Here is a 54,680-nt window from a genome sequence, read left to right as displayed (position 1 = left end):
GGCAGGCCGCGCTGCAGCACGGCCGGGAAGCCGAGTTGCGCTTCTTCACGGGCGCCGCGTGCGCCGTAGCGCAGCGCGACTTGCGCGCCGTGGCTCAGCGGTTTTGGTGCGTAGCGGTCATCCAGCAAGGCCAGACGTGCAGCGCGAAGAGAGACTGCGTTGGGGCTTGAGGATTTGGCTTCCAGCGCAGCGGCGGCCACCAATAATCCCAGGGCCCAGATGGCGCCGCGATGGGTATTCACCCCGCTTGTGGTCGCGAGCATGGCCTGCTCGCCTTCGCGGCCGATGCGGCCAATCGCTTCGCGCAACGGTAAACCGACTGCGCCCATCGCGCTGGCGGCCTCGGCCATTTCCTTGAACGCCGGCCACAACGACAACGCCGAGGCGTGCATCAGGCCCAGGTGCAGATCGGTGTGCGCGCCATTGCCACGTCGGTCGACCAGCGCCGGTTTCGGCGACAGATCGGCTTCGTCGATCAGCGCATCCACCGCCAGATCGGCCAGGTGTTCGCTGAGGCTCAGGGGTTTCGCTTGCAGATTGAGTGCGTGCATTACCAGCTCCTGAACTTGGCGGGCGGGTTGTAGAGGCCGCCGGACCACTCGACCAGATCGGCCACGCTTTTCGCCGCCAGCAGTTCGCGGGTGGCGTCGGTGCGGCGGATGCCGAGGTCTTCGGGCAAGGCGATCAGGCCTTCGCGGCGCATGCGTGCAGTGTCTTTCGGGTTGTGGCGCAGGCCGATGGCGGTGACGCCAGCCACCGCAGCGATCATCGCCTGACGCTCTTCCAGCGAGCGCGCCTTGTACAGGTAGGCGATGCCTTCTTCGGTGAGCAGGTGGGTGACGTCGTCGCCATAGATCATGATCGGCGCCAGTGGCATGCCGCTTTTCTTCGCCACTTCTACCGCGTCGAGGGTTTCGACGAAGGTCGGTTTGCCGCCCTCCTGGAAGGTCTCGACCATCTGCACCACGAGTTTCTTGCCGCGTTCGAGCATCGGTTGCGGCGCATCGTCATGGCGCATGTCGAGCCAGGCCGGCGTGCCGTGGCGGCGACCGCGCGGGTCGTGGCCCATGTTCGGCGCACCGCCGAAACCGGCGAGACGGCCACGGGTGACCGTCGAGGAATGGCCGTCACCATCGACCTGCAACGTCGCGCCGATGAACAGATCCACCGCGTATTGCCCGGCCAGTTGGCAGAACATCCGGTTGGAACGCAGCGAGCCGTCGCGGCCGGTGAAGAACACGTCGGGGCGTGCGGCGATGTAGTTTTCCATGCCCAGTTCGGTGCCGAAGCAGTGCACGCTTTCAACCCAGCCGCTCTCGATCGCCGGGATCAGCGTCGGGTGCGGATTGAGCGTCCAGTTGCGGCAGATCTTGCCTTTGAGGCCGAGGGATTCGCCGTAGGTGGGCAGGATCAATTCGATGGCGGCGGTGTTGAAACCGATGCCGTGATTGAGCGACTGCACGTTGTGTTTTTCGTAGATGCCGCGGATCGCCATCATCGCCATCAGCACGTGCACCGGTTTGATGTGCCGCGGATCGCGGGTGAACAGCGGCTCGATGTAGAACGGCTTGTCGGCCACCACCACGAAATCGACCCACGAGGCCGGGATGTCGACGCGCGGCAACTCGCTGACGTCATCCACCAACTGGTTGACCTGGACGATGACGATGCCGTCGCTGAAGGCGGCCGGTTCGATCAGCGCCGGGGTGTCCTCGGTACTCGGGCCGGTGTAGATGTTGCCGGCGCGGTCGGCCATGAACCCGGCCGAGAGCACGACGTTGGGGATCAGGTCCACCACCAGCCGCGCGTAGAGTTCGATGTAGGTGTGAATCGCGCCGATTTCCAGCAGGCCGTCTTCGAGCAACTGGCTGATGCGCAGGCTCTGGGTGCCGGCGAAGGAGAAATCGAGCTTGCGGGCGATGCCGCGTTCGAACAGGTCAAGGTGCTCGGAGCGGCCGACGCTGGGCATGATCATGTGCAGATCATGCAGCCTGGCCGGATCGGCCTTGGCCAGCGAACGGGAAAGGAAGTCCGCCTGCTTCTGGTTGTTGCCCTCCAGCACCACGCGGTCGCCGGGATGGATCAGCGCTTCGAGCGCGGCGACGATCCTGTCGCTGGGCAACACCACACCGTCGGCCAGCCCGCGCACCTTGTCGAGGCGGCGCTGCTTCTCGTCACGCCGCCGCGTCCAGCGCGAGTCGGGGGAAATTGTTGTTGTCATGCTCACTCCACGGGGTTCGCTGTCGTGGAGCCAAGTTAGGCGTGTGAGCGGGGAGCATCAATCAAGCGCGGTGATGAATCATTACGCTGAGCGTAACGATCACTGCCGCCTTCGCGAGCAGGCTCGCTCCCACAGGGGCTCTGAGTCGTGCGCAAAATCCCGGGGCTCTGAGGATCCATTGTGGGAGCGAGCTTGCTCGCGAAGCGGCCAGTCAGGGCAGCACAAACTCTGGATCAGTGGCCCAGCCCGTGGGAGCGAGCTTGCTCGCGAAGAGGCCAGCCAGGCCACCGAAGATTCCGGGTCAGTGGATAAGTCCGGCCTCCACCAACAACTGCTCCAACCCCAACAGATCCGGCACCTTCGCCACCTGCTCGCCAACCTGTACCGCCGCCTGTTCCAGCGCACACAACGGCACGTCGACATAACTCAACTGGCTGTCGAGTTTGTACGAACGTGGAATCCCCTGCACCAGCAGGGCAATGAATTTCAGCTGCGGCAAGCCCCCGAGGGCGTTGAGGATGACGATCCGCGCGCGCTCGCCGATGACGATTTTCTGCCCGCAGGCCGACTCGAAACTCAGCAGCGGAATCTGTCGCTCGCGCCAGGTCACACGGCCCAGGTACCACGGCGGGGTGTCCAGGTCGAAGGCGCTGGCCTGGTAGTCGATCAGTTCGGCCACGGCGACGTTGGGCAGGATCAGGTTACGGTCGGCCAGCGGCAGCAGCAGGCCGGTGAGTTGGCTGGTGCGCGCGTTGTGCCGGCGCTCATGCATGTTTCTTGCTCCAATGCGCGATGCTTTCGAGCAGCACCGATTCCTGATACGGCTTGCCGAGGTAGTCGTTGACGCCGATGGCCATGGCACGGTCGCGGTGTTTCTGCCCGGTGCGCGAGGTAATCATGATGATCGGCAAGTGCTGCAGGCGTTCATCCTGGCGCACCTGGGTGGCCACTTCGAAACCGTCCATGCGCGGCATCTCGATGTCCAGCAGCATGATGTCGGGCAGGTGTTCTTCGAGCAGCAGCATCGCATCGACGCCATCCTTGGCGGTCAGCACGTGCATGCCGTGGCGTTCGAGCAGGCGACTGGTGACCTTGCGCACGGTCACCGAGTCGTCGACCACCAGCACCAGCAGCGGTTTCTGCGGCTCGCTGTCGATGTCCGGCGTGGCCGGACGTTGTGGCAAGCGTGTCTGCATCGCGCGGATCGGTGCCAGCAGGTCGAGGATCAGCACCACCCGGCCATCGCCGAGAATGGTCGCCCCGGACACGCCCTGCACCGCCGCGAACTGGGCACCGAGGCTCTTGACCACAATTTCGCGGGTGCCGGCCATGGCATCGACCTGCACCGCGACGTGGCGCTCGTTGCATTGCACCAGCAACACCGGCACCGGCAGGCTCTGGCCGGACAGTTTCGGCCGCGGCGCAGTTTTCAGCAGATCGCCCAGGTAGCACAGCTCGTAACGCTGACCGCCGTACTCGTAGACCGGTGGCACGAGGCGGAAATGCCCTTCCAGCTCATTCGGCAGCACCCGGACGATGCCGTCGATGGTGTTCAGCGGAATCGCGTACTGGTCATCCAGGCACTGCACCATCAAGGCGCGGTTGACCGACACGGTGAACGGCAGGCGAATGCGGAAATGCACGCCCTGCCCCGGCACCGAGTCGATGCTCATGCTGCCGCCGAGCTGTCGCACCTCTTCATGGACCACGTCCATGCCGACCCCGCGCCCGGAAATCTGGGTGATTTTCTCGGCGGTGGAAAAGCCCGGCTGGAGAATGAACTGCAGCACTTCGCGGTCGCTGATCTCGGCATCCGGCGCCAGCAGGCCACGCTTGACCGCCTTGCGCCGCACTGCGTCGAGCGGTACGCCGGCGCCGTCGTCGCGAATGTCGAAGACGATGTCGCCGCCCTCGCGGGACAAGTCGAGAGTGATCTGCCCCTGCGCCGGCTTGCCCGCCGCCAGGCGCACTGCGGTGGATTCCAGGCCATGGTCGACGGCGTTGCGCAGCATGTGTTCCAGCGGCGCCGCCATGCGTTCGAGGACGTTGCGATCCATCTCGCCTTCGGCATTGCCGACCACGAACGAGACATCCTTGCCCAGCTCCTCGGCCACCTGGCGGACAATGCGCTTGAGCCGCGGCAGCATGCGCTCGAACGGCACCATGCGCGTACGCATCAGGCCTTCCTGCAACTCGGTGTTGATCCGCCCTTGCTGTTGCAACAGGTTCTCGGCGTCGTGGGTGCGGCGGTCGAGGGTTTCCTTCAGATCGAGCAGGTCGGATGCCGATTCGAACAACGCCCGCGACAACTGCTGCAACTGCGAGTGGCGGTCCATTTCCAGCGGATCGAATTCTTCGTAGCCGAGGCGCTCGGCGTCCACTTGCTGACGGCTGAGAATCCGCCCCTGGGTTTCCGTGTCGAGCCGACGCAACTGGTCGCGCATCCGCTCGATGGTGGTTTCCATTTCATTCAGCGCGGTCTGCGCATCGTTGACCTGCTGTTCGATACGCCCGCGGAAGATCGAGGTTTCCCCGGCCAGGTTGACCAGTTCGTCGAGCAGTTCGGCGGAGACCTTGACCATGTCCGCGCCCGGCTCGGCAGGCGCCGTCTGCGGCTCGGTCTTCGCCGCCAGCGGGGCCACCGCTGGCGGCAGTGCCGGGGTCTGTGGCGTGCTCGGATGACTGAAATTCTGGATCGCGCTGATCAGCCGATCCGCTGGCGGGCACGGCTGTCCGGCGCGCACCGCGTCGAGCATCTGCGCCAGGCGATCATGGCTGCGCTGCACCAGGGCGAACAGCTCGGCGCTCGCTTGCAGCACGCCGCTGGAAAGGCTCTCGTAGAGGTATTCCAGCTCATGGGCGAGGTCGCCGATCGGGCCGATTTCGACCATCCGCGCACCGCCCTTGAGCGTGTGCAGATCGCGCAACAGGGTTTCCACTTCCTGGCGATTGCCCGGCTCGGCCTGCCAGCGCAGCAGCGCGGCGCCGGAGTTTTCGATGATGTCGAAACCTTCCTCGAGGAAGATCTCCAGCAGCTCCGGATCCTGCCCGGCGTGATCCGCTGCGGGCGCTGCGGGCGAGGCTGGCGCACCGGCGGCATGCGGCTGGCGCCACTGGCGGAGCGCCGCGATCAGATCCTCGGCCTCGGTCAGCGGCCGATGCTGCTGCAATTGCTCAAGGAACAGCGCCAGGCGTTCGTGACTGCGCAGCAACAGCCGTCCCAGCGCATCGCTGTGGCTGTAGCGACGATCCACCAGGCCTTGATAAAGACTTTCCAGTTCCTGGGCCAGGTTGCCCACCGCGTCGACCTCGGCCATCCGCGCGCCGCCCTTGAGCGTGTGCAGATCGCGCTGCAGCGACGACAGCGGCGCCGCGTTGTCCGGATCACCAAGCCAGCGCTGCAAGGCCTGGCCGGCGCTGTCGATGATGTCTACCGCCTCTTCGAGGAAGATCTCGACGATTTCGTCATCGGCGGCCAGCGGCTCGTTGTCGCGCTGGTGCAGTTCGGCGGTGGCGCTGCCCAGTTCCTGGATGCTCAGGGTGCGGCTGCCGTCGCTGCGGATCAGGCCCATGGCCGACGGGTCGAGGCTGTCGTCGAGCAGTTCGTGCAAGGCGCGGATGCGCTGCGGTTGCGGCGTGACTTCCTGGCCGGCGGCCAGCTCGTCGAGCATGTTGATCAGCGCTTCGTGCGCCTGCTGCGCTTCGTGAAAAAACCGCTCGCTGACCGCCAGGCTGCTTTCTTCCACCGCGCCGTAGAGATCGAGCAGGGCTTCGCAGAGCACGTCCACCGGCAGCAGGTCGGCCAGGTGCGCGCCCTCGCCGAGGGTGGTCAGCTCATCGAGCAGTGCGCTGAGTTCCTGGCGTTCGCCAGGGTGCTGCTGCCAGCGCTGCAGGAGGTTTTCCGCGTCGAGCAGGATGTCCATGCCCTGGGCCAGGAAGTTGTTGATCAGTTGCGGATCGCGCTTGACCCGCACGCCGCTGTGCGGCGTGCTGAGGATCGATTCCAGGCGTTCGCCGAGCAGGCTTTCGGTGCGTTTGATCAGCGACTGCGCGCCGACGATCGGCGCCAGCGGATCGTTGCGCAACTGGCGCAGACCGACGCGCAACAGGCCCTCGGCCTCCAGCAGCAGCTCCACTTCGTCGAGGTCCAGCGCCAGTTGATGAGCCTTGAACTCGCGGGCCAGTTTGTCCAGCGGCGCGGCCAGCTCGGCAATCGGCAGCACGCCGGCCATCGAGGCGCTGCCCTTGAGCGTATGCAGGGCGCGCTGCAACTCGTCGCTGGCCTGCAACGGTACATGTTCGGCGGCCTGATCGAGAAAGCGGTTGAGACTGGCCAGGTGGGTCTCGGCCTCGTTGCGGAAGATCTCCAGCAACAGCGGATCGAGCGCGGCGACATCGGCCACATCTTCGGCGGGCAACGCTACGTCGCCCTTGGCCAGCGCATGGGCGCGGGCCGCCAGTTGATCGACATCGTGGCGCTGGCGCTGGGCCTGGATGGCGAACTCGGCGATCAGGTCGGGCAGCAACAACACGCTGTCGGCGAGCAACTGCTGCACCGCAGACGACGGTTCGACGCTGTGTTCCAGGACACGGTTGAGCAGGTTTTCCACAGCCCAGGCCAGTTCGCCGAGAACCAGTGCGCGGACCATGCGCCCGCTGCCCTTGAGGGTATGAAAGGCACGGCGCAGTTCGGTCAGCGCCGCGCGGTCATCCGGGGCGGCCGACCAGCGCGGCAGGTACTCGCGAAGCACATCGAGCACCTCCTCGGTTTCCTCGAGGAACACTTCGCGCAGTTCATCGTCCACCGGGGCTTCATCGGCCGGCGGCGGCATCAGGCTGCCCGGCGTGGTCAGCGCCGGCGGGTTGACCGCCGACACCGGGCTGGCCAGCACGTCGGCCAGGGTCTGCGCGACCTGCGGGTCATCCAGCGCCTGCAAGTCCTGCATCACCAGCGCTTCGCTGGGGCTGAGGCGATCTTCGAGCACCGGCACGTGTTGTTCGCTGGGGAAATAACCCAGGCTGGCCAGGCTGTTCTGCGCGACATCCAGCAGCTGCTCGCTGGCGGACTGCGGATCGTCGCTGAGGCGTTCCAGGTAATACTCGATGCTGCTGATGGCGTCAGCGAGGCGGTCCAGTTGCTGCCAGCCCGGCTCCTGCGGGTCGAGCAGCAGGTGCTCGCGGATAAAGCCGTTGCAGGCTTCGAGCAGGCTCGCCGCGCGGCTCAGCGGAATCATCACCAGCGCGCCCCGCACCTGGGTCAGCAGCGCCGGCAAGGCTTGCAGCTGCTGGCGGTCCCAGTCGGCGTCGATGTAGTCGACGATCATGTCCTTGGCCTGTTGCAGGCAGATCCGCGCTTCCTTGATCACGATCTGGTGAATCTGCGTCAGGTCGGTGGTCGGCAGCTGGCCGTCGTCCTGGCTCTCCGGCTCGACCGTGCCGACCATCCCGGCCAGCGTCGCTTCGACGTAGAGCAAGGCGCCGGCAACATCCATCAGGATCGCGTCGTTGGGCTCGCGCTGGCCCTGGGCGAGGCTGAGCACCACCGCCAGTTGATCGATGATGACCTTGCGCGGCTGGCCGAAACCGAGCACCGCCAGGGTGTCGGCGATCTGCCGCAGCGGCGCCAGCAGACTGTCCAGGTCAGAGGCGTGCTGGCGGTCGCTGCGCACGAACAGGTCGAGGCGTTCCTTGACCCGCACCAGCTCCTCGCACAACGCCGCGAGCACCGAGCGCATCGCATCGCGGTCGGGGCCGGCAAGGCGTGCGCGTTCTTCGTCGACCATCGCGCTGTCGGGCAGCGCGTCGTCCAGGGCGTAGCGATCTTTCATGGTCAGCATCTGCCTGGTGGGGTGTTCGGCTTTGGCAATATAGAACAGCAGGCTTTTCAGCAGCTCCGGCGGGGGCGGCTGGTTGAGCCCGGGCATGCCCTGCTCGAGCAGGCGCTTGAGCTCCTTGTCGGCATCCTTGAACAGGCTGCGCAGGGCCGGGCTGTTGGCGATGCGCCCCTCGCGCATGCCCTCGACCAGCGCCGAGGCGACTTGCCACAGCGGGCTCAACGGCGCCTCGCCGCTCAGCGCTTCGAGACGGCTGAACAGTTTCGCCAGATAGCCCAGGTGGGTCTGGTCATCCTGCTCGCGCAACAGACCGACCAGGGCCATCTGCAGCATCTGCCGCAACTTGCGCAGCACGCTGGGCAACTCCGCCGGTTCCAGCAGCGCCAGGGCTTCGGCGCTCAGCGCCGGCAACGGCGGCAATTGCGGACTGAACAGGCTGGTTTCCGACAGCAGGCTTTCGCCACGGGCACTGCGCAGGTCGTTGATCAGCGGCAGCACCACCAGCGGCAGGTCACGCCGGGCGCCCTGCACGCGGTCGAGGTAGATCGGCAATTGGCCGAGTGCCTGCAACAGCAGGTGCAGGGCTTCGTCACGGTGACTGATGCGCTCCTGCTGCAAGGCCTCGACCAGATGTTCCATCTCTTCGGCGAGCAAAGCCGCGCCGTAGAACTCGACCATCTGCAGGCTGCCATGCACCTGATGGATGTACGCCAGGCATTCGTCCAGGCCCGGCGTGGCCTGCGAATCGTCGAGCACGCCTTCGATGGCCTGGTGCGCCTGTTTCAGCGTTTCGGCAATTTCGCCCTTGACCCATTCGAGGGCCACATAGTCGTGCCGGTCAGCCATACCCACTCCGCTGCCTCAGACCTTGTCCGTCGCGGGCGCAGGCGCCGCCGGCAAGGTGAAACCGGACACCGAACGGCGCAGCTGGCTGGCCATTTTCGCCAGGTTGCCGATGCTTTCGGCGGTGGCCGTGGAACCGGACGACGTCTGCGAGGTGATCTGCTGGATCACGTTCATCGTCAGGGAAATCTGCCCGGCCGAAGACGTCTGCTGTTGCGCCGCGTTGGAAATGCTCTGGATCAGCGCCGCCAGCGTCTTCGACACGCCTTCGATTTCTTCCAGGGCCACACCGGCATCCTGCGCCAACCGCGCGCCGCGCACCACTTCGGTGGTGGTCTGTTCCATGGAAATCACGGCTTCGTTGGTGTCGGTCTGGATCGCCCGCACCAGGGTTTCGATCTGCCGGGTTGCCGCGGACGAACGCTCGGCCAGGCGCTGCACTTCGTCGGCGACCACGGCAAACCCGCGCCCGGCGTCGCCGGCCATCGACGCCTGAATCGCCGCATTGAGGGCGAGAATGTTGGTCTGGTCGGCAATGTCGTCGATCAGGCTGACGATGTCGCCGATTTCCTGGGACGACTCGCCGAGGCGCTTGATGCGCTTGGCGGTGTCCTGAATCTGTTCGCGGATGTTGTCCATGCCGTGGATGGTGTTGTGCACCACCTCGTTGCCCTTGTTGGCAATCTCCACCGAGCGCTCGGCCACCGCCGAGGATTCGGCCGCGTTGGCCGACACCTGGTCGATGGACTGGGCCATGTCACTGATCGCCGTCGAGGCTTCGGAAATCTGCTGCGCCTGATGCTCCGAGGCCTGGGCCAGATGCATCGCGGTGGCCTGGGTTTCCTGCACCGCGGCCGCCACCTGCCCGGCCGTGAGGTTGATGGTCGCCACCAGGTCGCGCAACTGGTCGACCGAATAGTTGATCGAGTCGGCGATGGTCCCGGTGAAGTCCTCGGTCACCGAGGCGGTCACGGTCAGGTCGCCGTCGGCGAGGTCTTCGATCTCGTCGAGCAGGCGCATGATCGCGTTCTGGTTGCGCTCGTTCTTTTCCGCCGTCTCGCGCAACTGGCGATTGGTTTCGCGGACCATGACCATGCCGATCAGGATGATCGAGGCCAGCGCCAGCAGCCCCAGCACGTAGCCGCCGATGGTGTCGGTGCTGCGCCCGCCGGCGAGGTTTTCGAAGCGGCTGGCCAGGTGCGAGGCTTCGTCGAGCAGAGTCTGCGACAGGCTGAAGATATTGGTTGCCGACTCGCGCACCTTGAACAGCTCCGGCGAGGTCTCGAGGATTTCATCCACGGAGCCGGAGACGAACTGGAACAGCTCGGAAATCTCGCTCAGCCGCGCCCGCGCGTCACGGTCTTCGACCTGGCTGATTTTCAGCGCCGGATTGCCTTGCAGCATGCCGTTGAGCACCTGGCCGAAACGCGTGGCGTCGCGGCCAAAGGCATCGGCAGCCTGCTGCGAGTTTTCATCGCCGGACAGCACGGTGTTGACCGCACCGAGAATGCGTTCGGCGAGCAGCGACTGACGCTGGGCCATCGCCACTTGCGCCGCCGGGGCACCGCGCTGGAGCAGGATTTCAACGACTTTTTCGTACTCGATCTGCAGCTGCGGCACGGTTTCGGCCAGGGTCGCGGCGACCTGATGCAGCGACAGCACGGTCTGTTCGCTGGAGAGAATCGCGTCGGTGTTTTTCAGCAGGCGCTCCCAGTCCAGCTGCACGGCGCGCATTTCCGGGCGCACGACGGACGGCGCCGGCGGCAGGCCGGTGGCCGGGTCGCCTTTCTTCAGATAGCCCCAGCGCTGGGCGAAATCGTTGCGCGCATCGCCCAGCAGCTTGAAGGCGGCAGCCTTGCCGGCGGCGGCTTCGGTGGCGTTCTTGGCGATCCGCTGCGACAGCACCCGCAGCTCACCGGCATGGCCGATGTACTGCTTGTCGTAGTTGGCCTGGGTGTTGAGGTAAGCGAAGTTGGCGAACAGCAGCATGATGAACACGATCAGTGCGATGAACAGCACGATGATCTGCGAGCGGCTGCGCGAGCCTTCTGCGGACTTGCCTGTTTTTGCTTTTATCATCGGTCCTCGCCTTAACCCACACCTTTGAGGCCTGCTGCAATCCCGGTGGGAGCGAGCCTGCTCGCGAAAGCGTTGGGTCAGCCAATATTGATCTTGCCTGACACGCCCTCTTCGCGAGCAGGCTCGCTGCCACAGGGGACGGTGTTGAATCTGTTATATCGCGACGCTCATGAACACCGGGGATCTGGCCAGGGCAAACAGGCTGAACACTCGCCAGTCCTGCTCACGGCGGAAATGCCCGGTGATGAATTCAGCCTTGGCGCCGAAGCGTTCGGCAATCGGCAGCGGCTCGAAGCTGTCCTGTTCGAAATGCTGCAGGCCGAACACCTCGTCGACCATCAGCCCGGCGAACACGTCCTGATGCTCCACCACCAGGACCCGGCGCTGCTTGCGCAGCGGCGACAGGTCATGGCCGAAGAAACCGCACAGATCCATGATCGGCAACAGCCGCCCGCGCAGATTGGCCACGCCCTTGACCCAGCTCTTGACCCCCGGCAACTGGGTGAAGCGCGGTTCGGGCAGCACTTCGCTGACCTCGCCCATCGGCGCCACATACCAGTGCTCGCCGAGGCGGAAACCGATGCCGCTCCAGCGGTCCTGGCGCGCCGGTTGCGACGGCAGGTCCGCCGCCAGCAGGCGACAGCGCTGGTCGATCTGCCACAACAACTCGAACGCGGTCAGCGATTGGCTCATGGCGGCGCGATCAACCGGCCAGGACGTTGTTCAGGGTCTTGATCAGGGTGTCTTCGTCGACCGGTTTGGTCAGGTAATCCTTGGCGCCCTGACGGGTGCCCCAGACCTTGTCGGTTTCCTGATCCTTGGTGGTAATGATGATGACCGGGATGTGCCCGGTGTCCGGGTCCTTGGTCAACTGGCGCGTGGCCTGGAAGCCGTTGAGGCCGGGCATGACGATGTCCATCAGCACGGCGTCGGGTTTTTCCTGGCGGGCCAGGGCCACGCCATCGGCGCCGTTTTCGGCCTTCAACACTTCGTGACCATGCTTTTCCAGCATGCCGGTCAGTTTGTACATTTCGGTCGGCGAATCATCGACGATCAGGATACGTGCCATGGTCTTCCCCATTTTCTTGTCGACACCCGGCCCGCTGGCCGCGCGTCTCTGTACGTGTCTTACTGCGGCAAAACAGCGGCGAAGCCCGGAACGTGGGCGCAAATCGCGTCGAGCAGTTCTTCCTTGCTGAAAGGCTTGGTCAAAAATTGATCGGAACCGACGATGCGCCCCTTGGCCTTGTCGAACAGCCCGTCCCGGGATGACAGCATGATCACTGGCGTGGCCTTGAACGCACTGTTGTTCTTGATTAAAGCGCAGGTCTGATAACCATCCAGACGCGGCATCATGATGTCGACAAAGATGATTCCGGGATGGTTGTCGGCGATCTTCGCCAGCGCATCGAAACCGTCGATGGCGGTGATGACTTCGCAACCGGCATTCTTCAACAATGTTTCGGCGGTGCGACGAATCGTTTTCGAGTCGTCGATCACCATGACCTTCAAGGCGCTGGACTGCTGTTCCATAAGGGGGCTCTACCGTCGCCTTTGCGAATCAATTTGTCCGTTTTGCGATGACTGGTGGCTGGAAACCCTTGATGCTCAAGGGCCAGCACGGTATGGCAGCCTTTTTAGCACAGTCTCCCTATGCAATCTATCGACGGGTTTTTCCTTGACCGCAAACCCGCCCGGCGCCACTCTGGCGGCACTTTTTTCATACCGATCCGGTAGCCAAATTTCGAGGAAAACCCAATGAGCGTTCGCGTCGGGATTGTCATGGACCCTATCGCCAGCATTTCCTATAAAAAGGATAGCTCGCTGGCCATGCTGCTGGCGGCGCAGAAGCGCGGCTGGGAACTGTTCTATATGGAACAGCGCGACCTGTACCAGGGCGAAGGCCAGGCCCGCGCGCGGATGAAGCCGCTGCGCGTGTTCGCCAACCCGGAAAAATGGTTCGAACTGGACGCCGAGCAGGACACCCTGCTGAGCGACCTGGACGTGATCCTGATGCGCAAGGATCCGCCGTTCGACATGGAGTTCGTCTACTCCACCTACCTGCTGGAACAGGCCGAAGCCGCCGGGGTGCTGGTGGTCAACAAGCCGCAGAGCCTGCGCGACTGCAACGAGAAACTGTTCGCCACATTGTTCCCGCAGTGCACGCCACCGACCGTGGTCAGCCGCCGCGCCGATGTGCTGCGTGAATTCGCCGCCAAGCATGGCGACGTGATTCTCAAGCCGCTGGACGGCATGGGCGGCACCTCGATCTTCCGCCACCGCGCGGGAGATCCGAACCTGTCGGTGATCCTCGAGACCCTGACCGCCCTCGGCGCCCAGCAGATCATGGGCCAGGCCTATCTGCCGGCGATCAAGGACGGTGACAAGCGCATCCTGATGATCGACGGCGAGCCGGTGGATTACTGCCTGGCACGCATTCCGGCCCAGGGTGAAACCCGTGGCAACCTCGCCGCCGGTGGTCGTGGCGAAGCGCGGCCGCTGACCGACAAGGATCGCTGGATCGCCGCCCAGGTCGGCCCGACCCTGCGCGAGAAAGGCCTGCTGTTCGTCGGTCTCGACGTGATCGGTGAACACCTCACCGAAATCAACGTCACCAGCCCGACCTGCATCCGCGAAATCGACAACGCCTTCGGCACCGACATCGGCGGCATGCTGATGGATGCCATTGAGAAGAAGCTGCAAGCTACGAGCCGCAAGCTTGAAGCTTGAAGCTTGAAGCTCGTCGCTCGTCGTTTGCTTCTGTGTCGCTTGCAGCTAAAAACCAACATTGCGTTATGATGCCGTGCCTTTAAAAACGCGATGTTGGTTTTTCTGTCATGACCCTCCCGTCCGATCTGCCTGCTGAACTCGCCCATCGCGGCGTGCGCCCGGCCGATCGCCTCGGTTTTACCCTGTTTCTCGCAGCGCTGATCCATCTGGCGCTGCTGCTTGGCGTGGGCTTCACCATGGTCGAGCCCAAGCAGATCAGCAAAACCCTGGAAATCACCCTCGCCACCTTCAAGAGCGAAAAGAAGCCGGCGAAGGCTGATTTCCTCGCCCAGGACAATCAGGAAGGCAGCGGCACCCTCGACAAGAAGGCGATCCCCAAGACCACCGAAGTCGCGCCCTTCCAGGCCAACGAGGTCAAGAAAGTCACGCCACCGCCGGCGGCCAAGCCGCAGGTGCAGGAGGCGGCGCCCACGGCGGCGGTGACCACTGTCGCGCCGAAGCCGAAAAAAGCGCCGACCAAGAAAGAAGAAGCTCGGACCGAGCCCAAACCGGCGGTCGACGCGCCGACGTTCGACAGTGCCCAACTGTCCAGCGACATCGCCAGCCTCGAAGCGGAGCTGGCCAACGAACAGCAGTTGTACGCCAAGCGCCCGCGCATCCACCGCCTCAGCGCCGCCTCGACCATGCGCGACAAGGGGGCCTGGTACAAGGATGACTGGCGCAAGAAAGTCGAGCGGGTCGGCAACCTCAATTACCCCGAAGAGGCCCGGCGCAAGCAGATCTACGGCAGCCTGCGGCTGATGGTGTCGATCAACCGTGACGGCTCTCTGTACGAAGTGCTGGTGCTGGAATCGTCCGGCCAGCCGCTATTGGATCAGGCGGCGCAGCGTATCGTCCGGCTGGCGGCGCCGTTTGCTCCGTTTACCGGCGATCTGTCGGACATCGACCGCCTGGAAATCATCCGCACCTGGAAGTTTGCCCGCGGTGACAAGCTCTCCAGCAATTAAGAACAGCGCAAAACCCCTGTGGGAGCGGGGTTGCTCGCGAAGAGGCCGGCACATGCACCATCGATGTCGCCTGGACTGACGCTTTCGCGAGCAGGCTCGCTCCCACATTTGATCCGTGTTACTGCCTGATCCTCAGCTTGTCAGTTTGCCCCTACGACGCCACACTAGCGCACATGAAAAACGTCAGCCCCAGCTACCTCAAGCATCACTTCCTGATCGCCATGCCACACATGGCCGACCCGAACTTTGCCCATACCTTGACCTACATCGTCGAGCACACGGCCAATGGGGCCATGGGGCTGGTGGTCAACCGACCGCAAGAGCTGAATCTGGCTGACATCCTCGAACAATTGCGTCCGGACATCGATCCGCCAGCACTGTGCCAGCATGTACCGATCTTCATCGGCGGTCCGGTGCAGACCGATCGTGGTTTTGTCCTCCATCCGGCGGGCCAGACGTTCCAGGCCACGGTCGAGCTGGAAGGTGAACTGGCGCTGTCCACCTCGCAGGACGTGCTGTTCGCCATCGCCGATGGTGTCGGCCCGGCCAAGAGCGTGATTACCCTGGGCTATGCCGGCTGGGAAGCCGGGCAACTGGAAGCCGAACTGGCCGATAACGCCTGGCTGACCTGCCCGTACGACGCCGACATCCTGTTCAACACCCGCAGCGAACTGCGTCTGGAAGCGGCGGCCCGGCACCTGGGGATCAACCTCAGCCTGCTGACCAGCCAGGCAGGACACGCCTGATGGCCCTGCGCCTGATTCTTGGCTTCGACTACGGCACCAAACAGATCGGCGTGGCGGTCGGCCAGGTGATTACCGGTCAGGCCCGCGAGCTGTGCACCCTCAAGGCGCAGAACGGTGTGCCTGACTGGAATCAGGTCGAAGCCCTGATCAAGGAATGGAAACCCGATGCCGTGGTCGTCGGCCTGCCGCTGAACATGGACGGTACGCCAAGCGACATGTGCGTACGCGCCGAGAAGTTCGCCCGGCGCCTCAATGGCCGCTTCAACCTGCCCTTCTACACCCATGACGAGCGCCTGACGACGTTCGAGGCCAAGGGTGAACGCCTGGCGCGCGGCGGGCAGAAAGGCAGTTACCGCGACAACCCGGTGGACGCCATCGCCGCCGCCCTGCTGCTGCAGGGCTGGCTCGACGAAAACACTGCATTGTTTGAATCCTGACAAGCGCTTCGGCGCTTTTCTTTTGAGCTACGACCCGAGCCGCGTCCAAGGACCCGGCTCGGCCCCAAGAAGGAGCAACCATGAGCCTGCCCAATCCCGCCGATCTGATCAGCCAGATGGCGACCCGCCTCAAGGCGCACCTGGTCCAGCGTGATATCCGCGAACCGCGTTACATCGGCATTCGCACCGGTGGTATCTGGGTCGCGCAGGCCCTGCTCAAGGAATTGGCCAGCGACGCGCCGTTGGGCACGCTGGATGTGTCCTTCTACCGCGACGACTTCAGCCAGAACGGCCTGCACCCGCAAGTGCGCCCGTCGGCCCTGCCCTTCGAGATCGAAGGCCAGCACCTGGTGCTGATCGACGACGTGCTGATGAGCGGCCGGACCATTCGCGCTGCCATGAACGAATTGTTCGACTATGGCCGTCCCGCCAGCGTAACCCTGGTCTGCCTGCTCGACCTTGACGCCGGCGAGCTGCCGATCCGCCCGAACGTGGTGGGTGCGACCCTGTCGCTGGGCGCCAATGAGCGCGTGAAGCTGTCCGGCCCGGAGCCGCTGACGCTCGAACTGCAAGACCTGAATCCTTAACCCGCCCTTATTGAGAGTCCCCCTCGCGATGACGCCTCTAGATACCAAGCGCCCGCTGCAGCTCAATGATCAGGGCCAGCTGCGCCATTTCCTCTCGCTCGACGGCCTGCGCCGCGAGTTGCTGACGGAAATCCTCGACACTGCCGACTCGTTCCTCGAAGTCGGTGCCCGGGCCGTGAAGAAGGTCCCGTTGCTGCGCGGCAAGACCGTGTGCAACGTGTTCTTCGAGAACTCCACGCGCACCCGCACCACCTTCGAACTGGCGGCCCAGCGGCTGTCGGCGGACGTGATCACCCTGAACGTCTCGACTTCGTCGGCCAGCAAAGGTGAAACCCTGCTCGACACCCTGCGCAACCTCGAAGCCATGGCCGCCGACATGTTCGTCGTGCGCCACGGCGACTCCGGCGCTGCGCACTTCATCGCCGAGCACGTCTGCCCGCAGGTGGCGATCATCAACGGCGGCGACGGCCGTCACGCGCACCCGACCCAGGGCATGCTCGACATGCTCACCATCCGTCGGCACAAGGGCGGCTTCGAAAACCTCTCGGTCGCCATCGTCGGCGACATCCTGCACTCGCGGGTGGCGCGCTCGAACATGCTCGCGCTGAAGACCCTCGGCTGCCCGGACATCCGCGTGATCGCCCCGAAGACGCTGCTGCCGATCGGCATCGAGCAGTACGGCGTCAAGGTCTACACCGACATGAACGAAGGCCTGAAGGACGTCGACGTGGTGATCATGCTGCGCCTGCAGCGTGAGCGCATGAGCGGCGGCCTGCTGCCGAGCGAAGGCGAGTTCTATCGCCTGTTCGGCCTGACCACCGCGCGTCTGGCCGGGGCCAAACCCGATTGCATCGTCATGCACCCGGGGCCGATCAACCGTGGCGTGGAGATCGAGTCCGCAGTGGCCGACGGCCCGCACTCGGTGATCCTCAACCAAGTCACCTACGGCATCGCCATCCGTATGGCCGTGCTGTCGATGGCCATGAGCGGGCAAACAGCGCAACGTCAATTCGAGCAGGAGAACGCCCAGTGAAGCTCAGCATTCTCGGCGCCCGCGTCATCGATCCAAGCAGCGGCCTGGATCAAATCACCGATATTCACGTTGAAGCCTGCAAGATCGTCGCCCTCGGCGCCGCACCGGCCGGTTTCACCGCCGTCGACACCATCGACGCCAGCGGCCTGGTCGCGGCACCTGGCCTGGTCGACCTCAACGTCGCCCTGCGCGAGCCCGGCTACAGCCGCAAAGGCAGCATCGCCAGCGAAACCCGCGCCGCTGCCGCCGGTGGCGTGACCAGCCTGTGCTGCCCGCCGAAGACCAAACCGGTGCTCGACACCTCCGCCGTGGCCGAGCTGATCCTCGACCGCGCCCGCGAAGCCGGCAACACCAAGGTGTTCCCGATCGGCGCGCTGAGCAAAGGCCTCGACGGCGAGCAACTGGCCGAACTGGTGGCGCTGCGCGACGCCGGTTGTGTGGCGTTCGGCAACGGCCTGGAGAGCTTCCGCAACAGCCGCACCCTGTGCCGGGCGCTGGACTACGCGGCGACTTTCGACCTTACCGTGATTTTCAACTCGCAGGATCACGACCTGGCCGATGGCGGCCTCGCCCACGAAGGCGCCACCGCCAGTTTCCTCGGCCTGCCGGGCATCCCGGAAACCGCCGAAACCGTGGCCCTGGCCCGCGACCTGCTGCTGGTCGAGCAGACTGGCGTGCGTGCGCACTTCAGCCAGTTGACCAGTGCTCGCGGCGTGGCGCTGATCGCCCAGGCCCAGGCCCGAGGCTTGAAAGTCACCGCGGATGTCGCCCTGTATCAGCTGATCCTGACGGACGAAGCCCTGATCGACTTCAGCAGCCTCTATCACGTGCAACCGCCGCTGCGCACCCGCGCCGACCGCGACGGCCTGCGCGAGGCGGTGAAATCCGGCGTGGTCTCGGCGATTTCCAGCCATCACCAGCCGCACGAGCGCGATGCCAAACTGGCGCCCTTCGGCGCCACCGAGCCGGGCATCAGCAGCGTCGAACTGCTGCTGCCGCTGGCGATGACGCTGGTCGAGGATGGTCTGCTGGATCTGCCGACGCTGCTCGCGCGCCTGAGCGCCGGCCCGGCCGAGGCCCTGCGCCTGCCGGCGGGCAAACTGCAAGTGGGCGGCGCGGCGGACATCGTCTTGTTCGATCCGAAAGCCTCCACCGTGGCCGGTGAAGGCTGGCTGTCGAAGGGCGAGAACTGCCCGTTCCTCGGGCACACTTTGCCGGGTGTGGTTCGCTACACGCTGGTGGACGGGCGGATCAGTCACCAGGCTTGATACCGCGTCGCCCCATTCGCGAGCAGGCTCGCTCCCACATTGGATCTGTGAACGACACAAATCCCCTGTGGGAGCGAGCCTGCTGGCGAAGACTTACTGGAAGGCGCCGCGGTTCTGCGCGTTGCGCACCGAGACCTGGTCGTTCAGGGTCCAGAAGTCATACAGCACCCCGACAAAGAACAACCCGCCAGTCAGCAGGTACAGCAATCCGCTGATCCACTTGCCCTGGTACATCCGGTGTACGCCGAATACGCCGAGAAAAGTCAGCAGAATCCACGCCACGTTGTATTCGATCGGCCCCGCGGCAAAGCGCAGGTCCGCCTCGCGGTCCATCGCCGGGATCAGAAACACGTCGATCAGCCAGCCAATCCCGAGCAGCCCGAAGGTGAAGAACCAGAGCGTGCCGGTCACCGGTTTGCCGTAATAGAAGCGGTGCGCGCCGGTGAAACCGAATATCCACAGCAGGTAGCCGATCACCTTGCTGTGGGTGTCTTTTTGCTTCACACGGGGAAGCTGATAGCTGTTCATGAAGACCTCGATGCAGACGATAGATAAATATTCTTTAATTCTTTGTGACTTTTTTACAGGTTGCCGACGTACGGCAAATGCTACCTTGTGCTCCGTCAAAGCCTTATAGCACCTGACTTCTGTCGGACAATTGCGTCCATTTGCCGCTTGTTTGGTTCCGTTGCCTCCCAATTGAATCGACCAACGGCCTCGGAAGGCTGGAAAAAGCTGTTATAAAGTTGCGCGCTAACACACAAGAGCCACGCCTAATGCGACCATTTTTCAAGACATGGCTAACTATTTGCCTATTAATGCCACTGGCCGCCCACGCCACCAATCGTGAGCAACGTCTTCCCAACGTCAACGGTTTCACCCCCAAATCCCATGCTTCGGCTCCCTCGAGCAAAAGCAGCAAGCAGACGAAACACACCACGCTGGCCAGCACCAATCACGGCAAGCTGGTGCCACCGATGGCCAACAAGGAAAGCAGCAACGTCCTCAGCCGTGCGGTGAACGTCCTCGGTACGCCCTACCGTTGGGGCGGCAGCAGCCCAAGCAAAGGCTTCGACTGCAGCGGCCTGGTGAAATATGCGTTCAATGACGCCACTTTCGACCTGCCACGCACCTCGAATGCCATGGCCAGCGGCCACGGCGAGAAAGTCGAGCGCAAGGACCTGAAGCCGGGCGACCTGATCTTCTTCAACATCAAGAGCCGTCGGGTCAATCACGTGGCCATCTACCTGGGCAACGACCGCTTCATCCACGCACCGCGCCGTGGCAAAGCGGTAAGCATCGACACGCTGAACAAGCCGTACTGGCAGCAGCATTACGTGGTGGCCAAGCGGGTGCTGCCGAAAGAACCGGCCAGCAAGCAGATGCGTGTGGTTCAGCGCTGAGCTGACTGATCCGGAATGTGTTCAAGCTGTACTGACCCCTTCGCGAGCAGGCTCGCTCCTACATGGAAATGCATTCCAATGTGTGAGCGAGCCTGCTCGCGAAGGGGCCGATGAAAGCACTACGAGCCTCCTTAGAAATTATCCGGCGTGCGCGCCTTCTCCCGCGCATGCTCGCGGCTGATCAAGCCCTTGGTCACCAGCTCTTTCAGACACATGTCCAGTGTCTGCATGCCCAACGACCCACCGGTCTGAATCGACGAATACATCTGCGCCACCTTGTCCTCGCGGATCAGGTTACGGATCGCCGACGTTCCCAGCATGATCTCGTGCGCTGCCACCCGCCCGCCGCCGATCTTCTTGATCAGCGTCTGCGACACCACCGCCAGCAGCGACTCCGAGAGCATCGAACGCACCATCGATTTCTCGTCGCCAGGAAACACGTCGACCACACGGTCGATGGTTTTCGCCGCTGACGTGGTGTGCAGCGTGCCGAACACCAGGTGGCCGGTCTCGGCGGCGGTCAGCGCCAGGCGGATGGTTTCCAGGTCGCGCATCTCGCCGACCAGGATCACGTCCGGGTCTTCCCGCAGCGCCGAGCGCAGGGCGGTGGCGAAACTGCGGGTATCGCGATGGACTTCGCGCTGATTGATCAGGCATTTGCGCGATTCATGGACAAATTCGATCGGGTCCTCGATGGTCAGGATGTGGTGATGGCGATGGGTATTGAGGTAGTCGATCATCGCCGCCAGCGTGGTCGACTTGCCGGAACCGGTCGGCCCGGTGACCAGCACCAGCCCCCGGGGGGCGTCGGTGATCTTGCGGAAGACATCGCCCATGCCGAGATCCTCCATGCTCAGCACTTTCGACGGAATGGTGCGGAACACCGCGCCGGCGCCACGGTTCTGGTTGAACGCGTTGACCCGGAAGCGCGCCACACCCGGCACTTCGAACGAGAAATCCGTTTCCAGGTGTTTCTCGAAGTCGACCCGCTGGGTGTCGTTCATGATGTCGTAGATCAGCTCATGCACCTGTTTGTGATCCAGAGCAGGCAGATTGATCCGCCGCACATCGCCGTCGACGCGAATCATCGGCGGCAGGCCGGCCGACAGGTGCAGGTCGGAAGCGCCCTGTTTGGCGCTGAAGGCCAGCAGTTCAGTGATATCCATAGCGTCCCTCAATTCCAGTAGAATGCCGCGAACCTTCAGACCGCCGGCGCCTCTTGATGTCCACGATAGCAGACAACATTGATCAGGTTAGTTCGCGCATCCGCGCCGCCACCCAAGCCGCCGGACGCGCCGAAAACAGCGTCCGGCTGCTGGCCGTGAGCAAGACCAAACCAGCGCAGGACCTGCGCGACGCCCATGCCGCCGGCCTGTGCGACTTCGGCGAGAACTACCTGCAGGAAGCCCTGGGCAAGCAGCTCGAACTGGCCGACCTGCCCTTGATCTGGCACTTCATCGGCCCCATTCAATCGAACAAGACCCGTGCCATCGCCGAGCATTTTGCCTGGGTGCATTCCGTGGATCGCCTGAAAATCGCCCAACGCCTGTCCGAACAGCGCCCGGCCGAGCTGCCGCCGCTGAACATCTGCATTCAGGTCAACGTCAGCGGTGAAGCCAGCAAGTCCGGCTGCACCCCGGCCGACCTGCCGGCGCTGGCCGAGGCCATCAGCACCCTGCCGCGCCTGAAACTGCGCGGGCTGATGGCGATTCCCGAGCCGACACAAGATCGCGCCGAACAAGATGCCGCTTTTGCTGCCGTGCAACGTTTGCAGGACAGCCTGAATCTGCCGCTCGACACACTTTCCATGGGCATGAGCCACGACCTCGAGTCGGCCATCGCCAACGGCGCCACCTGGGTCCGTATCGGTACGGCCCTGTTTGGCGCCCGCGATTACTCCCAGTCTTGAACACTTGTGGATAAGGACCTGACATGAGCAACACACGTATTGCCTTTATCGGTGCCGGCAACATGGCCGCCAGTCTGATCGGCGGCCTGCGCGCCAAGGGTCTGCAAGCCAGCCACATCCGCGCCAGCGATCCGGGTGAAGACACCCGCCAGCGCGTCAGCGCCGAGCACGGCATCGAAACCTTCGCCGACAACGCCGAGGCCATCGCTGGCGTCGACGTGATCGTCCTGGCGGTCAAGCCGCAGGCGATGAAAGCCGTGTGCGAAGCCATCCGCCCGAGCCTGAAACCGCAGCAACTGGTGGTGTCGATCGCCGCCGGCATCACCTGCGCAAGCATGACCGCCTGGCTCGGCGAGCAGCCGATCGTGCGCTGCATGCCCAACACCCCGGCGCTGCTGCGTCAGGGCGTCAGCGGCTTGTACGCCACCAGCGAAGTGACCGCCGAGCAGCGTCGGCAGGCCGAAGAGCTGCTGTCCGCCGTGGGTATCGCCCTGTGGCTGGACGAAGAGCAGCAATTGGACGCGGTGACGGCGGTGTCCGGTTCCGGCCCGGCGTACTTCTTCCTGCTTATCGAAGCCATGACCGCCGCGGGCGTCAAACTCGGTCTGCCGCAGGAAATTGCCCAGCAACTGACCCTGCAAACGGCCCTCGGTGCAGCGCACATGGCGGTTTCCAGCGATGTCGACGCTGCCGAACTGCGCCGCCGCGTGACGTCGCCAAATGGCACCACGGAAGCTGCGATCAAATCGTTCCAGGCCGGCGGCTTCGAAGCCCTGGTGGAAAAAGCACTCGGCGCCGCCGCGCACCGCTCGGCCGAAATGGCCGAACAACTGGGCAAATAAGGAGCCTTACATGATTGGATTGAACACCGCAGCGGTTTACGTGCTGCAAACCCTCGGCAGCCTGTACCTGCTGATCGTGCTGCTGCGCTTCGTCCTGCAACTGGTGCGGGCGAACTTCTACAACCCGCTCTGCCAGTTCGTGGTCAAGGCCACTCAGCCGCTGCTCAAGCCGCTGCGCCGGATCATCCCGAGCCTGTTCGGCCTGGACATGTCGTCGCTGGTGCTGGCGATCCTCGTGCAACTGGCGCTGATGGCGCTGACCCTGCTGCTGACCTACGGCACCACCGGCAATCCGCTGCAACTGTTCATCTGGTCGATCATCGGTGTCACCGCGCTGTTCCTGAAGATCTTTTTCTTCGCCCTGATCATCAGCGTGATCCTCTCCTGGGTCGCGCCGGGCAGCCACAATCCGGGCGCTGAACTGGTCAACCAGATCTGCGAGCCGGCGCTGGCACCGTTCCGGCGCATCCTGCCGAACCTCGGTGGCCTGGACCTGTCGCCGATCTTCGCGTTCCTGGCGCTGAAGCTGATCGACATGCTGGTGATCAACAACCTCGCGGCGATGACGATGATGCCGGAAATCCTGCGCCTGCTGATGTGAGCTGGTTTCGCTGGGACGGCGACGACCTGATCCTCGAGTGTCACCTGCAACCGGCGGCCCGCAGCGATGATTTCGCCGGGCTGCACGGTGAGCGCCTGAAGATCCGCCTCACCGCGCCGCCGGTCGAGGGCAAGGCCAATGCGTATCTGATGGGCTTTCTGGCCAAGGCCTTCGGGGTCTCCAAGAGCCAGGTCAGCCTGCTCAACGGCGAGCTGAACCGGCAGAAGCGGGTGAAGATCTGCTCGCCGAAGAAGTTGCCGGATTTGCCTGATCTGACGCGTCCGGCCTGACCCACCGAGCCACCCAATTCGCGAGCAGGCTCGCTCCCACATTGGAATGCAATCCCCTGTGGGAGCGAGCCTGCTCGCGAATGGTTGCGCCTCGGTCCAGCGCGAAGACATCGGGGCCTGATCGTTGCTTGCCGCTAACCCCACCGGTCTTTAGACTTACGCCTCATTTCAACGAGAGCAGGGTCGATGCCAGCTGCCTTTCCCCCCGATTCTGTTGGTCTGGTGACGCCGCAAACGGCGCACTTCAGTGAACCCCTGGCCCTGGCCTGCGGCCGTTCGCTGGCCGCCTATGACCTGATCTACGAAACCTACGGCACGCTGAACGCACAGGCGAGCAACGCCGTGCTGATCTGCCACGCCCTGTCCGGCCATCACCATGCCGCCGGCTACCACAGCGCCGACGACCGCAAGCCCGGTTGGTGGGACAGCTGCATCGGCCCCGGCAAACCCATCGACACCAACAAGTTCTTCGTGGTCAGCCTGAACAACCTCGGCGGCTGCAACGGCTCCACCGGCCCGAGCAGCATCAACCCGGAAACCGGCAAGCCGTTCGGCGCCGACTTCCCGGTGCTCACCGTGGAAGACTGGGTGCACAGCCAGGCGCGCCTGGCCGACCTGCTCGGCATCGGCCAGTGGGCCGCGGTGATCGGCGGCAGCCTCGGCGGCATGCAGGCGCTGCAATGGACCATCACCTACCCGGATCGCGTCCGCCACTGCCTGGCCATCGCCTCGGCGCCCAAGCTGTCGGCGCAGAACATCGCCTTCAACGAAGTGGCGCGCCAGGCGATCCTCACCGACCCGGAATTCCATGGCGGCTCGTTCCAGGAACACGGCGTGATCCCCAAGCGCGGCCTGATGCTGGCGCGAATGGTCGGGCACATCACCTACCTGTCCGACGATTCCATGGGCGAGAAATTCGGCCGTGGCCTGAAGAGCGAAAAGCTCAACTACGACTTCCACAGTGTCGAATTCCAGGTCGAAAGCTACCTGCGCTATCAGGGCGAAGAGTTCTCCGGACGCTTCGACGCCAACACCTATCTGTTGATGACCAAGGCGCTGGATTACTTCGATCCGGCGGCGAACTTCGACGATAACCTGGCGAAAACCTTCGAAGGTGCCAAAGCCAAGTTCTGCGTGATGTCGTTCACCACCGACTGGCGCTTCTCTCCGGCCCGCTCGCGGGAACTGGTGGACGCCCTGATGGCCGCGCGCAAGGACGTCAGCTACCTGGAAATCGATGCACCCCAGGGCCACGACGCCTTCCTGATTCCGATCCCGCGCTACCTGCAGGCGTTCGGCAATTACATGAACCGCATTACGTTGTGAGAAAGCCATGAGAGCTGATCTGGAAATCATCCAGGAATGGATCCCCGCCGGCAGCCGCGTGCTCGACCTCGGCTGCGGTGACGGCGAGTTGCTGACCTGGCTGCGCGACCACAAGCAGGTCACCGGCTATGGCCTGGAAAACGACCCGGACAACATCGCCGAGTGCGTGGCCAAGGGCATCAACGTCATCGAGCAGGACCTGGACAAGGGCCTAGGCAACTTCGCCAGCAACAGCTTCGACATCGTCGTGATGACCCAGGCCCTGCAGGCCGTGCACTACCCGGACAAGATCCTCGACGAAATGCTGCGGGTCGGCCGCCAGTGCATCATCACCTTCCCCAACTTCGGCCACTGGCGTTGCCGCTGGTACCTGGCGAGCAAGGGGCGCATGCCGGTGTCGGAGTTCCTGCCATACACCTGGTACAACACGCCGAACATCCACTTCTGCACTTTCGAAGACTTTGAAGAACTTTGCCGTGAACGTGAGGCGAAGGTCATTGATCGGCTTGCCGTGGATCAACAGCACCGCCACGGGTGGGCCAGTAAGCTATGGCCTAATCTGTTAGGTGAGATCGGTATCTACCGCGTCAGCAGCCCCGGGCTGCAGGACCACCGAATCGCGGTGTGAACCACGACATTCCAAGGAGCACGATCATGGGTCGTTTTGCGATGTTGCTGTTAACCGCCTGCCTGAGCGCCAGCGCCCTGGCGGCGGACGTCATCAAGGGCGAGCGCCAGGAAACCTTCGGCGACGTGACGGTGCACTACAACACCTTCAACTCCACGTACCTGCAACCGGACATCGCCAAGGCGGCCGAGTTGATCCGCAGCAAGAACCAGGGTGTGATCAATGTCTCGGTGATCAAGGACGGCAAGCCGCTGATCGCCAATGTCAGCGGCACGGTCAAAGACCTGACCAGCCAGACTGTGACCCTGAACTTCCGCCAGGTCACCGAACAGGGCGCGATCTACTACATCGCCCAGTACCCGGTGGAGCAGCAGGAAACCCGTACCTTTGAAATCAAGGTGCAGAACGGCGACAAGATCAACACCATCAATTTCAATCAAGAACTCTTCCCCGGCGAATGATGAACCTCAAGCAACTCGTACTGGCCAGCCATAACGCCGGCAAACTCAAGGAACTCCAGGCCATGCTCGGCGACGCGGTGCAACTGCGCTCGATCGGCGAATGGAGCAAGGTCGAGCCGGAGGAAACCGGCCTGTCGTTCGTCGAGAACGCGATCCTCAAGGCGCGCAACGCGGCGCGGATTTCCGGGCTGCCGGCGCTGGCCGATGACTCCGGCCTGGCGGTGGATTTCCTTGGCGGGGCCCCGGGCATATACTCGGCGCGCTATGCCGACGGCAAGGGCGATGCGGCGAACAACGCCAAACTGCTCGACGCCTTGAAGGACGTGCCTGAAGCCGAACGCGGCGCGCAGTTCGTCTGCGTGCTGGCCCTGGTGCGGCATGCCGACGATCCGCTGCCGATCCTCTGCGAAGGCCTGTGGCACGGGCGCATCCTGACCGCCGCCAGCGGCGAGCATGGTTTCGGCTACGACCCGCTGTTCTGGGTGCCGGAGCGTGACCTGTCCAGCGCCGAACTGACGCCTGCCGACAAGAACCAGATCAGCCACCGCGCCCGTGCAATGGAACTGCTGCGCCAGCGTCTGGGCCTGAAATGACCGATAGCCACCCCGCGTCGTCGCTGATCGTCGGCGGCGCCGCGTCCTCGCCTCGGGCGCCGTTGCCGACGCTGCCGCCCCTGGCGCTGTACATCCACATCCCGTGGTGTGTGCGCAAATGCCCGTATTGCGATTTCAATTCGCACACCGCCAGCCCGGTGCTGCCGGAGCAGGAATACGTCGACGCGCTGCTGGCCGACCTCGACCAGGACCTGCACGCGGTCTATGGCCGTGAGCTGAGTTCGATCTTCTTTGGCGGCGGCACACCCAGCCTGTTCAGCGCCGAGGCCCTCGGGCGCCTGCTGGCAGGTGTCGAGCAGCGCATTGCGTTCGCCGCCGACATCGAAATCACCCTGGAAGCCAACCCCGGCACCTTCGAGCAGGAGAAGTTCGTCGCGTACCGTCAACTGGGGATCAATCGCCTGTCGATCGGCATCCAGAGTTTCCAGCAGGAAAAGCTCAAGGCCCTCGGCCGCATCCACAACGGCGATGAAGCCGTGCGGGCGGCCGGCATGGCGCGCCAGGCCGGGTTCGACAACTTCAACCTCGACCTGATGCATGGCTTGCCCGATCAGTCGCTGGACGACGCGCTGAGCGACCTGCGCCAGGCCATCGCGCTGCAACCGACGCACATTTCCTGGTACCAGCTGACACTGGAGCCGAACACGGTGTTCTGGAACCAGCCGCCGGTGCTGCCGGAAGACGACACGCTGTGGGACATCCAGGAAGCCGGGCAGGCGTTGCTGGCCGAGCACGGTTACGCGCAGTACGAAGTTTCCGCCTACGCCCAGCCGGGGCGCCCGGCGCGGCATAACCTCAATTACTGGAGCTTCGGCGACTTCATCGGCATCGGCGCCGGCGCCCACGGCAAGCTCAGTCATCCGGACGGGCGCATCGTCCGCACCTGGAAGACACGCCTGCCGAAGGACTACCTCAACCCGGCGAAAAGCTTCCAGGCCGGCGAGAAAGCCCTGAGCAATGACGAGATGCCGTTCGAGTTCCTGATGAATGCCCTGCGCCTGACCGCCGGGGTCGAATCGCGCCTGTATCCCGAGCGTACCGGCCTGCCGCTGGAGAGCCTCGAAGAACAGCGGCGCGAGGCCGAACAAAGCGGCCTGATGCAGGTCGAACCGTCACGTCTGGCGGCCACCGAGCGCGGCCAACTGTTCCTCAACGACTTGCTGCAGAAATTTCTGAGCTGAGCCCAACGGCCGCCCCAAGGAAAAACCCATGGATTTGATACTCGACCTGCTCGCCACCGTGTCTCGCTGGAGCCGCAGCAACCTCTCGGAAATCGCCCTGGCCCTGGTCGGCTGCCTGCTGGTGCTGTTCGGCGCCGATTTCAAGGGTTGGGTCGAACAACGCCTGGGCAGCATCGCCGGCGCTCTGCGCGTACCGCTGATGGCGCTGTTGTGCCTGATCGGCAGCGGCGCGGCGCTGATCTACGCCACGCCGTGGGTCATCAAGGGCCTGAGCCAGTTCAACAACTACAGCCTGGCGCCGGTGTTGTTGGTGGTATTGGTGTTAATTGGCGTGGTCGCGGATCGCCGCTGAGTTTCAGCCAGCAGCAAAAACAACGGGGGGCGCAGGCTTGCTCGCGAAGGCGTCGTATCAATCAACATCCACGTTGAATGATTCAGCGCTTTCGCGAGCAAGCCCGCTCCCACAGTTGATCGCAATGACAGGGAAGCTCATGAGCAAAAAACTGTGGGACGAGACAAGCAAATTTCTCAGCTTCGTACTGCGACACGAACCTCAGGCAATTGGCCTGACGCTGGATTCCGAAGGCTGGGCGAATATCGACGCGCTGATCAGCGGCGCTGCGCGTGACGGTCGTAAACTGGATCACGAACTGATTGAAGCCGTCGTTACAAGTAGCGACAAGAAGCGCTTCTCGATTTCCGAGGACGGCCAACTGATTCGTGCGGTTCAAGGCCATTCAACCAAAAGCGTAGATCTGCAGTTCGAGCAGAAACAGCCACCGCAAGTGCTGTATCACGGCACGGCGACGCGCTTTCTTGAGTCAATCAAAGAACAAGGCCTGATCCCGGGATCACGCCATCATGTGCACCTTTCCCAAGACATCGACACCGCTTCGGCGGTCGGGCAGCGCTACGGCACCGTGGTGATACTGCAAGTCGCCGCACGACAGATGAAAGAACAGGGTTTCAAGTTCTATCAGGCCGAAAACGGCGTCTGGCTGACAGAACAGGTGCCCGCTCGCTTTCTTTCCACCGAGTAATTTCTGCGCACACAAAACAACTGTGGGAGCGGGCTTGCTCGCGAAGGCGCCGTATCAGTCAACACCCACGTTGAATGATTCAGCGCTTTCGCGAGCAAGCCCGCTCCCACATTGGGTGTTGCGTGATGCTTACGCGATTTTCTCGAACTTCAGGTCCCACACGCCATGCCCAAGGCGTTCGCCGCGGCGTTCGAACTTGGTCACCGGCCGTTCGGCCGGGCGTGGTACGCACTTGCCGTCTGCGGCGAGGTTGCGATAGCCCGGGGCGACGTTCATCACTTCCAGCATGTATTCGGCGTACGGCTCCCAGTCGGTGGCCATGTGCAGGATGCCGCCGACCTTCAACTTGCTGCGCACCAGTTCAGCGAACGAGGCCTGAACGATACGGCGCTTGTGGTGACGGCTCTTGTGCCATGGATCCGGGAAGAACAGCATCAGGCGATCGAGGCTGTTGTCGGCGATGCAGCGGTTGAGCACTTCGATCGCGTCGCAATCGTAGACCCGCAGGTTGGTCAGGCCCTGGGTAAGCACACCATTGAGCAGCGCGCCGACACCCGGACGGTGCACTTCGACACCGATGAAGTCCTGCTCCGGTGCAGCTGCCGCCATTTCCAGCAGCGAGTGGCCCATGCCGAAACCAATCTCCAGCGAGCGCGGGGCCGAACGGCCGAACACTTGATCGTAATCCACTGGCGCGTCGGCCAGCGGCAGCACGTACAGCGGCGCGCCCTGATCCAGACCGCGTTGCTGGCCTTCGGTCATGCGCCCGGCGCGCATCACGAAACTCTTGATGCGGCGGTGTTGGCGCTCGTCGCCTTCTTCCGTCTGGATAGGCGTGTCGTTCGATTCAGTCATCAATGGCTCTTACTTGATCAGACCATCCAGCGGCGAAGAGGCGCTGGCATAGAGTTTTTTCGGCATGCGGCCGGCGAGGTAGGCCAGGCGGCCCGCGACGATCGCGTGTTGCATGGCTTGGGCCATCATCACCGGTTGTTGGGCGTGGGCGATGGCCGAGTTCATCAGCACCGCGTCACAGCCCAGTTCCATGGCGATGGTGGCGTCGGACGCGGTACCGACACCGGCATCCACCAGCACCGGGATTGTGGCTTCTTCGAGGATGATCTGCAGGTTGTACGGATTGCAGATGCCCAGGCCCGACCCGATCAGACCGGCCAGCGGCATGACCGCGATGCAGCCGATTTCCGCCAGTTGGCGAGCGATGATCGGGTCATCACTGGTGTAGACCATCACGTCAAAGCCTTCCTTGACCAGCGTTTCCGCGGCCTTGAGGGTTTCGATCACGTTGGGGAACAGGGTCTTCTGGTCGGCCAGCACTTCCAGCTTCACCAGATTGTGGCCGTCGAGCAGCTCACGGGCCAGGCGGCAGGTGCGCACGGCTTCGATGGCGTCGTAGCAACCGGCGGTGTTCGGCAGGAAGGTGTAGCGATCCGGCGACAGCACTTCGAGCAGGTTCGGCTCGCCTTCGATCTGGCCCAGGTTGGTGCGGCGCACGGCGAAGGTGACGATCTCGGCACCCGAGGCTTCGATGGCCTGGCGGGTTTCTTCCATGTCACGGTACTTGCCGGTACCGACCAGCAAACGCGACTGGTAAGTACGACCGGCCAGGACGAAAGGCTTGTCGCTACGAACGATGCTCATGGGAAATCCTCTGTAGGAGTGAGGGTCTTGCAGAATTCTGTGCCCGTGCGGGCCGGGCGGCTAGCCGCCGCCGATGGCATGCACGACTTCGACATGGTCGCCGTCGTTGAGCGTGGTCTCGGCATGCTGGCTGCGCGGAACGATATCCAGATTGAGCTCGACGGCTACCCGGCGTCCGGTCAGGTCCATGCGGGTCAGCAAAGCCGCAACGGTTTCACCGTCGGGCAGTTCAAGGGGTTCGCCGTTCAACTGAATGCGCATGCGCCAGGCCGCCATCATTTTTAGGGGGTGGCATTCTAGCCCGATCATGACCTAAAGGTCAGCACCAAGCGTCAAGCGGTCGCCTGCAGGCGCCAGGCAGCGAGCCCCAGGCACAGCCAGCCGACGAGAAACGCCAGGCCACCGAACGGAGTAATGATGCCGAGCTTGCTGAGGCCCGTGGTCGTCAGCACATACAGGCTGCCGGAGAACAGCAGGATACCGAGGGCGAACGAGAAACCGGCCCAGGCCACCAGCCGCCCCTGGATCTGCGTGGCCAGCAGCGCCACGCCGAACAGCGCCAGGGCGTGCACCAGTTGATAAGTGACGCCGGTGTGGAAGATCGCCAGGTACTCGGGGCTCAGGCGGTTTTTCAGGCCGTGGGCGGCAAACGCCCCCAGGGCGACGCCGGTGAAACCAAAGAAAGCGGCCAGCAGCAGAAAGCCACGCAGCATGTGGAACTCCAGTCAGACTCGATCGGCAGGGTCTGTATAATGGCCCGCTCAACCGGTTCGGCCAAGCCATCTCTATGCTGCGTTCAATTCTCCGTCGTCTCACGAAGGCCCTGCTCTGGTTCGCAGGCGCCAGCATTGTGTTGGTCCTGGTATTTCGCTTCGTGCCGCCACCGGGCACGGCGCTGATGATCGAGCGCAAGGTCGAATCCTGGGTCGACGGCGAACCCATCGACCTGCAGCGCACGTGGAAGCCGTGGGACGAGATCTCCGACGACCTCAAGGTCGCGGTCATGGCCGGCGAAGACCAGAAGTTTCCCGAGCACTGGGGTTTTGACTTCGACGCGATCCAGGCTGCACTGGCCCACAACGAACTCGGCGGCTCGATTCGCGGCGCCAGCACCCTGAGCCAGCAAGTCTCGAAGAATCTGTTTCTGTGGTCGGGTCGCAGCTACCTGCGCAAAGGCCTGGAAGCGTGGTTTACCGCGCTGATCGAGGTGTTCTGGCCCAAGCAGCGGATTCTTGAGGTGTATCTGAACAGCGTCGAATGGGATGACGGGGTGTTTGGTGCCGAAGCGGCGGCCCGCCATCACTTTGGCGTGAGCGCTAAATCCTTGTCCCGCCAGCAGGCCAGTTATCTGGCGGCGGTACTGCCCAACCCGCGCGTGTGGAGTGCCAGCCATCCGACGGCGTATGTGGCGCGCCGGGCGGGGTGGATTCGGCAGCAGATGAGTCAGTTGGGCGGGACCAGCTATCTGCTGGGCCTCAACGATTCGCGCCGGGCACCGTGGGCTCGATAAGCGCACAAAAAGCTTCCATACCCTGAAGATCCCTGTGGGAGCGAGCCTGCTCGCGAAAGCGGTACATCAGTGTCAATTGCAGGTTCTGATAGAGCGCTTTCGCGAGCAGGCTCGCTCCCACATGGGCTCTCTGATGAGGCTGAAACAAAAACGCCCCGATCATCGCTGATCGGGGCGTTTTTTATTGCCAAACTGCCGGTTACGCAGCAATCGACAACTTGAGCTTGTTCATCGCGCTCTTCTCGAGCTGACGAATACGCTCGGCGGAAACGTTGTACTTCTGCGCCAGGTCGTGCAGCGTGGCTTTCTCTTCCGCCAGCCAGCGCTGGTAGAGGATGTCGCGGCTACGTTCGTCCAGCACTTCCAGCGCTTCATGCAGGTTGTGGTTGGAGTTGTCGCTCCAGTCGGCATCTTCCAGTTGACGCGCCGGGTCGTAGCGGTGGTCTTCCAGATAGTTGGCCGGCGATTGGAAAGCGCTGTCGTCGTCCGCTTCCGCGGCCGGGTCGAAGGCCATGTCGTGGCCGGTCAGGCGGCTTTCCATTTCACGCACTTCGCGCGGCTCGACACCGAGGCTTTCAGCCACACGGTGGACTTCCTCGTTGTTCAGCCAGGCCAGACGTTTCTTCTGGCTGCGCAGGTTGAAGAACAGCTTGCGCTGGGCCTTGGTGGTCGCGACTTTGACGATCCGCCAGTTACGCAGGATGAACTCGTGAATCTCGGCCTTGATCCAGTGCACCGCGAAGGACACCAGACGCACGCCCATTTCCGGGTTGAAGCGCTTGACGGCCTTCATCAGGCCGACGTTGCCTTCCTGGATCAGGTCAGCCTGAGCCAGGCCGTAGCCGGAATAGCTGCGGGCAATGTGTACGACAAAACGCAGGTGGGCGAGCACCATCTGCCGAGCCGCCCCCAAATCCTGCTCATAGTAGAGACTCTCGGCCAGTTCACGCTCCTGCTCCGGCGTCAGCAATGGAATGCTGTTGACGGTGTGCACATAGGCTTCCAGGTTCGCACCCGGAACCAACGCGTACGCAGGTTGCAAAGAATTGGTCATGCGAAAAAACCTCCCACTTACATACTCGCGCCTTTCGGCACTGCGAAAAATTGACCGGGAACTCAGGTACAAGTTCCCTAAAAAACCGCAAGGCCAATCACGCGCAAAAAAGATTCTACTTCGGCGCCAGCTCCCTGAGGTGGCGTGCGACTGCAATCCATGCACCGATATAACCCAACAGCACCGCGCCAAGCAAGAGCGACAGACCGTCGGCAACTGGCACCCCGGCCAGCGCAAAATCACTGCCGTACAAGCCGGCCAGACCCACCACCGCGTCGTTCAGCCAGTTCAGGCCAAACGCCAGCACACCCCAGGACAGGATCCCCGCACCGAAGCCATACAACGCCCCCATATAGAGGAAGGGACGTCGCACATAGCTGTCAGTGCCGCCGACGAGTTTAATCACTTCTATCTCGGTGCGGCGGTTTTCAATATGAAGACGAATGGTATTGCCTATCACCAAAAGTAATGCAGAAACCAGCAGCACCGTCAGACCGAAGACAAACCGGTCGCCGAGCTTGAGGATCGCGGCCAGACGCTCGACCCAGACTAGATCAAGTTGCGCCTGCTGTACCTTGGGCAGCTCGGAAAGTTTTTGTCTTAATGCTTCCAGAGTCGACTTGTCGACCTCGTTCGGCGTTACCAGCACCACGCCCGGCAACGGGTTTTCCGGCAGTTCGCGCAGCGCTTCGCCCAGGCCGGACTGCTGCTGGAACTCTTCCAGCGCCTGATCGCGGCCGACGTATTCGGCATCGGCGACGCCCGGCATGCCCTTGATCTGCTCGCGCAACGCCTCGCCCTGCTGCGGGCTGGCGTCGAGCTGCAGGTACAGCGAAATCTGCGCCGCACGCTGCCAGGAACCACCCAGGCGCTCGACGTTGCTGAGCAACAGCGACAGCCCCATCGGCAGGCTCAGGGCGACCGCCATCACCATGCAGGTGAAGAAGCTGCCGATCGGTTGCTTGCCCAGGCGGCGCAGGCTGTCGAGCAGGCTGGCGCGATGGCTTTCCAGCCAGGCACGGAACAGCGTGGCGAAATCCGGACCGTCGTCATCGTCGTGTTTTTTCTTCTTTGCCGGTTGTGGATCGGCGGCCTTCGGGGCCACGCGCTCGGAAACCTTCGGACTGCGTGTCGCACTCATACGCCGGCCTCCCCGTCGCCGATCAAGCGGCCGCGCTGCAGGGTCAGCATGCGATGGCGCATGCGCGCAATCAGGGCCAGGTCGTGACTGGCGATCAGCACGCTGGTGCCCAGGCGGTTGATGTCTTCGAACACGCCCATGATCTCGGCCGCCAGGCGCGGGTCGAGGTTACCGGTCGGTTCGTCCGCCAGCAGCAGGGCCGGACGGTGGACGATGGCGCGGGCGATGCCGACGCGTTGCTGCTGACCGGTGGACAGGTCGCCCGGATACAGATCGGTTTTATCCGAAAGCGCCACGCGCTCCAGCGCGGAATCGACGCGCTTGGCGATCTCGGCCTTGGACAGCCCGAGAATCTGCAATGGCAGCGCGACGTTGTTGAACACCGTGCGGTCGAACAGCAGCTGGTGGTTCTGGAACACCACGCCGATCTGCCGGCGTAGGAACGGAATCTGCGCATTGCTGATGGTGCTCAGGTCCTGTCCGGCCAGGAGCAATTTGCCGCTGGTCGGACGTTCCATCGCCAGCAGCAGGCGCAACAGGGTGGATTTACCGGCACCGGAGTGGCCGGTGACAAACAGAAACTCGCCACGACGGACTCGAAAGCTCAGCTCATGCAAGCCGACGTGACCGTTCGGGTAGCGTTTACCGACCTGTTCGAAACGAATCATGAACGCTCCCGCTCGGCAAACAGTGCCTGGACAAAGGGTTCGGCTTCAAAGGTACGCAGATCGTCGATGCCTTCACCGACGCCGATATAGCGGATCGGCAGGCCGAACTGCTTGGCCAGGGCGAAAATCACCCCGCCCTTGGCGGTGCCGTCGAGCTTGGTCAGCGCCAGGCCGGTCAGTTCGACGGTCTGGTTGAATTGCTTGGCCTGGTTGATGGCGTTCTGGCCGGTGCCGGCGTCGAGCACCAGCAGCACTTCGTGCGGCGCGTCGGCGTCGAGCTTGCCGATCACCCGGCGGACTTTTTTCAGCTCTTCCATCAGGTTGTCTTTGGTGTGCAGACGTCCGGCCGTGTCGGCGATCAGCACGTCGATGCCACGGGCCTTGGCGGCCTGCACGGCGTCGAAGATCACCGAAGCGGAGTCGGCCCCGGTGTGCTGGGCGATCACCGGGATCTTGTTGCGCTCGCCCCAGACCTGCAATTGCTCGACGGCGGCGGCGCGGAACGTATCACCGGCAGCCAGCATGACTTTCTTGCCTTCGAGCTGCAGCTTCTTCGCCAGTTTGCCGATGGTGGTGGTCTTGCCGGCGCCGTTGACGCCCACCACCAGAATCACGAACGGCTTGTTCTGCGCAGCGATCTTCAGCGGCTGCTCGACCGGCTTGAGCATCGCCGCCAGCTCGGCCTGCAGGGATTTGTACAGGGCGTCGGAATCGGCCAGCTCTTTACGCGCGACCTTCTGGGTCAGGCGCTGGATGATTACCGAAGTCGCCTCGACGCCGACGTCGGCAGTCAGCAAGCGGGTTTCGAGATCGTCGAGCAGATCGTCATCGATGGCTTTCTTGCCGAGGAACAGACTGGCCATGCCCTCGCCGATGCTGGCACTGGTCTTGGACAGGCCTTGCTTGAGACGGGCGAAGAAGCCGGCCTTGGTTTCTTCGGTGCGCGGGGCCTCGACCGGGGTTTCAACCTGGATTTCCACAGGAGCGACTGGCGCTACGGCGACCGGTGCAGGTGCAGGTGCAGGTGCAGGTGCAGGTGCAGGTGCAGGTGCAGGTGCAGGCTCGGGCACTTCAACAATCGGGGCAACCGGGGCAACAACCACAGGTTCTGGAATGACCGGAGCAGCTTCCACCACCGGCGCCTGAACAGGCTCGGGAGCGAACGCAACCGGCGCAGGAATCGGCGGCGTAACGTGCGGCGCAGCCTCTTCGACCAGCGCCACCGGCTCTTCCGCCACCGGCAAGGTCAGCCACGGTTCGGCGGCCGGGGTCAGCGGCAGCTCGGCGGCCGGGGCGCCCTGAGGCTCGGCCTCGGCCGCCGGCTGCAGGACCGGTTCGGCCAGCGGCAGGACAATCGGTGCCGGCTCTTCTTCTATTACGGCAGCCGGTGCCGGGGCAGGCTCGGCAAGGGCGGTCGGCTGTTCGACGACGGGTTCCTGCGGTTTCTTACGCAGCCATCCGAACAGGCTTTTCTTCTCGCCAGCCGCAGCTGGGGTCTTCTTGTCGTCGTTGGAACCAAACATGGAGGACGGCTATCTCACGGTAGCGACGCGCCATAAGGGCGCCCCGGCAAATAAATATTCGATGCAGAACAGACTGTGTTTCACCCAGCTTGTTCACGCGCAACATTTTGTCGAAGCGCCAACGGCACCTCAAAGGTCGATTAATACGAAGGACTGGAACGGCATCGTCGGCGAAAACGCAGAGTTTAGCTGACAAACTCAAAGCTTCTGCCGGAAACCCAGGCAACCTATCGACCGCTCATTGGCCTGATAGGCGTGGCCGCCAGTAAAACGGATCAGTATCCTAGCACCTCCTCGCCCGCCTAGGCTAAGACCAAGCGGGCAGCCCAACAGGTTAAAAAACGAATGAATGCTCTAGCCCGCCGCGCTGCAGGCCTGCTGCTCAGCACAGTCTGCCTGCCACTTTCGGCCCTGGCGGCCGACCCGCAACCGACCCACGAATTCACCCTCGACAACGGCTTGAAAGTCGTCGTGCGCGAAGACCATCGCGCCCCCGTGGTGGTCTCGCAGGTCTGGTACAAGGTCGGCTCCAGCTACGAAACCCCGGGCCAGACCGGACTGTCCCACGCCCTCGAACACATGATGTTCAAGGGCAGCGAAAAAGTCGGCCCCGGCGAAGCGTCGCTGATCCTGCGCGACCTCGGCGCCGAAGAGAACGCCTTCACCAGTGATGACTTCACCGCGTATTACCAGGTGCTGGCCCGCGATCGCCTGGGCGTGGCGTTCGAACTGGAAGCCGACCGCATGGCCAACCTGCGCCTGCCGGCCGACGAGTTCGCTAAGGAAATCGAAGTCATCAAGGAAGAACGGCGCCTGCGCACCGACGACAAGCCGATGTCCAAGGCCTACGAGCGCTACAAGGCGATGGCCTATCCCGCCAGCGGCTATCACACGCCGACCATCGGCTGGATGGCCGACCTCGACCGGATGAAGGTCGAGGAACTGCGCCACTGGTATCAGTCCTGGTATGTGCCGAACAACGCCACCCTGGTGGTGGTCGGCGACGTCACCCCGGATGAAGTGAAAGCCCTCGCCCAGCGCTACTTCGGGCCGATCCCGAAACGAGACGTGCCGGCGGCGAAGATCCCCCTGGAGCTGGCCGAGCCCGGCGAACGGCAGATCACCCTGCACGTGCAGACGCAATTGCCGAGCCTGATGCTCGGCTTCAATGTGCCGAGCCTCGCCACGGCTGAAGACAAGCGCTCGGTCAATGCCCTGCGGCTGATCTCGGCCCTGCTCGACGGCGGCTACAGCGGTCGCATCCCGACGCAACTGGAGCGCGGCGAAGAGCTGGTGTCCGGTGGCTCGTCGAGCTACGACGCCTACACCCGTGGCGACAGCCTGTTCACCCTCTCGGCCACGCCGAACACGCAGAAGAAGAAAACCATGGCCCAGGCCGAAGCCGGGCTGTGGAAACTCCTCGAACAACTGAAAACCACCGCACCGTCCGCCGCAGAGCTGGAGCGCGTGCGCGCCCAGGTGATCGCCGGCCTGGTGTTCGAGCGCGATTCGATCACCAGCCAGGCCACCGCTATCGGACAACTGGAAACCGTCGGTCTGTCGTGGAAGCTGATGGACACCGAACTGGCCGATCTGGAAAGCGTCACCCCGCAGGACATCCAGAACGCCGCCAGGCTGTACTTCACCCGCGAACGTCTCAGCGTCGCCCATGTCCTGCCAGAGGAGACGCCTCATGAGTGAGCGCAAAACCCCACGCCTGTTGCTGCTCGGCCTGGTGGCCGTGGCGGTGATCGGCGCCGCCGCGTTCTACCTGGCGCCGAGCGACAACAGCAAGGCCAGCGAAGCGCTGGATAACGCCAAGACCAGCCAGAAACTGCAGTCCCTGGCCGAACTCGACGGCAAGGCGCCAAGCAGTCGCAAGCTCGACGTGCAGACCTGGCACACCGCCGAAGGCGCCAAGGTGCTGTTCGTCGAGGCACGCGAGCTGCCGATGTTCGACATGCGCCTGATCTTCGCCGCCGGCAGCAGCCAGGACGGCAACGCGCCGGGCCTGGCCCTGCTGACCAACGCCATGCTCAACGAGGGCGTGGCCGGCAAGGACGTCGGCGCCATCGCCCAGGGCTTCGAAGGCCTCGGTGCGGACTTCGGCAACGGCGCCTTCAAGGACATGGCCATCGCCTCGCTGCGCAGCCTGAGTGCCGCCGACAAACGCGAACCGGCCCTGCAGCTGTTCTCCGAAGTCGTCGGCAAACCGACCTTCCCCGCCGATTCCTTCGCACGCATCAAGAACCAGATGCTCGCCGGCTTCGAATACCAGAAGCAGAACCCGGGCAAACTCGCCAGCCTCGAGCTGATGAAACGCCTGTACGGCGAGCATCCTTACGCGCATTCCAGCGATGGCAGCGCACAGAGCGTGCCGAAAATCACTCTGGCGCAGCTGCGCGAATTCCACGCCAAGGCGTACGCCGCCGGCAACACCGTGATTGCGCTGGTCGGCGATCTGTCGCGGGCCGAGGCCGAGACGATTGCCAATCAGGTGTCCGCCGCCCTGCCGAAAGGCCCGGCGCTGGCGAAAATCGCCTCGCCCGAGGAACCGCAGGCCAGCATCGGCCATATCGAATTCCCGTCGAAGCAGACCAACCTGATGCTCGCGCAACTGGGCATCGACCGGGACGACCCGGACTACGCCGCGCTGTCGCTGGGCAACCAGATCCTCGGTGGCGGCGGTTTCGGCACTCGCCTGATGAGTGAAGTGCGCGAGAAACGTGGCCTGGCCTACGGCGTGTATTCGGCGTTCAGCCCGATGCAGGCCCGCGGGCCGTTCATGATCAACCTGCAGACCCGCGCGGAAATGAGCGAAGGCACCCTGAAACTGGTGCAGGACGTGCTCGCCGATTACCTCAGGACCGGGCCGACGCAGAAAGAACTCGACGACGCCAAGCGCGAACTGGCCGGCAGCTTCCCGCTGTCCACCGCGAGCAACGCCGATATCGTCGGCCAGCTCGGCGCCATGGGTTTCTACAACCTGCCGCTGAGCTACCTGGATGACTTCATGCGGCAGTCCCAGAGCCTGACCGTCGAACAGGTCAAGGCTGCCCTGAACCAACACTTGAGCACGGACAAACTGGTCATCGTCACCGCTGGCCCGACCGTGCCGCAAAAGCCGTTACCGGCCCCATCTGATAAACCTGCCGAGCAGCCGCTCGGGGTTCCGGAGCATTAATGGCCAGCCCGAAAAAGCCTGCGCAAAAATTGCACAATGGCGTCAATCAACTGCGCATCATCGGCGGCGAATGGCGCAGCCGCAAACTGAGCTTCCCCGACGCCCCGGGGCTGCGGCCGACGCCGGACCGGGTTCGCGAAACCCTGTTCAACTGGCTCGCGCCGTACGTGGCCGGGGCCAAGGTGCTCGACCCGTTCGCCGGCAGCGGCGCGCTGTTTCTCGAAGCGCTGTCCCGTGGCGCGGCCATGGGCCAGGCACTGGACGCCAGCCATGTCGCGGTGTCGAGCCTGAAGGAACACCTCGGCACCCTGCGCTGCACCACCGGCCAGGTGCAGACCGCCGACGCGCTGCGTTATCTGCAAACCCAGGTCGCCACGCCGTTCGATCTGGTGTTTCTCGACCCGCCGTTCAACCAGAACCTGCTACCGGAAGTCTGCACGCTGCTGGAAGAGCGCCAGTGGCTGGCGCCGGACGCGTGGATCTACACTGAAAGCGAGACCGCGCCATCGACCCTCGGCCTGCCGGGCAACTGGCGCCTGCACCGCGAGCAGAAATCCGGGCGGGTGTACTACGCGCTGTGGCAGCGTATGGCAGAGATCGCCGGTTAACCCACCGGCCTGAACAAGCGGCGTGGCCTGCGGACGGCGCCGCGCTGTATCGAGAGCAATCGTGCGCGCTTCGTCAGAACCTTTCATCCCCGCCTTCGGCCTCGGCAATCCGCACCTGCAGACCCTGTGGGGCCCACTGTGGCGCAAAACCGTGCACCTGGAGCGCGAGCGCGAACGGCTGTGGCTCGAGGACGGTGATTTCCTCGACCTCGACTGGCATGGCCCACACAGTGCCGAGGCGCCTCTGGTGCTGGTGCTGCACGGGCTGACCGGCTCGTCGAACTCGCCCTACGTCGCCGGCATCCAGGCCGCACTGGCCGCCCAGGGCTGGGCCAGTGTCGCGCTGAACTGGCGCGGCTGCTCCGGCGAGCCGAACCTGCTGCCGCGCAGCTACCACTCCGGCGCCAGCGAAGACCTCGCCGAAACCATCAGGCACCTGCGCGCCAAACGGCCGTTGGCACCGTTGTACGCGGTGGGTTATTCCCTGGGCGGCAACGTGTTGCTCAAGCATCTGGGCGAAACCGGCAGCGCCAGCGGCGTGTGCGGCGCGGTGGCGGTGTCGGTGCCGTTTCGTCTCGACCAGTGCGCCGACCGCATCGGCCAGGGGTTTTCCAAGGTCTATCAGGCGCACTTCATGCGCGAGATGGTCGCCTACATCAAGAACAAGCAGCGCCAGTTCCAGCATGACGGCCGTGAGGACGGGCTCGCGGCACTGGCGGCGCTCGGCTCACTGGAGAACATGCGCACCTTCTGGGATTTCGATGGCCGCGTGACCGCGCCATTGCACGGCTTCAGCGACGCCGAGGATTACTATCGCCGCGCCTCCAGCCGGTACTTTCTCGGCGAGATCCGCACGCCGACCCTGATCATCCAGGCGGCGGACGATCCGTTCGTGTTCCCGCACAGCCTGCCAGCGGCCAGCGAGCTGTCGGCGTCGACGACGTTCGAACTGCAGGCCAGGGGCGGTCACGTCGGCTTCGTCGATGGCTCGCTGCGTCAGCCGGGTTACTACCTGGAACGGCGCATACCGCAGTGGCTGGCCAGCGCGGGACGCGGGTGAGGCCATGAGCGACCAGGGCGAATCGATCCGCTTCTGGCAGACGGCGCCGCTGGCCGGGGTCGAATTGCTGGCGGCGCGCTACATCGAGCATCGCTTCGCCCCGCATGTCCACGACGGATACGTGATCGGCATGATCATGGCCGGTGCCCAGCGCTACCGCTATCGCGGCGCCGAGCACCTGGCGGGCAGCGGCACGCTGGTGCTGATCAACCCCGACGAACTGCACACCGGGCACAAGGGCACCGAGGACGGCTGGCAGTACCGAGCGTTTTATCCCGACACCGGGCAGATCGTCGGGCTGCTCGAGGAACTGGAATTGCCCACCGCGCCGCTGCCGGCGTTCGGCGCAACGCTGTACCGCGACCCCGACCTGGTCAACGGGTTCTGTCAGTTGCATCGCTTGCTGGAAAGCCCCGCCACCGCCCTGCAACAGCAGACGGTGTGGCGCGAGATGATGATGCTGCTGTTGCAGCGCCACGCGGCCGTGCAGATCAAGGGCAAACCGGGCAAGGAACACCGCGCGGTGCTGATGGCCAAGGAGCTGCTGCGGGCGCAACTGGCCGCGCCACCGTCGCTGGAGGAACTGGCGGCCGCGGTGAGCCTGTCGCCGTTCCACTTTGCCCGGGTGTTCCGGCGCGCCACCGGCATGCCGCCGCACACCTGGCTGATGCAGCAACGCATCGCCACCGCGCGCGGTCTGTTGCAGAGCGGTTGCCTGCCGGTGGAAGTGGCCATGCAACTGGGCTTTGCCGACCAGAGCCATCTGAGCCGGCAGTTCAAGCAGGTTTACGGCGTCGGGCCGGCGGCGTACCGCAATGCCCGCCTGAGCGAGTGACGGTTCACTCGCCGGTGGCGATGCCCCGCGCCGGCTCGTTGATCCACTCACTCCACGACCCGGCATACAGCGCACCCAACGGATAACCCGCCAGGCACAGGGCGAACAGGTTGTGGCAGGCCGTCACGCCGGAACCGCAGTAGGCCACCAGGTCCGCCGGCGAACGGGCGCCGAGCTTCGCCGCGAAGCGCTGCTTGAGCTGCTCGGCCGGGAGGAATCTGCCGTCGCTGCCGAGGTTGTCGGTGAACGCCGCGCACTGGGCGCCGGGAATGTGCCCGGCGATAGGGTCGATCGGTTCCACTTCGCCCTTGAAGCGCGGCAAGGCGCGGGCATCGAGCAAGGTCAGGGCCGGTTGGCCGAGACGCTGCTGCAGTTGCTCGGCGCTGAGCAGCAGGCTCATGTCCGGCTGGCCGCTGAAGGTGCCACGGGCCACGGCCGGCGGGTCCAGGCTCAACGGCAGCCCGGCCGTATGCCAGGCCTTGAGGCCGCCATCGAGGATGAACACCCCGTCGCGCTTGCCCAGCCACGCCAGCAGCCACCAGGCCCGCGCCGCGTAAGCACCAGGGCCGTCGTCATACAGCACCACGTCGCTGTCGGCGTTGATGCCGAAGGCTTGCAGGCGCTCGATCAGCGCCGCCGGCTCCGGCAGCGGATGCCGTCCGGTCACGCCCTTGATCAGCTTGCCACTGAGGTCGCGCTCCAGATCGGCGAAGCTCGCCCCGGCGATGTGCCCCTCGGCGTAGCTGCGCTGGCCGTAATCCGGATCTTCGAGGGCAAAGCGGCAATCGACAATCACCAGCCCCGGCTGCTCCTGGCGGGCATGCAGCGCCTGCGGGCTGATCAGTTGCGCAATCGGCATAACGGACGACTCCTGTAGGAAATGGATTAGGACCTTTCTTCGAGCGCCTGGGCCAGCGGCACATAGAACTCCTCGAACAAGGCGTTGACCGCATCGCGCGCCTGGTCGGTGACGAACCCGGCCTCCAGCACCAGCACCTGATACACGCCGCGTTTAATGGCCTGCTCGCTGAGGTGGTTGGAGTTCTCGCGGGTGGTGCACAGAAAGCGTACCCACGAGGTGAGGATGATCCAGGCGTTGAGGGTCAGGGATTCGATCTGCACGCGATCCATTTTCAGGATCCCGGCCGCGACGAAACCTTCGTAGATCGCCGCGCCCTGAATCACGCAGCGTTGGGAAAAGCGCCGGTAACGCCCGGCCAGATCCGGGTCGCTGTCGAGCAGGTGCTCGAGGTCGCGGTGCAGGAAACGGTAGCGCCACATCGCCGACAGCAGTTCCTTGAGATAGAAGCGCTTGTCTTCCACCGTCGCGGCACGCCCCTGGGGCGGCCGCAGGAAGCTGTCCACAAGGCTTTCGTACTCACTGAACAGCACGGCGATGATCGCCTGCTTGTTGGGGAAGTGGTAGTACAGATTGCCCGGAGAAATCTCCATGTGGGCGGCAATGTGATTGGTGCTGATGCTGCGCTCGCCCTGCTGATTGAACAGCTCTAGGCTGTTCTGCACGATGCGCTCGCTGGTTTTGATCCGTGGGGCCATGGCTTGAGCTTTAATTCAGAGTGCGTTGAGGGGCATCTTACGACCTATCCGGAAATGGAGAAAACCATCACGCGCAAGGAAGTCATTTGACTTTCTAGAGCATAGACTCTAAAAAGTTCCTCACAACGACAAATCCGGAGCCGCCGATGACTGCCGATATCGCCTACCTGCAAACGCTGCAACAGCCGTTGGAGGAGCTTGATCGGCTGTTCCAGGCGCAACGGGCCGCCTACGCCGCCAACCCGCTGCCGCCCGCTGCCCAGCGCCAGCAATGGCTCAAGGCCCTGGCCGATTTGTTGAGCAACGAACGCCAGGCTTTGATCGAGGCGATCAGCGCCGATTTCAGCCACCGCAGCGCCGACGAAACCCTGCTCGCCGAGCTGATGCCGAGCCTGCACGGCATCCATTACGCCAGCCGCCACCTCAAGCAATGGATGAAACCTTCGCGGCGCAAGGTCGGCATTGCGTTTCAGCCGGCATCGGCGAAAGTGGTGTACCAGCCGCTGGGCGTGGTCGGCGTCATCGTACCGTGGAACTACCCGTTGTTCCTGGCCATCGGGCCGCTGGTCGGTGCCCTGTCGGCAGGCAACCGGGTGATGCTCAAGCTCAGTGAATCGACCCCGGCCACCGGCCTGCTGCTCAAGCAACTGCTGGCGCGAATATTCCCCGAAGACCTGGTCTGCGTGGTGCTCGGCGAGGCCGACATCGGCGTTGCGTTTTCGCGCCTGCGCTTCGACCACCTGCTGTTCACCGGCGCCACCAGCATCGGCAGGCACGTGATGCGCGCGGCGGCGGAAAACCTCACCCCGGTGACCCTCGAACTGGGCGGCAAATCCCCGGCCATCGTCTCCCGTGACGTGCCGCTCAAGGACGCCGCCGAACGCATCGCCTTCGGCAAGACGCTGAACGCCGGGCAGACCTGCGTCGCCCCGGATTACGTGCTGGTGCCGGAAGACCGCGTCGGCGCCTTCGTCGAGGCCTATCGCCAGGCCGTGCGCGGGTTTTATCCAACACTCGCCGACAACCCGGACTACACCGCTATCATCAACGAGCGCCAACTGGCGCGGCTCAACGGCTATCTGAGCGACGCCACCAGCAAGGGCGCGCTGTTGATTCCGCTGTTCGACCAGGGCCAGGGCCGGCGCATGCCGCACAGCCTGTTGCTGAATGTCAGCGATGAAATGACGGTGATGCAGGACGAAATCTTCGGTCCGTTGCTGCCGATCGTGCCTTACCACGACCTGGATCAGGCATTTTCTTACATCAATCAGCGGCCACGTCCTCTGGCTCTTTACTACTTCGGCTACGACAAACGTGAACAGCAGCGCGTACTGGACGAAACCCATTCCGGCGGCGTGTGCCTCAACGACACGCTGCTGCATGTCGCCCAGGACGACCTGCCGTTTGGCGGCGTCGGGCCGTCGGGCATGGGTCATTACCATGGCCACGAAGGCTTCCTGACGTTCAGCAAGGCCAAGGGTGTATTGGTCAAGCAGCGCTTCAATGCGGCGAAACTGATCTATCCGCCATACGGCAAATCGATCCAGAAACTGATCCAGAAGCTGTTCATTCGTTAACGTCACCGCCGGGTAATAACAACAATGCACCCAAGCCTGACCGAAACACCTGCCCTGTCGCGCCGTGGCCTGCTGCAACTGAGCCTTGGCGCGACGGCGTTCCTCGCCACCGCCGGGCTCGGCGCCAGCCTCAGCGGCTGCTCGTCCAACGTGGCGGCCACTGGCTTCGCCACGTTGCGCAGCGCTGACCTGCTGTTTCTGCGGGCACTGATCCCGATCATGCTCGACGGTGCCGTCGCCAACGGGCAGATGCCTGCGGCGGTCGACGCCACGCTGCAGTCGCTGGATGCCAGCCTCGATCACCTGTCGCCGGAAATGCTCAAACTCACCCGCCAACTGTTCGATGTGCTGGGCATGGCCGTGACGCGCGGGCCGCTGACCGGTATCTGGGGCAGTTGGGAAAACGCCAGTGCCCAGGCCCTGCGCGACTTCCTCGCCCGCTGGCAGAACAGCTCGCTGAGCCTGTTGCGCATGGGTCACAGCTCCCTGCAGCAGATGGTGATGATGGCCTGGTACACCCGCGCCGAGTCCTGGGCCCATTGCGGCTACCCCGGCCCGCCGGCTGTTTAGGCACTGCCCGGCCCCGCCCTGCATCCCAAAATAATAAAGAGAAGCTGATCGATGCCCGTTCCCGACCTGTTCCGCGAAGGCCTCGCCCGTGGCTGGAAAACCTACAACGGCGCACAACTGAGCGACGACCTGACGCTGGAAGCGGACGTGGCGATCATCGGCAGCGGCGCCGGCGGCGGCACCACGGCGGAAATCCTCAGTGCCGCCGGCTACAAGGTGCTGCTGATCGAAGAAGGTCCGCTGAAGACCAGCAGCGATTTCAAACTGCTTGAAGCCGAGGCCTACAGCAGCCTCTACCAGGAAGGTATCGGGCGCATGAGCAAGGATGGCGCGATCACCATCCTCCAGGGCCGGGCGGTCGGCGGCACCACCCTGATCAACTGGACCTCGAGTTTCCGCACCCCACAGCCGACCCTCGAACACTGGGCTGCGGCACACAACGTCAAGGGCCACAGCCCGGCGGACATGGCGCCGTGGTTCGAAAAAATGGAGCAACGCCTCGGCGTGGCACCGTGGAGGGTTCCGCCCAACGCCAACAATGACGTGATCCGCAAAGGCTGCGAGCAGCTCGGCTACAGCTGGCACGTGATCCCGCGCAACGTGCGCGGCTGCTGGAACCTCGGCTATTGCGGCATGGGCTGCCCGACCAACGCCAAGCAATCGATGCTGGTCACGACCATTCCGGCGACCCTGGAAAAGGGCGGCGAACTGCTCTATCTGGCCCGCGCGGAAAAACTTGCGATCAGCGGCGACCAGGTGACCGGCCTGCACTGCGTGGCCATGGATGAGCGCTGCGTCGCGCCCACCGGACGGCGCATCACGGTCAAGGCGCGGCATTACGTGCTCGCGGGTGGCGGCATCAACAGCCCCGGCCTGCTGCTGCGCTCGGACGCGCCGGACCCGCACGGACGTTTGGGCAAACGCACCTTCCTGCACCTGGTCAACATGTCCGCGGCGCGCTTCGACGAGGTGATCAACCCGTTCTACGGCGCGCCGCAATCGATCTATTCGGATCACTTCCAATGGCAGGACGGCACCACGGGGCCGATGGCCTACAAACTCGAAGTGCCACCGCTGCACCCGGCGCTGGCGGCGACATTGCTCGGCGGTTTCGGCGAGCAGAACGCGCAGCACATGGCCGACCTGCCGCGCACCCACGCGATGCTGGCGCTGCTGCGCGACGGTTTTCATCCGGACAGCCCCGGCGGCAGCGTCGAACTGCGCGGCGACGGCTCGCCGGTGCTCGACTACCCGCTGTCGCCGTACACCTGGGACGGGTTGCGCCGGGCGTTCCACAGCATGGCCGAGATCCAGTTCGCCGGCGGTGCCCGGGCCGTGATGCCGATGCACGCCGACGCACGCTACGTGAACAGTCTGCGCGAGGCGCGCGCTCTGATCGACGGGCTGAGCCTGGAGCTGTATCGCACCCGGCTCGGCAGCGCCCACGTCATGGGCGGCTGCGCGATGGGCGAAGATGCGCAAAGCGCCGTCACCGACAGCCTCGGCCGCCATCATCAACTGCGTAACCTGTCGATTCACGACGGTTCGCTGTTCCCCACCAGCATCGGCGCCAACCCGCAATTGTCGGTCTACGGTCTGACGGCGCAACTGGCGACAGCCCTTGGCGAACGCTTGAGAAACCCGTGAAAAAGCCGAATATTCCCACCGTGCCTAGTGCTTTCTTAGCGAAAAGGCGACTTGGCCGACCGGGACGGCTGCGATACCATCCGACTCCCCAACGGATTCCCGCCAGGACGACGCGATGAACCGAGTGTTGTACCCAGGTACCTTCGACCCTATTACCAAGGGCCATGGCGATCTGGTCGAACGCGCCTCGCGCCTGTTCGATCACGTGATCATCGCCGTCGCCGCCAGCCCCAAGAAAAATCCGCTGTTCCCTCTGGAACAACGGGTCGAGCTGGCCCGCGAGGTCACCAAGCACCTGCCCAACGTGGAAGTGGTCGGCTTCTCGACGCTGCTGGCGCACTTTGCCAAAGAGCAGAACGCCAATGTGTTCCTGCGTGGCCTGCGCGCGGTGTCGGACTTCGAATACGAATTCCAGCTGGCCAACATGAACCGCCAGCTGGCGCCGGATGTGGAAAGCCTGTTCCTCACCCCGTCCGAGCGCTATTCGTTCATTTCCTCGACCCTGGTCCGGGAAATCGCCGCGCTGGGCGGTGATATCAGCAAGTTCGTCCACCCGGCGGTGGCCGACGCCCTGACCCTGCGTTTCAAGAAGTAGGCGCTGCCGCAGACTGCGAGCGTCTTGCAGCCACCACGCAAGGCGCCCCGGCAGCAGTTGATCGCGCCCGCGTGCACTGCGGGCGCCAATGCGGCACAATTGCGCGCATTGATTTATAGCGCCCGGGCCTGCCGCCCCGGCTGGAGTTAGCATGTCCCTGATCATCACCGACGATTGCATCAACTGCGACGTCTGCGAACCCGAGTGCCCGAACGCCGCCATTTCCCAAGGCGAAGAGATCTACGTGATCGACCCGAACCTGTGCACCCAGTGCGTCGGCCACTACGACGAGCCGCAGTGCCAGCAGGTCTGCCCGGTGGATTGCATTCCCCTGGACGAAGCCCATCCGGAAACTGAAGAACAGTTGATGGAGAAGTACCGCAAGATCACCGGCAAGGCCTGATCCGGCAACAGATCGCAGCCTGCGCCAGCGCCTGCATGGGGTCGACGACCTCGGCAGGCGCTGGCGCAGGCTGTTTTCGAGCCTCACTCACGCTGCTCGAACCCTTCCCCCGTGCATCCCAGGCAGCGCACGAAGGCCGCCTTCGCCGGTTCGACCACCAACGCCTGCCCCGCCTCGCCAACACCGCCACCCAACGCGGTAAACGGCAACGACACGACAAACGCCCCCGCCCCGATCACCGTCGCCACCACCAATAACGGTCGGGCAATCAGCAGATCGCCGAGCATGGCGTAAGCCGGTGGGTTCTGGATGGTGTAGCGCGGATCACCGCTGCCGCTTTCCGTGGCCTGGACGACCAGGCTGGCGCTCAGCAGCAGGGCGAGGACGAGGACTTGCAGGGATTTCATGGCACGATCCTTCGGGCTGAACAGTGAGACAACTCACTATAGACCGTAGGACCTTTTCAACCGCTTCGCCTCAGGTCTGGCAGCGCGGGCAGAAGACACTGGCCCGCTGACCGAGCTTCACTTCACGCAGGCCGGTGCCGCAGACCTTGCAGTTTTCCCCGCCGCGGCCGTACACGAACAGCTCCTGCTGGAAATACCCCGGCTGGCCGTCGCCGCCGATGAAGTCACGCAACGTGGTGCCGCCGCGCTCGATGGCCGCGGCGAGGATGCGTTTGATCTCGATCGCCAGTTTCAGATAACGCCCGCGGGAAATGCCCCCGGCCTCACGGCGCGGATCGATGCCGGCGGCGAACAGTGCCTCGGTGGCGTAGATGTTGCCGACGCCCACCACCACCGCGTTGTCCATGATGAACGGCTTGACCGCCATCGAGCGGCCGCGGGACAGCTGGAACAGCCGCTCGCCGTCGAACAGGTCGGTCAACGGCTCCGGTCCCAGGCGAATCAGCAAGTCGTGATTGAGCGGGTCGTTGCTCCAGAGCATCGCGCCGAAGCGGCGCGGATCGGTGTAGCGCAGGGCCAGCCCGGATTCCAGTTCGATATCGACGTGCTCGTGCTTGAGCGCCGGCAGCCCGACTTCCACCAGGCGCAGATTGCCCGACATGCCCAGATGACTGATCAGTGTGCCGGCTTCGGCGTTGATCAGCAGGTACTTGGCGCGTCGCTCGACCAGCACGATGCGCTGCCCGGACAGGCGCACATCGAGGTCTTCGGGGATCGGCCAGCGCAGGCGCCGGTCGCGGACGATCACCCGACTGACGCGCTGGCCTTCCAGATGCGGGGCGATGCCGCGACGGGTGGTTTCGACTTCCGGCAATTCAGGCATGGGGGTCTCGAATCAATGCGCGCCGAGGTCGCGAATGGTCTGCTTCAGGGTTTCGAAGTCGTAGTCCGACAGGCCGACGTAATCCAGCACGATCGGGCCGATGGCGTTCCACTCGAAGTCTTCGCTCTGATTGCCGAGGACCCGGTACGAAGCGCAGATGTGCTCGGCCATTTTCAGAATCGCCAGCAGGTTTTTCAGCTGGCTGTTGCGCGACGATTCGTCGCTGAAGATCGCCAGGGCGTTGTGGTGGTTGGCAATCGCCGCACTGACGTGTTCCGGCAGGCGCCAGGACTTGGCGGTGTAGTAACCGACCACGGCATGGTTGGTGTTGAACTCGCTGTTTTCGGTATCGACCACTCGGCATTCGGCGCTGGCATTGGCGTAGGCCGTTTCCAGCACCGACATGTAGTTGGGAAAACGCTGCAGCATCAACGGCACGCCGCAATCGTGGAACAGGCCCAGGGCATAGGCTTCGTCGCCGGCCTGCGTGCCGATGCGCTTGGCCAGGGTCAGGCAGGTCATCGCCACATCCTGGGCGGTGTCCCAGAAACGGTTGAGGGTGACGATGGTGTCGTCGTTCATCTCGCCCTTGATCGACTGCGCGTTGATCAGGTTGATGATCGAACGGCTGCCCAGCAGGTTCACGGCGCGCTGGATCGAGGTGATCTTGTTGCTCAGGCCGTAATACGGCGAATTGACGATCTTCAGCAGCGAGCCGGACAGGCCGGGATCCTGGGAGATCAGCTTGGCGATCACCTCCAGGTCCGGGTCGGGCATGTACTGCTCCATCTGCAGATCCACCATGATCTGCGGCTGCGCCGGCACGCTGATGCCTTGCAGGGACTGTTGAATCTGTTCGGTGGTCAGCTCTTGGGACATAAGTACACACTCTGGGACAGGCGGCGATTCTAACCTCTAAAAACCGCAGGACGACACACCGGTGGGCAATTGTCAGGAACTTTCATTCACGCTCTGGCTTCGGAATCTGTAGTGCCCACGGGATCGCTCGAGTCCCGTGCGGCGGCAAACTCCCACAGACTCAGGAGCTTATCGATGGCTACTTCCCTCAACGGCAAACGCGTCGCCATTTTGGTAACAGACGGTTTCGAACAGGTCGAATTGACCGGTCCCAAGCAAGCACTGGAGCAGGCCGGCGCCCAGGTCGACATCCTTTCCGCCGAGGCCGGCAAGGTCAAAGGCTGGAACCACGACAAGCCGGCGGACGACTTCCAGGTCGACCAGACTTTTCAAGGTGCCAGCAGCGAGCAGTACGACGCGATCGTCCTGCCGGGCGGTGTACAGAACTCCGACACCATTCGCATCGACCAGGACGCTCAGCACCTGGTCAAGACCGCCACGTCCGCCGGCAAACCGGTTGCGGTGATCTGCCATGGCGGCTGGTTGCTGATTTCCGCCGGACTGGTCAACGGCAAGACCATGACCAGCTACAAGACCCTCAAGGATGACCTGGTGAATGCCGGGGCCAACTGGGTCGATAAAGAAGTGGTCAAGGACGGCCACCTGATCAGCAGCCGTCAGCCGGATGACATCCCGGCGTTCAACAAGGAACTGATCAACGCGCTGTCGGAGTAGCACTCAAGCGTGCCTTCGCCACAGGCGCGCTCCCGCATTGATCTTGTGCCAGACACAAATCCTCGGTGGGAGCGAGCCTGCTCGCGAAGGCGTCACCAGCGTTTCATCGCTCGGCAATCCCGGCACCCGCGCCAACACGGTATACTCCCGCTCTTTTTTTCGGAGCGACGTCATGTCCCTGCCTAGCCTGCGCCTCAAAGCCAACGCCGACCGTCGCCTGCGCGCCGGTCACCTGTGGGTCTACAGCAACGAAATCGATGTCGCTGCGACCCCGCTGCACGGCTTCCAGGCCGGCGACCAGGCCATCCTCGAAGCTGCCGGCGGCAAGCCGCTGGGCATCGTTGCCATGAGCCCGAACAACCTGATCTGCGCCCGCCTGCTGTCGCGCGACATCAAGGTGCAACTGGACAAGTCGCTGCTGGTGCATCGCCTGAACGTCGCCCTGTCGCTGCGCGAGCGCCTGTTCGACAAGCCGTTCTATCGCCTGGTCTACGGTGACTCCGACCTGTTGCCGGGTCTGGTGGTCGACCGTTTCGGCGACATCGTGGTGGTGCAGATCGCTTCGGCGACCATGGAAGCGCACAGGGACGACGTGATCGCCGCCCTGACCCAGGTGCTCAAGCCAAGCGGCATTCTGTTCAAGAACGACTCCGCCGCGCGTGATGCCGAAGGCCTCAACCGCTACGTCGAAACCGTGTTCGGCCTGGTGCCGGAGTGGGTGGCGCTGGAAGAGAACGGGGTGAAATTCGAGGCGCCGGTCATCCAGGGCCAGAAAACCGGCTGGTTCTACGACCACCGCATGAACCGCGCACGCCTGGCCCCTTACGCCAAGGGCAAGCGCGTCCTCGACCTGTACAGCTACATCGGCGGCTGGGGCGTGCAGGCTGCCGCGTTCGGCGCCAGCGAAGTATTTTGCGTCGATGCCTCGGGCTTCGCCCTCGACGGCGTGGAACGCAATGCCGCGCTGAACGGCGTGGCGGACAAGATGACCTGCATCGAAGGCGACGTCTTCGAAGCCCTGAAGGAACTCAAGGCCAGCGAAGAGCGTTTCGACGTGATCGTCGCCGATCCGCCGGCGTTCATCAAACGCAAGAAAGACATGAAGAACGGCGAAGGCGCCTACCGTCGCCTCAACGAGCAAGCCATGCGCCTGCTCAACAAGGACGGCATCCTGGTCAGCGCTTCGTGCTCCATGCACCTGCCGGAAGACGACCTGCAGAACATCCTGCTGACCAGCGCCCGCCACCTGGATCGCAACATCCAGCTGCTGGAACGTGGCGCCCAGGGCCCGGATCACCCGGTACACCCGGCGATCGCCGAAACCCGCTACATCAAGAGCATCACCTGCCGCCTGCTGCCCAACAGCTGATTGATGGCGTATCACGAGGAGCCCCAGGGCTCCTCGTCTGTTTCCCCCCTCCCCGTATCTCCTCGTTGTTTTCGCACAGAACCTACATTTTCTTCGCAAGAAAACGTGGGAAGTTTCTCTATATATTCCATATAGCAAATTAAAACTTACAAGATACTTCCAAGCAAAAGATCACTCCGACAAAATTACTGGAATATTCCTACTCAATATCCCCTTGCCATTAACTTATTACAAACTATGATTAAGTTGTCACCACGAGGTGACTTCCAAAATCAATGAACAAGGAGTTCATACAATGAAAGCAGTTACTCTGGAAACCCACAAAATCGCCAACCTTGCTTTTCTGGTTGCCCCGAAGGCCCGCTAAGTAAATGAAGACGCCGGGAAGTGCCGGCCTCCCGGCGTCTTTTTCCAGTTGCCTGCAGAGACTGATGCCCTCATGCATATAAATCCTTACTTGTTCATATTGCCACGCTCGCCGGACCAGATTGTCTGGAACTATAAAAACCACACGCAATATCAACTTGATCCTGAATACGCCAGGCGCCTGGCACAACTTATTGAAAACCCGAACTACTTCGACAAAAACAACACAATCGATGCACAACTTGCAACGGCGGAAATATTAACTTGCTCGAAGATTGAAACACCGGACTGGGGCTGGGACGAACTGTCGAAGATCTTTCACATCGGCACCCGGGACATCCCCTTCGAGTCGCCCCCGCAATCCGTTGAAGACTGGTCGCGACAATACCTGCAACATTGCGACGAAGTGCTGACCACGGCCGCGCCCGAGAGCAGGCGCTCAACGACCACCGAACACATCCGGCTGCCGGCTGCCGGCGTGCTGAAGCACGACATGCTGGCCAGCGCCCTGCTGCGCCGCAAGACCTGCCGCAGCTTCACCGACAGCCCCCTGGCACTCGGCGACGTCAGCACCTTGCTGTACCTGTCCCTGGGCTACCTGCACGAGCGCGACGCGGATCGCGACGACAGCATCGCCCCAGGGCTTGGCGCACGGCGCAGCAGCCCCTCGGGTGGCGGGCTGAACGCCTGCGAAGGCTTCGTGCTGGTGCAGAACGTCGCTGGCCTGGCGCCCGGCCTCTATGCCTATCACCCGGCCGAACACAGCCTGAGCCCGGTCGGTCCGTTGCCGGATGTCGCGCTCGGCCAAATGCTCTGCGGCCAGCACTTCATCAACAACCTGCCGCTGGGGCTGTTCATCACCGCACGCTTCGACCGGCTCTGGTGGAAATACCCGCATTCACGCGCCTATCGCATGGCGCTGGTGGAAGCCGGGCATGTCTCCCAGACCTTCCAGCTGGTCGCCACGGCGCTGGGGCTGCGCACCTGGCTGACCGGGGCGTTGGCCGACAGCCAGGTCGAGGCACTCCTGCAGCTTCAGGACAGTGCCGAAGAGCCATTGTTTTTTGTCGGATGCGGCGAAAGCGACGGCCAGGCAATGTGCCGGGAGATGCACGATCTGCTGCGCGAGCAGCGTCAGTCATGAGCGCGCCGTCATTCACCCTCGGCGACTGGAACCGCCGCGCGGCGGTGCGTACCAGCAACCACGACTACCGGTTGCCGGAAGACCTGTTGCAGCAACTGCAAACCCGCCACTGGTTCCCGCCGGCCTTCCTGCCCTACCTCGCCCATCCGGCCATCGCCGCGGCAGGCCGCGAGGTCCAGCATCGGCTGAGCGCCAATCATCTGGTGCATTTCCTCGACTACACCACGTTGCTCGAGCACCGCATCGT

The 54,680-nt window shown here is 63.6% G+C and carries 58 protein-coding genes (2 of these 58 running past the window's edge); 35 read left to right on the top strand and 23 right to left on the bottom strand.

All coding sequences use genetic code 11. The features are described from left to right. From QRN70_RS17430 to pilG, 8 genes are all read right to left on the bottom strand, one after another. Positions 1-551 carry the 5' portion of a triphosphoribosyl-dephospho-CoA synthase gene (locus QRN70_RS17430; protein WP_285419184.1) on the bottom strand. Its footprint begins 322 nt before the window's first position, so only the first 551 of its 873 coding nucleotides appear in the window; it begins with the start codon at positions 549-551; the stop codon falls past the left edge of the window. Then, on the bottom strand, positions 551-2,221 hold the full coding sequence (gene mdcA, locus QRN70_RS17425) for a malonate decarboxylase subunit alpha (protein ID WP_285419183.1): 1,671 nt from the start codon (positions 2,219-2,221) through the stop codon (positions 551-553). Before mdcA ends, QRN70_RS17430 begins: the two co-directional genes overlap by 1 nt. Before the next feature lie 301 nt (positions 2,222-2,522). After that, a complete protein-coding gene (locus QRN70_RS17420; RefSeq protein WP_285419182.1) occupies positions 2,523-2,993 on the bottom strand; it encodes a chemotaxis protein CheW in 471 nt (156 codons plus the stop codon). Next, on the bottom strand, positions 2,986-8,901 hold the full coding sequence (locus QRN70_RS17415; protein WP_285419181.1) for a hybrid sensor histidine kinase/response regulator: 5,916 nt from the start codon (positions 8,899-8,901) through the stop codon (positions 2,986-2,988). Before QRN70_RS17415 ends, QRN70_RS17420 begins: the two co-directional genes overlap by 8 nt. A gap of 15 nt (positions 8,902-8,916) precedes the next feature. Next, positions 8,917-10,977 (bottom strand): methyl-accepting chemotaxis protein, encoded by a 2,061-nt coding sequence (locus tag QRN70_RS17410; protein WP_285419180.1) that lies wholly within the window; start codon positions 10,975-10,977, stop codon positions 8,917-8,919. Positions 10,978-11,130: 153 nt separating this feature from the next. Continuing rightward, positions 11,131-11,670, bottom strand: a complete 540-nt coding sequence (locus QRN70_RS17405; protein WP_285419179.1) for a chemotaxis protein CheW — start codon at positions 11,668-11,670, stop codon at positions 11,131-11,133. A gap of 10 nt (positions 11,671-11,680) precedes the next feature. Next, the gene (pilH, locus tag QRN70_RS17400) at positions 11,681-12,046 is read right to left on the bottom strand and encodes a twitching motility response regulator PilH (protein WP_109635579.1); all 366 of its coding nucleotides are present in this window, start codon (positions 12,044-12,046) and stop codon (positions 11,681-11,683) included. A 59-nt stretch (positions 12,047-12,105) separates the two neighbouring features. Beyond that, positions 12,106-12,510, bottom strand: a complete 405-nt coding sequence (gene pilG, locus QRN70_RS17395; protein WP_285419178.1) for a twitching motility response regulator PilG — start codon at positions 12,508-12,510, stop codon at positions 12,106-12,108. A gap of 225 nt (positions 12,511-12,735) precedes the next feature. Between pilG and gshB the strand changes: the two genes are divergently transcribed. The 7 genes from gshB to QRN70_RS17360 all read left to right on the top strand — a co-directional run bounded on the left by gshB (position 12,736) and on the right by QRN70_RS17360 (position 18,785). Beyond that, a complete protein-coding gene (gene gshB / locus QRN70_RS17390) occupies positions 12,736-13,707 on the top strand; it encodes a glutathione synthase (protein WP_285419177.1) in 972 nt (323 codons plus the stop codon). A gap of 107 nt (positions 13,708-13,814) precedes the next feature. Beyond that, positions 13,815-14,714 carry an energy transducer TonB gene (locus QRN70_RS17385; RefSeq protein WP_285419176.1) on the top strand — a complete coding sequence of 300 codons (900 nt, stop codon included), beginning with the start codon at positions 13,815-13,817 and terminating at the stop codon, positions 14,712-14,714. A gap of 173 nt (positions 14,715-14,887) precedes the next feature. Next, complete coding sequence (locus tag QRN70_RS17380; RefSeq protein WP_285419175.1) at positions 14,888-15,460, top strand: YqgE/AlgH family protein; 573 nt, start codon at positions 14,888-14,890, stop codon at positions 15,458-15,460. Then, positions 15,460-15,897, top strand: a complete 438-nt coding sequence (gene ruvX / locus QRN70_RS17375; protein ID WP_064589634.1) for a Holliday junction resolvase RuvX — start codon at positions 15,460-15,462, stop codon at positions 15,895-15,897. Before QRN70_RS17380 ends, ruvX begins: the two co-directional genes overlap by 1 nt. Before the next feature lie 80 nt (positions 15,898-15,977). Further along, the gene (gene pyrR / locus QRN70_RS17370; RefSeq protein ID WP_285419174.1) at positions 15,978-16,484 is read left to right on the top strand and encodes a bifunctional pyr operon transcriptional regulator/uracil phosphoribosyltransferase PyrR; all 507 of its coding nucleotides are present in this window, start codon (positions 15,978-15,980) and stop codon (positions 16,482-16,484) included. A gap of 28 nt (positions 16,485-16,512) precedes the next feature. After that, the gene (locus QRN70_RS17365) at positions 16,513-17,517 is read left to right on the top strand and encodes an aspartate carbamoyltransferase catalytic subunit (protein WP_041063517.1); all 1,005 of its coding nucleotides are present in this window, start codon (positions 16,513-16,515) and stop codon (positions 17,515-17,517) included. Continuing rightward, complete coding sequence (locus QRN70_RS17360) at positions 17,514-18,785, top strand: dihydroorotase (RefSeq protein ID WP_285419173.1); 1,272 nt, start codon at positions 17,514-17,516, stop codon at positions 18,783-18,785. Before QRN70_RS17365 ends, QRN70_RS17360 begins: the two co-directional genes overlap by 4 nt. A 93-nt stretch (positions 18,786-18,878) precedes the next feature. On the opposite strand, the gene QRN70_RS17355 is transcribed toward QRN70_RS17360, so the two are convergent. Beyond that, on the bottom strand, positions 18,879-19,313 hold the full coding sequence (locus QRN70_RS17355; RefSeq protein ID WP_285419172.1) for an NINE protein: 435 nt from the start codon (positions 19,311-19,313) through the stop codon (positions 18,879-18,881). 248 nt (positions 19,314-19,561) lie between these two features. On the opposite strand from QRN70_RS17355, the gene QRN70_RS17350 reads away from it, so the two are divergent. Continuing rightward, entirely contained in the window at positions 19,562-20,188 is a 627-nt protein-coding gene (locus QRN70_RS17350) for a C40 family peptidase (RefSeq protein WP_285419171.1), read from the top strand. 131 nt (positions 20,189-20,319) lie between these two features. Here QRN70_RS17350 and QRN70_RS17345 read toward each other — a convergent pair whose 3' ends face one another. Further along, entirely contained in the window at positions 20,320-21,354 is a 1,035-nt protein-coding gene (locus tag QRN70_RS17345; RefSeq protein ID WP_285419170.1) for a type IV pilus twitching motility protein PilT, read from the bottom strand. A gap of 56 nt (positions 21,355-21,410) precedes the next feature. Here QRN70_RS17345 and QRN70_RS17340 point away from each other — a divergent pair, with 56 nt between their 5' ends. The 11 genes from QRN70_RS17340 to QRN70_RS17290 all read left to right on the top strand — a co-directional run bounded on the left by QRN70_RS17340 (position 21,411) and on the right by QRN70_RS17290 (position 29,080). Further along, entirely contained in the window at positions 21,411-22,097 is a 687-nt protein-coding gene (locus QRN70_RS17340; protein WP_285419169.1) for a YggS family pyridoxal phosphate-dependent enzyme, read from the top strand. A gap of 23 nt (positions 22,098-22,120) precedes the next feature. Next, on the top strand, positions 22,121-22,939 hold the full coding sequence (proC, locus tag QRN70_RS17335) for a pyrroline-5-carboxylate reductase (protein ID WP_285419168.1): 819 nt from the start codon (positions 22,121-22,123) through the stop codon (positions 22,937-22,939). 10 nt (positions 22,940-22,949) lie between these two features. Further along, positions 22,950-23,540: a YggT family protein gene (locus QRN70_RS17330; RefSeq protein ID WP_047297137.1), complete on the top strand. Its 591-nt coding sequence runs from the start codon at positions 22,950-22,952 to the stop codon at positions 23,538-23,540. Further along, complete coding sequence (locus QRN70_RS17325) at positions 23,537-23,830, top strand: DUF167 domain-containing protein (RefSeq protein WP_285419167.1); 294 nt, start codon at positions 23,537-23,539, stop codon at positions 23,828-23,830. Before QRN70_RS17330 ends, QRN70_RS17325 begins: the two co-directional genes overlap by 4 nt. A gap of 186 nt (positions 23,831-24,016) precedes the next feature. After that, a complete protein-coding gene (metX, locus tag QRN70_RS17320) occupies positions 24,017-25,156 on the top strand; it encodes a homoserine O-succinyltransferase MetX (protein ID WP_285419166.1) in 1,140 nt (379 codons plus the stop codon). Between the two features lie 7 nt (positions 25,157-25,163). Then, complete coding sequence (gene metW, locus QRN70_RS17315) at positions 25,164-25,784, top strand: methionine biosynthesis protein MetW (RefSeq protein WP_285419165.1); 621 nt, start codon at positions 25,164-25,166, stop codon at positions 25,782-25,784. A gap of 26 nt (positions 25,785-25,810) precedes the next feature. Next, a complete protein-coding gene (locus tag QRN70_RS17310; protein ID WP_285419164.1) occupies positions 25,811-26,245 on the top strand; it encodes a DUF4426 domain-containing protein in 435 nt (144 codons plus the stop codon). Then, positions 26,242-26,838 carry an RdgB/HAM1 family non-canonical purine NTP pyrophosphatase gene (rdgB, locus tag QRN70_RS17305; protein WP_285419163.1) on the top strand — a complete coding sequence of 199 codons (597 nt, stop codon included), beginning with the start codon at positions 26,242-26,244 and terminating at the stop codon, positions 26,836-26,838. Before QRN70_RS17310 ends, rdgB begins: the two co-directional genes overlap by 4 nt. Next, the gene (hemW, locus tag QRN70_RS17300) at positions 26,835-28,040 is read left to right on the top strand and encodes a radical SAM family heme chaperone HemW (protein WP_285419162.1); all 1,206 of its coding nucleotides are present in this window, start codon (positions 26,835-26,837) and stop codon (positions 28,038-28,040) included. Before rdgB ends, hemW begins: the two co-directional genes overlap by 4 nt. Before the next feature lie 28 nt (positions 28,041-28,068). Then, a complete protein-coding gene (locus QRN70_RS17295) occupies positions 28,069-28,392 on the top strand; it encodes a DUF3392 domain-containing protein (protein WP_008083808.1) in 324 nt (107 codons plus the stop codon). A gap of 139 nt (positions 28,393-28,531) precedes the next feature. After that, complete coding sequence (locus QRN70_RS17290; protein WP_285419161.1) at positions 28,532-29,080, top strand: RNA 2'-phosphotransferase; 549 nt, start codon at positions 28,532-28,534, stop codon at positions 29,078-29,080. Positions 29,081-29,209: 129 nt separating this feature from the next. On the opposite strand, the gene trmB is transcribed toward QRN70_RS17290, so the two are convergent. The 4 genes from trmB to QRN70_RS17270 form a co-directional block, all read right to left on the bottom strand. Next, entirely contained in the window at positions 29,210-29,935 is a 726-nt protein-coding gene (gene trmB, locus QRN70_RS17285; protein ID WP_285419160.1) for a tRNA (guanosine(46)-N7)-methyltransferase TrmB, read from the bottom strand. A gap of 9 nt (positions 29,936-29,944) precedes the next feature. Continuing rightward, positions 29,945-30,739 (bottom strand): thiazole synthase, encoded by a 795-nt coding sequence (locus QRN70_RS17280; protein ID WP_285419159.1) that lies wholly within the window; start codon positions 30,737-30,739, stop codon positions 29,945-29,947. 60 nt (positions 30,740-30,799) lie between these two features. Beyond that, positions 30,800-31,000 carry a sulfur carrier protein ThiS gene (gene thiS, locus QRN70_RS17275; RefSeq protein ID WP_285419158.1) on the bottom strand — a complete coding sequence of 67 codons (201 nt, stop codon included), beginning with the start codon at positions 30,998-31,000 and terminating at the stop codon, positions 30,800-30,802. A gap of 71 nt (positions 31,001-31,071) precedes the next feature. Next, positions 31,072-31,452: a DUF423 domain-containing protein gene (locus tag QRN70_RS17270; protein ID WP_285419157.1), complete on the bottom strand. Its 381-nt coding sequence runs from the start codon at positions 31,450-31,452 to the stop codon at positions 31,072-31,074. A 74-nt stretch (positions 31,453-31,526) separates the two neighbouring features. Here QRN70_RS17270 and mtgA point away from each other — a divergent pair, with 74 nt between their 5' ends. Next, on the top strand, positions 31,527-32,249 hold the full coding sequence (gene mtgA / locus QRN70_RS17265; RefSeq protein ID WP_285419156.1) for a monofunctional biosynthetic peptidoglycan transglycosylase: 723 nt from the start codon (positions 31,527-31,529) through the stop codon (positions 32,247-32,249). A 199-nt stretch (positions 32,250-32,448) separates the two neighbouring features. Here mtgA and rpoH read toward each other — a convergent pair whose 3' ends face one another. From rpoH to ftsY, 4 genes are all read right to left on the bottom strand, one after another. Beyond that, on the bottom strand, positions 32,449-33,303 hold the full coding sequence (gene rpoH, locus QRN70_RS17260) for an RNA polymerase sigma factor RpoH (protein ID WP_003229146.1): 855 nt from the start codon (positions 33,301-33,303) through the stop codon (positions 32,449-32,451). A gap of 115 nt (positions 33,304-33,418) precedes the next feature. Beyond that, complete coding sequence (ftsX, locus tag QRN70_RS17255) at positions 33,419-34,444, bottom strand: permease-like cell division protein FtsX (RefSeq protein ID WP_285419155.1); 1,026 nt, start codon at positions 34,442-34,444, stop codon at positions 33,419-33,421. After that, positions 34,441-35,112, bottom strand: coding sequence for a cell division ATP-binding protein FtsE (gene ftsE, locus QRN70_RS17250; RefSeq protein WP_003229148.1), 672 nt, complete (start codon positions 35,110-35,112; stop codon positions 34,441-34,443). Before ftsE ends, ftsX begins: the two co-directional genes overlap by 4 nt. Then, entirely contained in the window at positions 35,109-36,635 is a 1,527-nt protein-coding gene (gene ftsY, locus QRN70_RS17245; RefSeq protein WP_285419154.1) for a signal recognition particle-docking protein FtsY, read from the bottom strand. The genes ftsE and ftsY overlap by 4 nt, the downstream gene beginning before the upstream one ends. Here ftsY and QRN70_RS17240 point away from each other — a divergent pair. From QRN70_RS17240 to QRN70_RS17215, 6 genes are all read left to right on the top strand, one after another. Further along, a complete protein-coding gene (locus QRN70_RS17240; RefSeq protein ID WP_285419153.1) occupies positions 36,634-36,828 on the top strand; it encodes a hypothetical protein in 195 nt (64 codons plus the stop codon). The genes ftsY and QRN70_RS17240 overlap by 2 nt on opposite strands. Before the next feature lie 152 nt (positions 36,829-36,980). Then, on the top strand, positions 36,981-38,336 hold the full coding sequence (locus QRN70_RS17235) for a M16 family metallopeptidase (protein ID WP_285419152.1): 1,356 nt from the start codon (positions 36,981-36,983) through the stop codon (positions 38,334-38,336). Beyond that, positions 38,329-39,819, top strand: a complete 1,491-nt coding sequence (locus QRN70_RS17230; RefSeq protein ID WP_285419151.1) for a M16 family metallopeptidase — start codon at positions 38,329-38,331, stop codon at positions 39,817-39,819. Before QRN70_RS17235 ends, QRN70_RS17230 begins: the two co-directional genes overlap by 8 nt. Next, the gene (gene rsmD, locus QRN70_RS17225) at positions 39,819-40,427 is read left to right on the top strand and encodes a 16S rRNA (guanine(966)-N(2))-methyltransferase RsmD (RefSeq protein ID WP_285419150.1); all 609 of its coding nucleotides are present in this window, start codon (positions 39,819-39,821) and stop codon (positions 40,425-40,427) included. Before QRN70_RS17230 ends, rsmD begins: the two co-directional genes overlap by 1 nt. A gap of 61 nt (positions 40,428-40,488) precedes the next feature. Continuing rightward, the gene (locus tag QRN70_RS17220; RefSeq protein ID WP_285419149.1) at positions 40,489-41,487 is read left to right on the top strand and encodes a hydrolase; all 999 of its coding nucleotides are present in this window, start codon (positions 40,489-40,491) and stop codon (positions 41,485-41,487) included. 4 nt (positions 41,488-41,491) lie between these two features. After that, entirely contained in the window at positions 41,492-42,322 is an 831-nt protein-coding gene (locus QRN70_RS17215; protein ID WP_285419148.1) for an AraC family transcriptional regulator, read from the top strand. 4 nt (positions 42,323-42,326) lie between these two features. Here the strand turns inward: QRN70_RS17215 and QRN70_RS17210 are convergent, their stop codons facing one another. Further along, positions 42,327-43,181, bottom strand: a complete 855-nt coding sequence (locus QRN70_RS17210) for a sulfurtransferase (RefSeq protein ID WP_285419147.1) — start codon at positions 43,179-43,181, stop codon at positions 42,327-42,329. Between the two features lie 26 nt (positions 43,182-43,207). After that, positions 43,208-43,879: a TetR/AcrR family transcriptional regulator gene (locus QRN70_RS17205; RefSeq protein ID WP_285419146.1), complete on the bottom strand. Its 672-nt coding sequence runs from the start codon at positions 43,877-43,879 to the stop codon at positions 43,208-43,210. Between the two features lie 146 nt (positions 43,880-44,025). On the opposite strand from QRN70_RS17205, the gene QRN70_RS17200 reads away from it, so the two are divergent. The 5 genes from QRN70_RS17200 to QRN70_RS17180 all read left to right on the top strand — a co-directional run bounded on the left by QRN70_RS17200 (position 44,026) and on the right by QRN70_RS17180 (position 48,671). After that, the gene (locus QRN70_RS17200; RefSeq protein WP_285419145.1) at positions 44,026-45,456 is read left to right on the top strand and encodes a coniferyl aldehyde dehydrogenase; all 1,431 of its coding nucleotides are present in this window, start codon (positions 44,026-44,028) and stop codon (positions 45,454-45,456) included. A 24-nt stretch (positions 45,457-45,480) separates the two neighbouring features. Continuing rightward, a complete protein-coding gene (locus tag QRN70_RS17195) occupies positions 45,481-46,026 on the top strand; it encodes a twin-arginine translocation pathway signal protein (RefSeq protein ID WP_285419144.1) in 546 nt (181 codons plus the stop codon). Positions 46,027-46,077: 51 nt separating this feature from the next. Then, the gene (locus QRN70_RS17190; RefSeq protein ID WP_285419143.1) at positions 46,078-47,673 is read left to right on the top strand and encodes a GMC family oxidoreductase; all 1,596 of its coding nucleotides are present in this window, start codon (positions 46,078-46,080) and stop codon (positions 47,671-47,673) included. Between the two features lie 115 nt (positions 47,674-47,788). Beyond that, positions 47,789-48,268, top strand: coding sequence for a pantetheine-phosphate adenylyltransferase (gene coaD, locus QRN70_RS17185; protein WP_003229157.1), 480 nt, complete (start codon positions 47,789-47,791; stop codon positions 48,266-48,268). A 151-nt stretch (positions 48,269-48,419) separates the two neighbouring features. After that, entirely contained in the window at positions 48,420-48,671 is a 252-nt protein-coding gene (locus QRN70_RS17180; RefSeq protein WP_003195146.1) for a YfhL family 4Fe-4S dicluster ferredoxin, read from the top strand. A gap of 83 nt (positions 48,672-48,754) precedes the next feature. Here the strand turns inward: QRN70_RS17180 and QRN70_RS17175 are convergent, their stop codons facing one another. From QRN70_RS17175 to QRN70_RS17165, 3 genes are all read right to left on the bottom strand, one after another. After that, positions 48,755-49,078: a multidrug transporter gene (locus QRN70_RS17175; RefSeq protein WP_285419142.1), complete on the bottom strand. Its 324-nt coding sequence runs from the start codon at positions 49,076-49,078 to the stop codon at positions 48,755-48,757. A 70-nt stretch (positions 49,079-49,148) separates the two neighbouring features. Continuing rightward, positions 49,149-49,961: a bifunctional DNA-formamidopyrimidine glycosylase/DNA-(apurinic or apyrimidinic site) lyase gene (mutM, locus tag QRN70_RS17170; RefSeq protein WP_285419141.1), complete on the bottom strand. Its 813-nt coding sequence runs from the start codon at positions 49,959-49,961 to the stop codon at positions 49,149-49,151. Between the two features lie 12 nt (positions 49,962-49,973). Beyond that, positions 49,974-50,786 carry an HDOD domain-containing protein gene (locus tag QRN70_RS17165; protein ID WP_285419370.1) on the bottom strand — a complete coding sequence of 271 codons (813 nt, stop codon included), beginning with the start codon at positions 50,784-50,786 and terminating at the stop codon, positions 49,974-49,976. Positions 50,787-51,014: 228 nt separating this feature from the next. On the opposite strand from QRN70_RS17165, the gene QRN70_RS17160 reads away from it, so the two are divergent. The 4 genes from QRN70_RS17160 to QRN70_RS17145 all read left to right on the top strand — a co-directional run. After that, complete coding sequence (locus QRN70_RS17160) at positions 51,015-51,554, top strand: type 1 glutamine amidotransferase domain-containing protein (RefSeq protein WP_285419140.1); 540 nt, start codon at positions 51,015-51,017, stop codon at positions 51,552-51,554. Positions 51,555-51,726: 172 nt separating this feature from the next. Continuing rightward, positions 51,727-52,923: a class I SAM-dependent rRNA methyltransferase gene (locus QRN70_RS17155; RefSeq protein ID WP_285419139.1), complete on the top strand. Its 1,197-nt coding sequence runs from the start codon at positions 51,727-51,729 to the stop codon at positions 52,921-52,923. A 439-nt stretch (positions 52,924-53,362) separates the two neighbouring features. Beyond that, the gene (locus QRN70_RS17150) at positions 53,363-54,433 is read left to right on the top strand and encodes a SagB family peptide dehydrogenase (protein ID WP_285419138.1); all 1,071 of its coding nucleotides are present in this window, start codon (positions 53,363-53,365) and stop codon (positions 54,431-54,433) included. Continuing rightward, positions 54,430-54,680, top strand: the beginning of a protein-coding gene (locus tag QRN70_RS17145) for a diiron oxygenase (RefSeq protein ID WP_285419137.1). The gene runs 688 nt beyond the window's last position; the window shows 251 of its 939 coding nt (coding positions 1-251); the start codon lies at positions 54,430-54,432; the stop codon falls past the right edge of the window. The genes QRN70_RS17150 and QRN70_RS17145 overlap by 4 nt, the downstream gene beginning before the upstream one ends.

Origin of the sequence: Pseudomonas sp. efr-133-TYG-5 (genome assembly GCF_030209175.1) — a bacterium.
Lineage (GTDB): Bacteria > Pseudomonadota > Gammaproteobacteria > Pseudomonadales > Pseudomonadaceae > Aquipseudomonas.
This window is presented reverse-complemented; position numbering and strand designations above follow the sequence as displayed.

What these genes read in the sequence shown, in the direction of transcription:
- mdcA (WP_285419183.1), bottom strand. Translation starts at nt 2,221, where the DNA reads ATGACAACAACAATTTCCCCCGACTCGCGCTGGACGCGGCGGCGTGAC.
- QRN70_RS17420 (WP_285419182.1), bottom strand. Translation starts at nt 2,993, where the DNA reads ATGCATGAGCGCCGGCACAACGCGCGCACCAGCCAACTCACCGGCCTG.
- QRN70_RS17415 (WP_285419181.1), bottom strand. Translation starts at nt 8,901, where the DNA reads ATGGCTGACCGGCACGACTATGTGGCCCTCGAATGGGTCAAGGGCGAA.
- QRN70_RS17410 (WP_285419180.1), bottom strand. Translation starts at nt 10,977, where the DNA reads ATGATAAAAGCAAAAACAGGCAAGTCCGCAGAAGGCTCGCGCAGCCGC.
- QRN70_RS17405 (WP_285419179.1), bottom strand. Translation starts at nt 11,670, where the DNA reads ATGAGCCAATCGCTGACCGCGTTCGAGTTGTTGTGGCAGATCGACCAG.
- pilH (WP_109635579.1), bottom strand. Translation starts at nt 12,046, where the DNA reads ATGGCACGTATCCTGATCGTCGATGATTCGCCGACCGAAATGTACAAA.
- pilG (WP_285419178.1), bottom strand. Translation starts at nt 12,510, where the DNA reads ATGGAACAGCAGTCCAGCGCCTTGAAGGTCATGGTGATCGACGACTCG.
- gshB (WP_285419177.1), top strand. Translation starts at nt 12,736, where the DNA reads ATGAGCGTTCGCGTCGGGATTGTCATGGACCCTATCGCCAGCATTTCC.
- QRN70_RS17385 (WP_285419176.1), top strand. Translation starts at nt 13,815, where the DNA reads ATGACCCTCCCGTCCGATCTGCCTGCTGAACTCGCCCATCGCGGCGTG.
- QRN70_RS17380 (WP_285419175.1), top strand. Translation starts at nt 14,888, where the DNA reads ATGAAAAACGTCAGCCCCAGCTACCTCAAGCATCACTTCCTGATCGCC.
- ruvX (WP_064589634.1), top strand. Translation starts at nt 15,460, where the DNA reads ATGGCCCTGCGCCTGATTCTTGGCTTCGACTACGGCACCAAACAGATC.
- pyrR (WP_285419174.1), top strand. Translation starts at nt 15,978, where the DNA reads ATGAGCCTGCCCAATCCCGCCGATCTGATCAGCCAGATGGCGACCCGC.
- QRN70_RS17365 (WP_041063517.1), top strand. Translation starts at nt 16,513, where the DNA reads ATGACGCCTCTAGATACCAAGCGCCCGCTGCAGCTCAATGATCAGGGC.
- QRN70_RS17355 (WP_285419172.1), bottom strand. Translation starts at nt 19,313, where the DNA reads ATGAACAGCTATCAGCTTCCCCGTGTGAAGCAAAAAGACACCCACAGC.
- QRN70_RS17350 (WP_285419171.1), top strand. Translation starts at nt 19,562, where the DNA reads ATGCGACCATTTTTCAAGACATGGCTAACTATTTGCCTATTAATGCCA.
- QRN70_RS17345 (WP_285419170.1), bottom strand. Translation starts at nt 21,354, where the DNA reads ATGGATATCACTGAACTGCTGGCCTTCAGCGCCAAACAGGGCGCTTCC.
- QRN70_RS17340 (WP_285419169.1), top strand. Translation starts at nt 21,411, where the DNA reads ATGTCCACGATAGCAGACAACATTGATCAGGTTAGTTCGCGCATCCGC.
- proC (WP_285419168.1), top strand. Translation starts at nt 22,121, where the DNA reads ATGAGCAACACACGTATTGCCTTTATCGGTGCCGGCAACATGGCCGCC.
- QRN70_RS17330 (WP_047297137.1), top strand. Translation starts at nt 22,950, where the DNA reads ATGATTGGATTGAACACCGCAGCGGTTTACGTGCTGCAAACCCTCGGC.
- metX (WP_285419166.1), top strand. Translation starts at nt 24,017, where the DNA reads ATGCCAGCTGCCTTTCCCCCCGATTCTGTTGGTCTGGTGACGCCGCAA.
- metW (WP_285419165.1), top strand. Translation starts at nt 25,164, where the DNA reads ATGAGAGCTGATCTGGAAATCATCCAGGAATGGATCCCCGCCGGCAGC.
- QRN70_RS17310 (WP_285419164.1), top strand. Translation starts at nt 25,811, where the DNA reads ATGGGTCGTTTTGCGATGTTGCTGTTAACCGCCTGCCTGAGCGCCAGC.
- rdgB (WP_285419163.1), top strand. Translation starts at nt 26,242, where the DNA reads ATGATGAACCTCAAGCAACTCGTACTGGCCAGCCATAACGCCGGCAAA.
- hemW (WP_285419162.1), top strand. Translation starts at nt 26,835, where the DNA reads ATGACCGATAGCCACCCCGCGTCGTCGCTGATCGTCGGCGGCGCCGCG.
- QRN70_RS17295 (WP_008083808.1), top strand. Translation starts at nt 28,069, where the DNA reads ATGGATTTGATACTCGACCTGCTCGCCACCGTGTCTCGCTGGAGCCGC.
- QRN70_RS17290 (WP_285419161.1), top strand. Translation starts at nt 28,532, where the DNA reads ATGAGCAAAAAACTGTGGGACGAGACAAGCAAATTTCTCAGCTTCGTA.
- trmB (WP_285419160.1), bottom strand. Translation starts at nt 29,935, where the DNA reads ATGACTGAATCGAACGACACGCCTATCCAGACGGAAGAAGGCGACGAG.
- QRN70_RS17280 (WP_285419159.1), bottom strand. Translation starts at nt 30,739, where the DNA reads ATGAGCATCGTTCGTAGCGACAAGCCTTTCGTCCTGGCCGGTCGTACT.
- thiS (WP_285419158.1), bottom strand. Translation starts at nt 31,000, where the DNA reads ATGCGCATTCAGTTGAACGGCGAACCCCTTGAACTGCCCGACGGTGAA.
- QRN70_RS17270 (WP_285419157.1), bottom strand. Translation starts at nt 31,452, where the DNA reads ATGCTGCGTGGCTTTCTGCTGCTGGCCGCTTTCTTTGGTTTCACCGGC.
- mtgA (WP_285419156.1), top strand. Translation starts at nt 31,527, where the DNA reads ATGCTGCGTTCAATTCTCCGTCGTCTCACGAAGGCCCTGCTCTGGTTC.
- rpoH (WP_003229146.1), bottom strand. Translation starts at nt 33,303, where the DNA reads ATGACCAATTCTTTGCAACCTGCGTACGCGTTGGTTCCGGGTGCGAAC.
- ftsX (WP_285419155.1), bottom strand. Translation starts at nt 34,444, where the DNA reads ATGAGTGCGACACGCAGTCCGAAGGTTTCCGAGCGCGTGGCCCCGAAG.
- ftsE (WP_003229148.1), bottom strand. Translation starts at nt 35,112, where the DNA reads ATGATTCGTTTCGAACAGGTCGGTAAACGCTACCCGAACGGTCACGTC.
- QRN70_RS17240 (WP_285419153.1), top strand. Translation starts at nt 36,634, where the DNA reads ATGGAGGACGGCTATCTCACGGTAGCGACGCGCCATAAGGGCGCCCCG.
- ftsY (WP_285419154.1), bottom strand. Translation starts at nt 36,635, where the DNA reads ATGTTTGGTTCCAACGACGACAAGAAGACCCCAGCTGCGGCTGGCGAG.
- QRN70_RS17235 (WP_285419152.1), top strand. Translation starts at nt 36,981, where the DNA reads ATGAATGCTCTAGCCCGCCGCGCTGCAGGCCTGCTGCTCAGCACAGTC.
- QRN70_RS17230 (WP_285419151.1), top strand. Translation starts at nt 38,329, where the DNA reads ATGAGTGAGCGCAAAACCCCACGCCTGTTGCTGCTCGGCCTGGTGGCC.
- rsmD (WP_285419150.1), top strand. Translation starts at nt 39,819, where the DNA reads ATGGCCAGCCCGAAAAAGCCTGCGCAAAAATTGCACAATGGCGTCAAT.
- QRN70_RS17215 (WP_285419148.1), top strand. Translation starts at nt 41,492, where the DNA reads ATGAGCGACCAGGGCGAATCGATCCGCTTCTGGCAGACGGCGCCGCTG.
- QRN70_RS17210 (WP_285419147.1), bottom strand. Translation starts at nt 43,181, where the DNA reads ATGCCGATTGCGCAACTGATCAGCCCGCAGGCGCTGCATGCCCGCCAG.
- QRN70_RS17205 (WP_285419146.1), bottom strand. Translation starts at nt 43,879, where the DNA reads ATGGCCCCACGGATCAAAACCAGCGAGCGCATCGTGCAGAACAGCCTA.
- QRN70_RS17200 (WP_285419145.1), top strand. Translation starts at nt 44,026, where the DNA reads ATGACTGCCGATATCGCCTACCTGCAAACGCTGCAACAGCCGTTGGAG.
- QRN70_RS17195 (WP_285419144.1), top strand. Translation starts at nt 45,481, where the DNA reads ATGCACCCAAGCCTGACCGAAACACCTGCCCTGTCGCGCCGTGGCCTG.
- QRN70_RS17190 (WP_285419143.1), top strand. Translation starts at nt 46,078, where the DNA reads ATGCCCGTTCCCGACCTGTTCCGCGAAGGCCTCGCCCGTGGCTGGAAA.
- coaD (WP_003229157.1), top strand. Translation starts at nt 47,789, where the DNA reads ATGAACCGAGTGTTGTACCCAGGTACCTTCGACCCTATTACCAAGGGC.
- QRN70_RS17180 (WP_003195146.1), top strand. Translation starts at nt 48,420, where the DNA reads ATGTCCCTGATCATCACCGACGATTGCATCAACTGCGACGTCTGCGAA.
- QRN70_RS17175 (WP_285419142.1), bottom strand. Translation starts at nt 49,078, where the DNA reads ATGAAATCCCTGCAAGTCCTCGTCCTCGCCCTGCTGCTGAGCGCCAGC.
- mutM (WP_285419141.1), bottom strand. Translation starts at nt 49,961, where the DNA reads ATGCCTGAATTGCCGGAAGTCGAAACCACCCGTCGCGGCATCGCCCCG.
- QRN70_RS17160 (WP_285419140.1), top strand. Translation starts at nt 51,015, where the DNA reads ATGGCTACTTCCCTCAACGGCAAACGCGTCGCCATTTTGGTAACAGAC.
- QRN70_RS17155 (WP_285419139.1), top strand. Translation starts at nt 51,727, where the DNA reads ATGTCCCTGCCTAGCCTGCGCCTCAAAGCCAACGCCGACCGTCGCCTG.
- QRN70_RS17150 (WP_285419138.1), top strand. Translation starts at nt 53,363, where the DNA reads ATGCATATAAATCCTTACTTGTTCATATTGCCACGCTCGCCGGACCAG.